Source organism: Streptomyces sp. NPDC058620 (assembly GCF_042717135.1).
Taxonomy (GTDB): Bacteria; Actinomycetota; Actinomycetes; order Streptomycetales; family Streptomycetaceae; genus Streptomyces.
On the sequence record NZ_JBHXQO010000009.1, the window covers coordinates 1 to 56,977 of the forward strand.

Sequence of the window (56,977 nt, forward strand, 5' to 3'; positions counted from 1 at the left end):
CCCCGGCCGCCCCCCCCCACACCCTCACCGCCACCCCACCCCCCCGGCCGCCCCGGCCGCCCCACCCGCGGCCCCCTCACGGGCCGTCCTGCGTCACACCGTCCTGCGTCACAGCGCGCGTCAGCAGATGCGCGTGCGGCTCTCCATGGCCTGGCGCGCGGCGTGCTCGTCCCCGTACACCTCGCACATGTGACGGCCATCGGGTGTGGCCGTGTGCTCGACCACCCAGAGGCAGGTCTCGCTGCCGTCCAGGAGCAGGAACGCGTGCTCGTAGAGCGTGAAACCGGCGTCCCGCCCGTCGACGCGGCACTGGCGGCCGAAGATCTGGGTGATGTGGTGGGCGAAGGCGGCCCGCAGCAGACGAGCGGTCTCCTCGCCCGGCCGGTCGCTGTTCTCCGCGCGGCGCAGGACCCGGCGCGCGTGGTCCGCGGAGTTGTCCGGGGCGTACATCCGGGGCAGCGGGACCGGGGGAGCGGACATCAGGACCGTGAGGATCTCCAGGTCGCCGTGCGGGCTCTCGTCGCCGAAGGCCGGCGCGTCGGAGAAGCTGCCGGCCAGCCGCACCGCCGCGACGTGCGCGTCGCCCTCGTCGTCGTAGAGCTCGTGGCGGCGGGGGGCCGTGATGTCGCGGCCGCCGCTGTGCACGAGCTCCCAGAGGGTGAGCGCGGAGCCGTCGGGAAGCAGATAGGTGTGCCGGTAGGTCTCGCGGTGCAGGACCGAGCTGTGGTGGGAGGAATGCAGGGAACTGCTGTGCGCGAGCGCGCATCCGAGCCGATCGACCGTGCTGTCGGGCAGGTCGAAAGAGTTGAGGGCCCGTCGCAGGAGTCGCTCGAGGTGCTGCTCGGTTGTCTCGTACGGATCGCTCAAGGTGCTGTCTCCAGGCCGTCGCCGCGTGTGACTTGGTGCGTGCTTAACGTAGTCCCTGGGTCTGACATCGTGACCGGGGATCGGAAAAACGTAGGGCACTCGCGGAAAGTTCCCGGGACTTTTCGGGTACTTCGGGTGAACTTCCTTGCGTCGAGGGCGAGTCGGACCGTCCTGAGTGCCTGCCCGTGGCGCTCGTGAGGGGGTGGACGCCGCCCGGTGCCCGCACGACGCGCTCACTCCATAACCACACAAAACAGGGCCGATCGCCTCCAGCGGTCATACGGTGGCCGGGTGACCGAGCCATCAGAAGCTTCCGCGGAGCCACCCGCCTCCGGTGCCCGTACCGGGTCTCCAGGCGTGGCCGACGCCCCGCTGTCCACCCCCGGCCCGGAACAGCCCGAGGCCACCGGAGGCCCGCGTTCCGTCACCGCGCGGGCGACCGCGGCCGGCGCCGCCGTCTCCGTTCTGCTGATCATCGGGATCGTGCTCGGCAGCCGCTTGCTGCGGAACTTCGACTCGGCCCTCCTCCCGTACGCCGTGGCCACCGTCTTCCTCGCCTTCGGTGTCGCCTACCGCTACACGGTGTGGATCTCCGCGCCCGGCGCCCGGCGCCTCTTCACACAGGGCCGGCGCAGCCTCTTCTCCGTCGACAACTTCCGTAAGGCCCCCACCGCCCTGCCGAAGATGATCGCCACCTATCTGGGCTTCCAGAAGTTCCTCGGCGCCCGGTCGCACGCCCGGTGGGCCGCCCACCAGCTGATCTTCTGGGGCTGCGTCCTGGCCTCCCTGATCACCTTCCCGCTGACCTGGGGCTGGTTCACCTTCACCTCGGGCAACGGCTCGGGCCCCGGCTACGAGATGCGTATCTGGGGCTTCAAGGTCCTCGGCTTCGACGCGCTGAACATCCTGGGCTGGCTGATGTTCCACGGCCTGGACATCGCCGCCGTGCTCGTCATCCCCGGCGCCTCGTACTTCCTCTGGCGCCGGATGAAGGACCGCGGCGCGGGCACCGGTCAGCGCTTCGCCTACGACATGGTGCCGCTGATCGCGCTCATCGCCATCTCCGTCACCGGCCTGCTGCTCACCTTCTCCTCGATCTTCCTGCACGGCGGCGGCTACCAGTTCCTGGCGATCCTCCACATGGTGTCGGTGGTCTTCACCCTCATCTACATCCCGTTCGGGAAGTTCTTCCACATCGTGCAGCGCCCGGCGGCCGTCGGGATGCAGCTGTTCAAGTACACCGGCCGCAAGGACGACAAGGTCTTCGTCTGCCGCCGCTGCGCGGAACCCATCGACACCGCGCCGTACGTCGAGAACCTGCGCGGCACCATGCGCGACCTCCGTCTCGGCTTCGACGAGTGGGCCGAGTACTGCCCGCGCTGCAAGCGGGTGCTGCGCGGCAGCGCCTATCTCTCCCAGGTCAAGAAGGGCTTCAAGTGACCGCGGACACACCCGCTGCCGGCCGTCGTACGGTCGTCCCGCTCGACCCCTCGCTCGCGCCCCCCGGCACCAGGGGCTTCCGCGACGCGGGCGGGATCCCTGCCGACCAGTGGCACGCCGACCAGAACGGCGAGACGCTCGTCCCCACGCACTGCTGCTTCTGCGGGGTCCAGTGCGGGATGTATCTGCGCGTCGACCGGGGCGGAAAGGTCTTCGGCGTCGAGCCCCGCAACCACGACATCAACCGGATGCGCCTGTGTCCGAAGGGCATCAACGCCTACCAGCAGGTCAACCACCCCGACCGGCTCACCGCCCCGCTCATGCGCCGGTCCCGTGACGAAGCCTTCCAGGAGGTCTCCTGGGACGAGGCGCTCGACTTCACGGTCTCCGAGATCAAGCGCATCCAGCTGGCCCACGGCAACGACGCCTTCGGACTCCTCGGCGGCGCCAGCCTCTTCTCCGAGAAGACGTATCTGGTCGGCAAATTCGCCCGGGTCGCGCTCAAGACCCGGCATGTCGACTACAACGGGCGCCTCTGCATGGTGAGTGCCGCGGGCGCCAACAAGCTCGCCTTCGGCATCGACCGGGCCGGCAACCCCTTCTCCGACATCCTCCTCACCGACTGCCTGCTGATCGCGGGCTCCAACATCGGCGAGTGCTTCCCCGTGCTGACCCAGTACGTCTGGGGAGCCCGGGACAGAGGTGCCATCCTGATCGTCATCGACCCGCGCGAGACCGCGATCGCCCGCACCGCGGACATCCACGTCGCGCTCAAGCCCGGAACCGACTCGGCCTTCTTCAACTCCGTGCTCCATGTGGTCGTCGAGGAGGGCCTCACCGACACGGCGTACCTCGCCGCCCACACGACCGGCTGGGACGAGGTCCGCGCGCAGGCCGCCGAGTACCCGCCCGCCCGTGCCGCCGAGATCTGCGGCATCCCCGCCGAACAGATCGTCCAGGTCGCCCGCACCTTCGCGCGCGCCCCCAAGGCCATGGCCTGGCACGCCCGGGGCATCGAGCACCACTCGCAGGGCGTCGAGAACTGCCTCACCGTGATCAACCTCTGCGCGGCCACCGGACACATCGGCAAGCCGGGCGCCGGCTACGGCACCCTCACCGGCCAGGGCAACGGACAGGGCGGCCGGGAGCACGGCCAGAAGTCCGACCTCCTGCCCGGTGGCCGCTCGATCATGAACGAGGAGCACCGCCGGCAGATCTGTGAGATCTGGGGCATCGAGGAGTCCGAACTCCCGCAGGCCGGCACCTCGATGATGGAGATGGTCTGGCAGATGCAGCGCCGCGAGATCCGCGGACTGATCGGCATCTGCAACAACCCCTTCGTCTCCCTCCCCAATTACAAGGTGGTCAAGGAGGGGTACGACGCCACGGAATTCCACGCCCAGTTCGATTTCTTCCTCTCCGAGACCGCTGCCAACGCGCATGTCGTCTTCCCCGTCACCACCTGGGCCGAGGACGAAGGGGTGATGGCCAACGCCGAGGCCCGTGTGGTCAAGCACAACAAGGCCCAGGACCCGCCCCCCGGTGTGCGGACCGACACCTGGGTGATGTGCGAGCTCGCCCGGCGCCTCGGCGCGGGCGACAAGTTCGCGTTCGCCGACTCCCGCGAGCTCTTCGACGAACTGCGGATCGCCTCCGCAGGCACGGTCAACGACTACTACGGCATCACCTACGAACGGCTGGAGGAGACCGGCGGCATCGCCTGGCCCTGCCCCACCACCGATCACCCCGGCACCCCCCGGCTCTTCGAGGACGGGAAGACCTACCACCCCGACGGCAAGATCCATATGCAGGTCGTCGAGTGGCACCCGCCGATGGACCCGTACGACGACGAACACCCCATGTCCCTGACCACCGGCCGCACTGTCGCCCACTTCCTCTCCGGCAACCAGACCCGCCGTCTGGGCGCCCTCGTCGAACAGACCCCGCGCCCCTGGGCGGAGATCCACCCGTCCCACGGCTTCCGCAACGGCGAACCGGTCCGCGTGGTCACCCGGCGCGGCAGCGAGGTCTTCCCCGCCCTGGTCACCGAGGCGATCCGCCCTGACACCGTCTTCATCCCGTACCACTGGCCGGTCCCCACCGCGGCCAACGCCCTCACCATCGACGCGCTGGACCCCCGCTCCAAGATCCCCGAGTACAAGGTGTGCGCCTGCCGTATCGAGCACGCCGCGCAGATCGACGAAGTCCCCGCGCCGCCCGTCGCCCCCGGGCATGTCGCCTATCCGGAGACGCAGGTCTCCCGTACTGATCCGTTGCCGCCCACGACCCCCCAGGGCCGTGGCACATCGGAGAGGAGCTGAGGCCCGCATGATGGGCAAGACGATCTTCATCGACCCCGGGCGCTGCATCGGCTGCCAGGCATGTGTCTCCGCTTGCCGCGAGTGCGACTCGCACCGCGGCAAGTCGATGATCCACCTCGACTACACCGACGAGGGCCAGTCGGTCGCCTCCCTCCCCACGGTCTGTATGCACTGCGAGGACCCGGTGGCCCCCTGTGCCGAGGTCTGCCCCGCCGACGCGATCCTGATCACCGCGGACGGGGTGGTGCAGCAGGCCGACACCACCCGCTGCATCGGCTGCGCCAACTGCGTCAACGCCTGCCCCTTCGGCGTCCCGAAGATCGACCTCCAGGCGAAGCTCCAGATGAAGTGCAACCTCTGCTACGACCGCACCGCCTACGGGCTCGCCCCCATGTGCGCCACCGTCTGCCCGACGGGCGCGCTCTTCTACGGAACGGTCGACGAGCTCCGGGCCGAGCGCCCCGGTGTGCAGGTCGCCGACACCTTCGTGTTCGGCGAGACCGAGGTCCGGACCGGGGTGGCCATGGTCGTTCCCGCCGAGAAGGTGCAGTGGCCCGTGCCCGGCGGCCTTCCCGTCGTCGAGATCAACGGTAAGGACGTCCGCCGATGAGCGTCACCGACCAGCAGCCCGGCGGCGACCGGCGTACCGGCGACGAGAGGGACGCCCTCCACGACAGGATCGCCGCGGACTCCCTCACCACCCGGCGCGACTATCTCCGGATCGTCACCACAGTCTCAGGCGGCCTCGCGATCGGCGGGCTCGGCGTGGCCGGCGGCATCCTGCACCGCCACGGGGACGAGGCGGACGGCAAGCAGCCGGAGCCCAAGAAGGTCACCCAGGAGCTCCTGCCCGGTGAGTCCATCGCCTTCCGCTACCCGGGGGACGAGGACAGGGCGGTCGCCGTACGGCTCAACGACGGCACCCTCGTCGGCTACTCCGCTATCTGTACCCATCTCGCCTGTGCCGTGCTCTGGCGTAAGGACCGGGGTACGGAGGGTGAGCTGTACTGCCCCTGCCACGAGGGCATCTTCGACGCCAGGACCGGCGAGGTCACCGCAGGTCCACCCCCGCGAGGACTGCCCAAGGTCGTGCTCACCGAGCGGCCCGACGGAAGCGTGTGGGCCATCGCCACGACCCGCTCCGGGGAGAGCATCGAGGACGGTCTGTGCCGGCAGATCGGTAAGGACGACCCCGGCCTCGCCGCCCGGATCGGCTGCCCGGGCACCGGGGGCGGCGCCGAGTCACCACCCCGGGCCGCGTCGTCCCGTACGGGTGCCACCGAAGCCGAGACCTCTGGCAGGCGGACATGACCGAACCTCATCAGCCCCCCGACCCTCAGAGCCCACAGCCAGCACAGAGCCCACAGCCAGCACAGAGCCCGCGACCACCGCAGGGCCTGTGGTATCCGGACTTCCACCCGGGCAGTGCCCGCCCCGAGCTGAACCGGCCCGTCCACGAGCGGTATCCGCAGATCCGCCCCACCAGCGGATACGGCGACTCGCGCGTCCGTCACACCGGCCCGGGACCGGGCGCCGGAACCGACCAGGAACCCGAGCGCTCCGCGAAGCTGACCGCCAGGCTGACGCTCGCGATGAGCGTGGTCATCGGCCAGCTCTGGGGCCTGACGGTCGTCGTCGACGAGTGGATGGAAGGCAACACCGGTACCGCCTGGTGGGGCGCCGGCTTTCTCTGTCTCTCGTTCCTCGCGGTTCTCGGCCTGTGGCTGCTCGATCCGAAGGACCGTTGACCACCGCCGTATCCTGGAAACATGAGCACCGCCCCCGCCCACGGACCGCGAGATTCGAAGCCGCAGCAGCAGCAGGAGCAGCCGCCGCAGGAGCCCGAACCCACGTCGGCTCTCGTCTTCGACGATCCGTTGGACCGGCAGTCCTCGGACGACACGGACCGAGGGTGGGGTGAGCGGACTCCGAGCGGCGGCAGCGCCGCAGATCTGGCGCGCTTCCTCGACGAGAAGCCGCCTCACCACATCTGAGCCCCGCCGCCGCGCCCCTCCCCGCTCCGCTACGGCGGGCCGCGCCGACTGCCGTGCTGATCGTCGGCCCTCGTGCTGCCGGTCGTACCGCTGCCGGCCGCACCGCCGTCGGCCGTACCCCTGCGCTGCACCAGAAGCGCTTCCCGGATCTCCTTCAAGCTGAGCGCCGCGCTGAGCACCGCCCCCCCACAGGATCTCGACGCCCTCCGTCGCGCGGGCCCTCGGATTCGTGGTGCAGGGGTCCTTCAGGCAGGAGGTGTACTCCTCCAGGCCCTGGGTGACGCCGGACATCAATGCGCATGCGCCACCGCCACAGCCAGCTGCCCCGAGGCCCCGGCGCCGGCCAGCGCCGTCGCGATGTCACGCTCCACGGACAGCACGACCAGCGCGCCGCCCCCCTGGCCCGGCAGCCCGTCCGAGGCCGTGTCCCCGGCCGGGCGCGGAACGGAGGCCACCCGTACTCCCTTCGCCACCACGCGCGCATCGGAGTCCGCGTCGTCGGCGGCGATCACATCGACGTGGTCGCCGGGCCGCAGCAGCCGGACCGTCGCCGCGTCGGCGATCCGGACCGGAGCCGACACCAGGCGCGCTTGCCGCTCCGCCGTTCCCGGCACGCCCGCCGTCGCACCCGCCTCACCACCCGGCCCCGAAGCACTCAACCCCGAAGCGCTCAGCCCCGAAGCGGCCAGCGCGGCAGCGGTCAGCGCGAGCCCCGCAGCCATGGCGCGACGCTGCCTCCGCAACGCTCGCCGCAGCCGGTGTGCGCCACCTCCGCGCACCCGCAGCGGAGGGAACGGAGACACCCCGCAGGGCGCGGGAGCCACCACCGGCAGCCACGGGTGCCGTGCGTGGGACCACGCACGGGTCCGTGCGTCGGCGGAGGAGAGCGGGGGCGTTCGTACGTCGGGCGTGGACGAGGAGGACATGGCTGCACCACCTGCCGTGACGGACATCCCTGGTGGATGTCGGAGGGAAGAACAACGAGGGGAGCCCGGCGGGTTGTCCCGCCGAACTCCCCTCACGATCCACCGTCCGGAAAAATCCCGCTGGGCCCTGTGGACAGCGCACAGCTTGTGGAAATCTCCGGCACCCACACGTGCCACACCGGCCCCACGGCCGGGGCGAGCCACACCGGCCCCACGGCCGAGGGCGAGCCTCACCAGCCCCACGGGCCGGGGCCGAGCGACTACGGCAGTTCGATCCCCGTCTTGATTCCGTCCAGTGCGTGCGCGCAGGCGCAGTCGCGGTCCGCGTCCTTCGGCAGCGCGGCGACCGTGTCGGTCAGCACCGACCGCAGCCGGTCCACATTGGCGGCGAACACCTTCAGCACGTCCCCGTGGGAGACGCCCTCGCCGGCCTCGGCGCCGGCGTCGAGGTCCGTCACCAGCGTCAACGTCGTGTAACAGAGCGCGAGTTCGCGGGCGAGCACGGCCTCCGGGTGTCCGGTCATCCCGACCACCGACCAGCCCATGGCCGCGTGGAAGCGCGACTCCGCCCTGGTCGAGAAGCGCGGTCCCTCGACCACGACCAGCGTTCCGCCGTCCACGGCGTCCCAGTCCCGTCCGCGCGCTGCCGCGAGGGCGGCCTTGCGGCCGTGCGGGCAGTACGGATCAGCGAAGCCGAGGTGGACCACGTTCGGCTCCACGCCGTCGGCGCGGACCTCACCGTCGTAGTACGTCTGCGTACGGGCCTTGGTGCGCTCCACCAGTTGGTCCGGTACGAGCAGCGTCCCCGGCCCGTACTCCGGCCGCAGCCCGCCCACCGCGCACGGCGCGAGCACCTGGCGCACACCGACCGAGCGCAGGGCCCACAGATTGGCCCGGTAGTTGATGCGGTGCGGCGGCAGGTGGTGGCCGCGTCCGTGGCGGGGCATGAACGCGACACGGCGTCCGGCGACCTCGCCCAGGAAGACGGAGTCACTGGGCGGCCCGTACGGGGTGTCCACACGGACCTCGGTGGCGTCCTCCAGGAAGGAGTACAGCCCCGAGCCGCCGATCACACCGATGTCCGCGCCATCCACCCCGGCGTCGGCCGCTTTCCCTGTCCCTGCACCCGTTTCTGCACCAGCTTCTGCGTTAACCATGCAGTCACACTAGGCCCTGCGTGCCCCGCTGGGGCCAACACGAGGACCCCGCCGATCCGATGATCGGCGGGGTCCCGTTGAAGCGTGTCCGTACGAGGGCTCAGGCAGCCGACGTACCACTCGACGAAGCCGGTGCGGACGAAGCCGCGGCGGACGACGAGGAAGAGGACGACGAAGACGCCGTCGACTTCGAGTCCGAACCCGTCGAGGACGAGGACGAAGCGGAATCGGACGCCTTCGAGGGCGACGAAGCCGGCGTGCTGCTCGACGAGGAGCCGCGGCTGTCGTTCCGGTAGAAACCGGAACCCTTGAAGACGATGCCGACCGCCGAGAACACCTTCTTCAGGCGTCCCTCGCAGTTCGGGCACACGGTCAGGGCATCATCGGTGAACTTCTGCACCGCCTCGAGGCCCTCGCCGCATTCGGTGCACTGGTACTGATAGGTCGGCACTTGCTCCTCCTGGCACTCTCACTCAATGAGTGCTAACGACGCTCCATACTGACGTATTCCGCTCGATCAGTCCACCGTGACCGGCTCGCGGTGACCGACACCACGTGCCACCAGCCGTCCGGAGGCACTCGGGGTGAGCCGCGAGCGCAGCGCCAGCAGGGTGGCCAGCGCCAGCACGGTCCCCACCAGCGGGACCACGAATCCGGTGCTCGCGCCATGCCGGTCGGCGAGCTGGCCGGCCACGGTCACCGCTCCCGCCTGGCCGAGCGCGACCGCGCCCGTCAGCCAGGTGAACGCCTCGGTCCGCGCGGACGCCGGAACCAGTGCGTCGACCAGGGTGTAACCGCTGATCAGCGCAGGTGCGATGGACAGCCCGACCAGGAGGCCGAGCCCGGCGAGCAGCGGCACGGAGTGCACCGCCCACAGCCCGGAGGCGGTCAGCGTCAGGGCCACGTATCCGACGATCAGACGACGCCGGGGGCTGCTCTTCCAGGCGATGGCGCCGCACGCGATTCCGGCCAGCATGTTGCCGGCGGCGAAGATCCCGTACAGCAGACCGTTCACACCCGGATGGCCGATCTCCTCGGAGAACGCGGTCAGGGAGACCTGCATTCCGCCGAAGACCGCGCCGATGCCGAGGAACGTGATCGCGAGCACCCGGACGCCCGGGACGGACAGCGCGGACCTGTGCGGGGCCTCGGCGGTGGCGGCGGCTCGCGGGGCGGGCTGGGTGGAGCGCTGGGCCGCGAAGAGCAGACCGCCGACGAGTGTCAGCGCGGCTTCCATGAGCAGGCCGGCCGCCGGGTGCACGCCGGTGCACAGCGCGGTGGCGAGAACCGGTCCCACGACGAACGTGAACTCGTCCGTGACCGATTCGAACGCGGCGGCCGTCGACATCAGCGGGGAGGCGGGACGGCCGGGTGCGGCCCCCAGCACGGCGGCCCAGCGGGCCCGGACCATCGGTCCGACCTGCGGGATGGAGGCCCCGGTGGGCACGGCGGCCAGGAACAGCACCCACAGGGGTGCGCCGGCCAGCGCGAGCGCTGTCAGCGCCCCCACGGACGCGGCGTGCAGCACGACACCGGGCAGCAGGACGGCCCGCTGGCCGAAGCGGTCGGCGAGTTTGCCGCCCTGCGGTGCGAACACCGCCATGGAGACACCGGAGACGGCCGCCACGGCACCGGCGCTGCCGTACGAGCCGGTGGTGTGCTGCACAAGGAGCACGATGCCGATGGTCAGCATCGCGAAGGGCTGCCGTGCGGCGAAGCCCGGAAGGAGGAAGGTCCACGCACCAGGGGTGCGCAGCAGTTGTCCGTAACCGGGGCGGTCGGAGACCGTGGACGCCACGGTCCTTGCCTTTCTGCCGCCTGGTGGCTTCGCTCCTGCGGCACGTCCGCCACGCATGGTGCGCGGCTCGTGCGGGAGCTGCCGAGAGCTGTCCTCTTCGCGCGGAACTGCGGTAGATGCCGGGCGGCTCGCTACAGAGGCGAAGGGACGCCACGACCGCCATACGGTCGCGCCAGCTCTGCGTCAGGCAGAGGTGGTCGATCAGGTTGGGTCGATCAGATTTCCTTCATGCTACAGGCAGCGGCACCTGCGCGCCTGTGATTGCGCGCAGGTGCCCTTGCTGGACCTGTGATCAGTGGTGCGCCTTCGTGGAGTCGGACCGCTTGCCGCCCGATACGGATCCGATGCCCTTGACGAGCTTCTTCGCGAGCTTGGACAGATGCGGCATCTTCGTGCTGCCGCCCTGGGACGACCCACCGGAAGGCCCGGTCCCGCCGGAACGCCCCGAGTTGCCACGCCCGATCTGGCCCGGCCCCCCGCGGGCCTTGGCGCGCGCACCTGCCCGGTGGCCGCCACCCGGCTTCCCGGCCTCACCGCCGGCGCCCAGCCAGCCGGCCAGCTTGCCGCCCTCGCCGACCGCCCGCAGCCGTGCCTCGGCCGCGTCGCGCACCGGATCGGTCGCCACCACCAGGAGTTCGTCTCGGCGGCGCAGCACGGTCGACGGTGCCGGTACGAAGCTCGTGCCGCCCCGGACGACGAGAGTGACCGCCGCCCCGGCGGGCAGCCGCAGTTCGCCGACCTCCACGCCGTGCATCTTCGACTCGGCCGGGATCGCGACGGACAGCAGGTGTCCGCGCAGCCGTTCCAGGGGCGCCGACTCGATGCCCAGGTCCGCCGCTTCCGACGGATCGTCGGAGATCTTCAGTGCCCTCGCGAGCCAGGGCAGGGTCGGTCCCTGGATCAGTGTGTAGACCACGACGAGGACGAAGACGATGTTGAAGACCCGGGTGCTGCCGGTGATCCCCGAGACCATCGGAATGGTCGCGAGCACGATGGGTACCGCGCCGCGCAGTCCGGCCCAGGACATCAGCGCCTTCTCGCGTTTCGGCAGTCTGAACGGCGCCAGGCTGACGAAGACCGAGAGCGGTCGTGCCACGACCGTCAGGACCAGGCCCACCACCATCGCGGGCCAGAAGTCGGTGACCAGGTCGTGCGGCGTGACCAGCAGGCCGAGCAGCACGAACATGCCGATCTGGGCCAGCCAGCCGAGCCCGTCCGCGAAACCGCGGGTGGCCGGCCAGTGCGGCAGCTTGGAGTTGCCGAGGACCATCGCGGCCAGATAGACGGCGAGGAATCCACTGCCGTGGGCCAGTGCGCCCGCCGCGTAAGCCGATACCGCGATGGCCATCACGGCGATCGGGTACAGACCGGAAGCGGGCAGCGCCACATGACGCAGTCCGAAGGAGCCGAGCCAGCCGACCGCGAGACCGACGGCCGCGCCGATCGTCAGCTCCAGAGCTATTTCCCCGACGAGTACGTACCAGTGCTCCACGGGACCGACGGCGGAGAACGCCACCACGAGGATCACCACAGGGGCGTCGTTGAAGCCGGACTCGGCCTCCAGGACACCCGTGATCCGGGACGGCAGCGGCACCTTGCGCAGTACGGAGAAGACGGCTGCGGCGTCGGTGGACGAGACGACCGCGCCGATGATCAGCGCCTGCCGCCACTCCAGGCCGACGAGATAGTGCGCCCCGGCGGCGGTGACGCCCACGCTGATGCCCACGCCGACGGTCGACAGCACCGCGGCGGCCGGCAGGGCGGGACGGACTTCCTTCCACTTGGTGCCCAGACCGCCCTCGGCGAGGATGACGACAAGTGCGGCGTAGCCGATCACCTGCGTCAGTTCGGCGTTGTTGAACTGGACGTCGAAGATGCCGTCCTGCCCTATGGCGACACCGATGCCGAGGTACAGGAGCAGGCTGGGGAGCCCGCTGCGTGACGAGATGCGCACCGCGACGACGGCGACGAGCAGCACGAGTGAACAGACGAGCAGGAGTTCGTTGAGCGTGTGGACTGTCAGTGTCCGTCCCTTCCCTGCGTGCGCCTGCCGGTCCGTGTGCCGGCGGTCGGTACTTCGTTACCTTACCTAATCTTTAACGCTTCCTTGATGCGGTCGAGTGTTCGTGCGAGCGGTGCGCATATGGATGCATCTCCATACCGCGTCCGAGTGGCTTCCACGCTGCGCCTATGGTTGCTCCTGCACTCCCAGGACCACCCTGCCCCTCGAAGGACAGCGATGCCCGCCAACACAACCGCCTCTTCCGGTTCTTCCGATGCGAAGAAGCCCGGCAGGAAGAAGGGGCGACGCGCCCGCCTGTTCGTGATCGTCCTGGTGCTGGCGCTTGTCGCGGGTGTCGGCTACGGCGCGTTCTGGTCCGTTTCGACGGTGCGGGCCTCGTACCCGCAGACCACCGGCTCCCTCGAACTCGACGGTCTCGACGCCGACGTCGACGTCAGACGCGACAGTTACGGAATCCCGCAGATCTACGCGGACTCCGACGCCGACCTCTTCCGCGCCCAGGGATTCGTCCAGGCCCAGGACCGCTTCTGGGAGATGGACGTCCGCCGTCACATGACGTCCGGACGGCTCTCCGAGATGTTCGGCTCCGGCCAGGTGGAGACCGACGCCTTCCTGCGCACCCTCGGCTGGCGCCAGGTCGCGCAGGAGGAGTACGACACCGTCCTCGACGAGTCCACCAAGAAGAACCTCCGGTCCTACGCGGAGGGTGTGAACGCGTACCTGAAGGGCAAGGAAGGCAAGGACCTCTCCGTCGAGTACGCGGCGCTGGGGCTGACCAACGACTACAAGCCCACCGAGTGGACCCCGGTCGACTCGGTCGCCTGGCTGAAGGCGATGGCCTGGGACCTGCGCGGCAACATGCAGGACGAGATCGACCGCTCCCTGATGACCAGCAGGCTGAGCGCGAAGCAGATCGAGGACCTGTACCCGGACTACCCGTACAAGAAGCACCAGCCGATCGTCGGGCAGGGCGCGATCTCCCCGGTCACCGGAGAGTTCGACCCGGCCGCCGAGCCCTCGGACGACATCGGCACCGGTGCCGGCACCGCGGCGGGAGCCACGCAGGGCCTCAGCACCCAGCTCTCCTCGCTCGCCGACACCCTCGACGAGATCCCCGCGCTGCTCGGCCCGAACGGCAGCGGCATCGGCTCGAACTCCTGGGTCGTCCGCGGGCAGCACACGACCACGGGCAAGCCGCTGCTCGCCAACGACCCGCACCTGGCGCCGATGCTGCCCTCGCTCTGGTACCAGATGGGTCTGCACTGCCGGACCGTCTCGGAGTCCTGCCAGTACGACACCGCCGGCTACACCTTCTCCGGGATGCCCGGCGTCATCATCGGCCACAACCAGGACATCGCCTGGGGGTTCACCAACCTCGGCGCCGACGTCACCGATCTCTTCCTGGAGAAGGTCTCCGGCGACGGCTACCAGTACGACGGCAAGGTGAAGCCCTTCACCATCCGCGAGGAGACCATCAAGGTCGCGGGCGGCAAGGACCGTCACATCACCGTCCGGGAGACCAACAACGGCCCGGTGGTCTCCGACCGCAGCAACGAGCTGGAGAAGGTCGGCCAGAAGGCCCCCGTGACCAACTCGGCCCCCGACCGCGCCGAGGGGTACGCGGTCGCCCTGAAGTGGACCGCGCTGGAACCCGGCAGGTCCATGGACGCCGTCTTCGAGCTCAACCGCGCCAAGGACTTCAAGACCTTCCGGGCGGCGGCCGAGCACTTCGAGGTTCCCTCGCAGAACCTCATCTACGCCGACACCAAGGGCAACATCGGCTACCAGGCACCCGGGAAGATCCCGGTGCGCACCGAGGGTGACGGCACGCTGCCCAGCCCCGGCTGGACCTCGGAGTACGGCTGGGAGAAGGAGCCGATTCCCTTCGACGAGCTGCCCTACGAGTACAACCCGGAGCGCGGCTACATCGTCACCGCCAACCAGGCCGTGATCGACGAGAAGTACCCCCACATGCTCACCAAGGACTGGGGATACGGCGCCCGCAGCCAGCGCATCAACGACCTGATCGCGAAGAAGATCGACGGCGGCGAGAAGATCTCGACCGACGACATGCAGAAGATGCAGATGGACAACAGCAGTGCGATCGCCGCCCTGCTGGTGCCCAGGCTGATGAAGATCGGTGTCTCCGACAAGCACGTCCGCGAGGCGCAGAAGCTGCTGGAGGGCTGGGACTACACCCAGGAGTCCGACTCGGCCGCCGCCGCGTACTTCAACGCCGTGTGGCGCAACATCCTCAAGCTGGCCTTCGGCAACAAGCTGCCCAAGGAACTGCGCGTCGAGGGCGACTGCCTGAACGTGCCGCCGGCCAAGAGCACGGGCCCGGTGGACGAGCAGAGGAAGCTCGTACGCGAGTGCGGCAAGCGTGACGCGGACTCGGCGCAGCCGGACGGCGGAGACCGCTGGTTCCAGGTCGTCCAGAACATCGTGGAGGACTCGGACAACGAGTGGTGGAAGGTGCCCGCCAAGGGCCGTGAAGAGGCGCTGGAAAGCCGCGACGACCTCTTCGGGCGTGCCATGGAGGACGCCCGCTGGGAGCTGACCGCCAAGCTCGGCAAGGACATGTCCACCTGGAGCTGGGGCCGGCTGCACCAGCTGACGCTGAAGAACCAGACCCTCGGTACCGAAGGCCCCGCTCTTCTCCAGCGGGCCCTCAACCGGGGCCCGTGGAACCTCAGCGGCGGCGAGGCCGCGGTCAACGCCACCGGCTGGAACGCTGCGGGCGGCTACGAGGTCGTCTGGGTGCCCTCGATGCGGATGATCGTGAACGTGGGGGACTGGGACAAGTCCCGCTGGATCAACCTCACCGGGGCTTCCGGGCACGCCTTCAGCTCGCACTACACCGATCAGACCGACAAGTGGGCCGACGGGGAACTGCTCGACTGGTCCTTCGGTGCCAATGCGGTGGAGCAGTCCACGGTCGACCGTCTGACGCTCAGGAAGCCTTAGCGTCTTCCGGTGAAGCGCCGCGCTCCGGCCGGCGTCACCACGGCGTCCACGGGGTGGTCGTGCGGTTCCTCCGGGACCCGCGCGACCACCTCGTTCGCGTACAGCAGGACGACCAGCGCCGGATGCGCGCCCGCCGCCGACAGCCGGGCGAGCACCCGGTCGTAACTGCCGCCCCCGCGCCCCAGTCGCATCCCGCGTCCGTCCACGGCGAGACCGGGCAGCAGGACGGCGTCCGCGTCGAGCACGGCGGCGGGTCCGAGGCGTAGGCCGTCCGGCTCCCTCAGTCCGCGACGCGCGGGGACGAGATGCTCCGGTCCTTCGTACGCCGCCCAGTCCAGGTCGTTGTCGGGGAGGAGCACCGGCAGCAGGACCCGTACGCCCCGCGCGCGCAGGGTGTCGAGCAGTGCCGGGGTCCCCGGCTCACGCCCGACGGACACGTACGCGGCAACCGTTTGCGCTCCGGCGAGTTCAGGGAGCTCCAGCGCCGAGGACGCGAGAGCCGCCGCGGCGTCCGCGATGTGTCGCGAGGTCAGGAGGGCCCGGGCGGCGAGCAGTTCGCGTCGCAGGGACGCCTTTCCTGAAGTTTCATCATTCAACGGACACTCACGCTATTCTCGTATGGGTATAAATGAGTACAAAGTTAACCGGACGCTCATCTTCCGCCCATGTGCACCCGTTAAGGTTCAGCGCATGACTCAGTCGCTCCCCAGGATCAGCAAGGCCGTCATCCCGGCCGCAGGTCTCGGCACACGTTTCCTGCCGGCCACCAAGGCCACTCCCAAGGAGATGCTGCCGGTCGTCGACAAGCCCGCGATCCAGTATGTCGTCGAAGAGGCAGTCGCAGCCGGTCTCTCCGACGTGCTGATGATCACCGGTCGCAACAAGCGTCCTCTTGAGGACCACTTCGACCGGAATTACGAACTGGAGAACGCGCTCACCCGCAAGGGTGACGGCGAACGGCTCTCCAGGGTCCAGGAGTCCAGCGACCTGGCCACCATGCACTACGTCCGCCAGGGCGACCCGCGCGGCCTCGGCCACGCCGTGCTCTGTGCCGCACCGCACGTCGGTGACCAGCCGTTCGCCGTGCTCCTCGGGGACGACCTGATCGACCCGCGCGACCCGCTGCTCGCCCGCATGATCGAGGTCCAGGAGCGTGAGGGCGGGAGCGTCATCGCGCTCATGGAGGTCGATCCCGCGCAGATCCACATGTACGGCTGCGCGGCCGTGGAGCCCACCGCCGACGGGGACGTCGTACGCATCAGCGGCCTCGTGGAGAAGCCCGACCCGGCCGACGCGCCCAGCAACCTGGCCATCATCGGCCGGTACGTCCTGGACCCGGGCGTCTTCGCCATACTGCGTCACACCGAGCCGGGCCGCGGCGGCGAGATCCAGCTCACCGACGCCCTGCAGCTCCTGGCGGAGGACGAGAAGGCCGGCGGCCCGGTGCACGGGGTCGTCTTCAAGGGCCGCCGCTATGACACAGGCGACCGGGGCGACTACCTGCGTGCCATTGTCAGACTCGCGTGCGAACGTGAAGACCTGGGGCCGGACTTCCGGACCTGGCTGCGCAGATACGTCACCGAGGAGATGTAACCCCGTGAGCAGCACGATCTGGTCGGTGGACGAACACCTGGACGACATCCTGAGCTCGGTGAAGCCGCTCGAACCCATCGAGTTGCAACTGCCGGACGCCCAGGGCTGCGTCCTCGTCGAGGACGTCATGGTGGAGGTCGCCCTGCCGCCCTTCGACAACAGCTCGATGGACGGCTACGCGGTCCGGACCGCCGATGTCGAGGGCGCGAGCGAGGAGTTCCCCGCCGTCCTCACCGTCATCGGTGATGTCGCCGCGGGCAGCGAGGGACTGACCGGCGATCAGGTCGTGGGCCCCGGAGAGGCCGCCCGCATCATGACCGGCGCCCCGCTGCCCGCGGGCGCCGAAGCGGTGGTCCCGGTCGAGTGGACGGACGGCGGCATGGGCGAGGGCCCGGCCGCCGGCATGCGCGCCCACAGCGACGCGCCCGAGGGCGCGAGCGGCGAGGTCCGGGTCCACCGTCCCGTCGAGGCCCGTGCCCATGTCCGGGCCAGGGGCAGTGACGTGCAGCCCGGCGACCTGGCCCTGCGCGCGGGCTCGGTCGTGGGACCGCCCCAGATCGGACTGCTCGCCGCGATCGGCCGCGCGACGGTGAAGGTGCGCCCGCGCCCCCGCGTCGTCGTGCTGTCCACCGGCAGCGAACTGGTCCAGCCCGGCGAGGAGCTGACCGGCGGCCGGATCTACGACTCGAACAGCTTCGCGCTGACGGCGGCCGCCCGGGACGCGGGCGCCATCGCGTACCGGGTGGGCGCCGTCGCCGACGACGCCGAGACGCTGCGGGCCACGATCGAGGACCAGCTGATCCGCGCCGACATCGTCGTCACCACCGGCGGCGTCAGCGTCGGCGCCTACGACGTGGTCAAGGAGGCCCTGTCCTCGGTGGGCGACGAGGACGAGCCGGGCAGCGGTGTCGACTTCCGCAAGCTGGCCATGCAGCCCGGCAAGCCCCAGGGCTTCGGCTCGATCGGCCCCGACCACACGCCTCTGCTCGCGCTTCCGGGCAACCCCGTCTCCAGTTACGTCTCGTTCGAACTGTTCGTCCGGCCCGCGATCCGCACGCTGATGGGCCTGGACGAGGTCCACCGGCCGACGGTGACCGCGACGCTCGCCGCCGACAAGGCGCTCTCCTCGCCGGCCGGCAAGCGCCAGTTCCTGCGTGGGACGTACGACGCGGACGCGGGCACCGTCACCCCTGTCGGTGGTTCCGGATCGCATCTGATCGCGGCGCTCGCCCAGGCGGACGCGCTGATCGTGCTGCCCGAGGACGTCACCTCCGCCGAGCCCGGCACGACGACCCAGGTCATCCTGCTCCGCTGACGTCCGCCCGGTGGCGGTACGGTGTCTGCCGCTGTGCCTTCCCGGGGGACACCCCCCGGACCCCCGGCCCGCACCGCGGTGCGGGCCGAGCGGGCAACCGGCGCCCTACCGCGAGGCGGAGTTCAGTGAGTACGCAGAACAGGCTGACGCACATCGACGAGGCGGGCGCGGCCCGGATGGTCGATGTGTCGGACAAGGACGTCACCACGCGCGTCGCCCGCGCCAGCGGCCGGGTCCTCGTCTCACCGCGCGTCATCGAGCTGCTCAGGGGCGAGGGCGTTCCCAAGGGCGACGCGCTCGCCACGGCCCGGATCGCCGGAATCATGGGAGCCAAGCGCACCCCGGACCTGATCCCGCTCTGCCACCCGCTCGCGGTCTCGGGTGTCAACGTCGATCTGAGCGTCGCCGACGACGCGGTGGAGATCACCGCGACGGTGAAGACCACCGACCGCACCGGCGTCGAGATGGAGGCCCTGACCGCCGTCTCGGTCGCCGCGCTCACCGTCATCGACATGGTCAAGGCGGTCGACAAGGCCGCGGTGATCACCGATGTCAGGGTCGAGGCGAAGTCCGGCGGCAAGTCCGGCGACTACCGGCGCCCGTCGCCGGAAGGAGCGGAGGCGTGAGCGGCTCCGGCACCGGTCGGGGAGCCGCCCCGTACCGCGCGCTCGTGGTCACCGCCTCGAACCGGGCCTCCGCCGGTGTCTACGCCGACAAGGGCGGCCCGCTCATCGCCGAGGCCCTCACGGGGCTCGGGTTCACCGTCGACGGACCGCAGGTCGTCCCGGACGGCGACCCGGTGGAGGCCGCACTCCGCGCCGGAGCGGCAGCCGGATACGACGTGATCGTCACCACCGGCGGTACGGGCATCTCGCCCACCGACCGCACCCCTGAGGCGACCCGCCGCGTCCTCGATCACGAGATCCCCGGCATCCCCGAGGCGATCCGGGCCGAGGGCCGCGACAAGGTCCCCACCGCGGCCCTCTCCCGCGGTCTCGCCGGCGTGGCGGACCGCACCCTCGTCGTGAACCTGCCGGGCTCCACCGGCGGCGTACGCGACGGACTCGCGGTCCTGAGCCGTCTGCTGGTGCACGCCGTCGACCAGCTCCGCGGCGGCGACCACCCCCGACCGGGGAGCCCGAGCTGAACGTCCCGACCTGGCCGGTGACGCTCCGCGACGGCGAGATCGTCCTGCGCCCCATAAAAATGCGCGACCAGCGCGTATGGCGTGAGGTCAACCGGCGCAACCGCGAATGGCTGCGCCCCTGGGAGGCGACCGTGCCGCCGCCCGCACCGGGCGGGCCGATGGCGCAGCGTCCCACGTACCGTCAGATGATCCGCCACCTGCGTGCGGAGGCGAACGCGGGCCGGATGCTGCCCTTCGCGATCGAGTACGAGGGCCACCTCGTCGGGCAGTTGACGGTCGCCGGGATCACCTGGGGCTCGATGTGCTCGGGCCATGTCGGTTACTGGGTGGACCAGGGGGTCGCCGGCCGGGGCGTCATGCCGACCGCGGTCGCCCTTGCCGTCGATCACTGCTTCCGCACGGTCGGACTGCACCGCATCGAGGTGTGCATTCGCCCGGAGAACGCGCCCAGCCGCAGAGTCGTGGAGAAACTCGGATTCCGCGAGGAAGGGCTGCGTCCCCGCTATCTCCACATCGACGGCGCGTGGCGGGACCACCTGATCTACGCGCTCACCGCGGACGAGGTCCCCGAGGGGCTGCTGCGGCGCTGGCACCAGTCGGGGCCGCGTACCCCGCGCACTCCCCGCAAAATGAAATAAGTGTTCGAAACTGATCGTGGTCTGACCGCTAAGGGACGCGCAAACGTCGCCTGTTGATCTGAACAATCACAAAAAAAGTCCGTGATATCAGCTAGATCGTGCGACACACCGGGCCAATTGGCGGATGCCTCCGCGCAAACCCCTCTACGGTGTGAGCGTGAGCAGCAGCGGCCTCATCTACGCAGTCATCGTCGGGGCCTGGGCCGCCTACTTGGTGCCGATGTGGCTTCGCCGGCAGGACGAGCTCAACGAAGCGCGTCCGACGGAACGCTTCAGCACCGCCATCCGGCTGCTGTCCGGACGGGCGGCCATGGAGCGCCGATACGCCAAGGAGCTGGAGGAGCGCACCGCCGAGGAGGCAGCGCCCGACGTCGACCCGGACGCGGTCACGGACCGAATGGATTCCGTGGACGTCCGGGCCTTTGCCGCGCCTCCGGCCCATACGGAAGCCCGGTTGCACGACCCGGCGCACGCTTCGGAGCGTGCGTCAGGCCGTCCGGCTCCGGAGCGCCAGGCGCCCGACTCCACGCCCAGGGAGCGCCGGGAGGCGCAGGGGCGCGCGGCCCAGGAGCGGTCCGCTCCCGCAAGGCGCCCGCGCACGTCCAGTGCGGATGCCGAGCGCGCGCGGCGAGCCCAGCGCTCGCAGCTCCTTGCCCGCCGTCGCCGTACGACCGTCCTCCTCTTCCTGGCCTTCACGCTCGGCGCGATCGTCGCGGCGGTCGGCGGGCTCGGCTTCCTGTGGGCCCCCGCCGTGCCGGCAGTGCTGCTGAGCACGTACATCGTGCATCTGCGCGCCAAGGAGCGGCACCGGTTCGCGTTCACGATGGACCGGCGCCGGGCCGAGATGGCGGCGCAGCGGCTGCGCGAGAACCGCCCCCGCAGGCACCAGCCCGCGACGACGGCTCCCGCCGAGCCAGACGAGGAGCCCGAAGCGCGCCACCCCCAGCCCGAACCCGCCCCCACCGTCTCCCCGCAGGAGGCCGGCCGCCGCGCCCTCGTCGAGCAGACGGACCACGCGGAATGGGTCGACCAGCAGCGGGAGCGCGGCCGGGTCCAGGGCGACAGCTGGGAGCCGGTCCCGGTGCCGCTCCCCACGTACGTCACCGCCCCGGTCGCCCCGCGGGCCACGGGCGGCGTCGAGGTCAACGACCCGGAGACGTGGAGCGCGGCGCGCTCCAGCACGGCGGAACCCACCCAGACGGGCACCTCGCACCCCGTCGCACCCCCGGCGGACCCGGCGCCGCGCCAGCGCGGCAACCAGTCCCGCCGCAGCCGCGACCGCGGCCGGACCCCGCTCTTCGACCAGTACGACGAGGACGACCGCCCCCGCGCGGCCAACGAGTGAGCCCTTCGCGAAGCCGACTCCGCTGACCAGCGGGGAACGGATTTCCAAGCACCCCTCTGGGGGTGCTAAAGTTTCACTCGTTGCAAGGGCCTGTGGCGCAGTCTGGTAGCGCACCTCGTTCGCATCGAGGGGGTCTGGGGTTCAAATCCCCACAGGTCCACCGCAAGGCCGTTCACGGGTTCACCCCGGAACGGTTCACGAGATCCCGGTCAGACGGTCACCGTCTGACCGGGATCTCGTCGTTTGAGCTCCTGCTTGTGTGAAAAGTCAGCCTGCCGGGCCGCCGGGAAGCGCGGCAGCCCGCGTCGGAACGGACCGGGGGTCGGGATGCGGACATGCCGCGGGGACCGCAGGCGTGGAGGCAGGCTCTTGAGGTCTCGCGACGTGTCGATCTTCGCGCTGACCTTCCGCTTCCGGGGATGCGCCGTCGACGTTCGGACCTGACGTTCGTGAGGTGGCGCACTGTGGTGTTCGTGCAGGGGTGCTTCTGGCATGCCTGTCCGCAGCACATGCACGCGCCGGTGCACAATGCGGAGTAGGGGACGGTCGGCTGAGGTTCAGAAGAACCTTCGAGTCGCTGGTATGCGCTGTTGACCGCCCTGCCCTCAGACCAGGCCGACACGGGACTGTGCCGCACCATGCCCCGGATGAGGTGGGGGGAGTGGCCGGCCCCGGTCTGGATTGGCATGAGCAGTGTGCAGCCCCCGCGAGCGGGCCGGTGACCGCCCCGCCGGCCCCCAGGAGGGTGAAGTCTTCGACGGCCGGGCCGACGGGGTCGTTCAGTGCCGCGGTGCCGAGTTCAGGACATCACGCTTGGCCAGCGTCTCCGCTCCGGCTCCCGTGAGCGTGACCTTGCCGGAGTGAACGGTGTCCAGTTGCTCGACCTGCTTGCCGTACCACTCAATGGCGGTCAGCAAGAACCCTGGCGTGGCCGTGCCCGGGCCGACTGCGGAACCCGGGTGCTGGAACACCATGCCCAGCCGTGCCGTCCCCTCAACGCAGCGGACCACGCACACGGCCACGTCGTCCGCCGCGTCGGTAACGCCCGGCGTCACGGACTCGATGGATTCGATGCTCAGGGCTGCCTTTTCCGGCACGTTATCCAGCACGTCGGTGTGCCTCCTCGACGAAGTGTGCGATCTACTCGGGGGTGAGCTTGGGAACATCGTATTCAAGGAGCGGATCGATGTCCCCGCTGCCGATCTTGCGTGGCACGTGGATGCCCATCTCGGAGAGGATCTCCCGGGCTACCGCCGATGGCACCTGCGCGGATGCGCGGGACGACAGTTCCGCCGGACTCAGCTCGACCGGCCATTCGGCCTCCCGCGCGATGTACCCCTGGTGGACCGGGACCCCGTCCAGCGCGCCGCGCGGATAGATCTCGACGATGGCGTCGCCGAACCGCTCGGCCTGCGTCGCGAACACGCTGGCGACGCCGGGGTCGGACGAGGTTGGTGTGATGCCGTGCCGCTGCACGCCGGGGCTGCCCTCGAAACCTGTGGTGGTTCCGCGGAACAGATGCGGAGGGCACGGTGACAGGCCGAGCGGGTCGGTACAGGTGTGCGGATTCAGGACATACGTCGACGGGTTCGGCGCCGGGACGAGGCCGAGCGGGTCCGGGGTGAGGTATCGGGCCGTCTCCGGATCGTAATGCCGGAAGTAGTTGTAGTGCAGCCCTCTCTCAGGGTCGTAGTACTGGCCGGGAAAGCGCAGTGGCGTGTACGCGGTGCTGTCGGATGCCCATGTGGTGGTGCCCCACAGGGTCCGGCGGCTGCGCCAGGCGATACCGCCTTGCTCGTCGACGAGTTCGCAGGGCGCGCCGACGAGGTCGGTGACAATGGCGAAGAAGCGGGAGTCGATCTCGTGCTGGGCTGTGTGCACCCCGTTCGGCACACCGACTGCTGCAGCCGCTTCAACCGTACCGGCCGCTTGCACCATGGTGTGCAGGCCCCTCAAGGGGCCCGCCTGAGCGCCATGCTGACCATCCCCCGCCTCCTGCGCCACCACCGCCATGATGCGTTCCGCCTGGGCCACCGGCCGCAGGCCGTCGTGGTCCCAAGTGAGGGTGACCGAATGAGGCGACTCGTCCGAGACCGTGGTCTGCTCGCACAGTGTCGGCCCGTCCCAGGTGAAGTCGCTGCGCTCGATGACCGTCGTACCGTCCGCTGACAGCCGCAGTTTGGCTATACGTCGGCCTGACGCGTCGTACTCGTACCGCCATTGCGTTCCGTCCGGCGTCGTCACTGCGGTGAGCCGGTCCTCGGCGTCCCACGTGTAGTGCCACACCTCCGCCTTGCCCGGTAGGTGGGTCTTGCGGCGCTGGACGATCCGGCCGGCCGCATCATGGGAGTAGCGGAGGGAACCGGCCCGGGTGAGGCGGGTGCCCTTGTACTCACGCGGGCCTGTGGCTTCCTGCCCAGGGTGGCCTAGCGGCCAGGTGGCGTGGGTCTGGTTGCCAGCTGCGTCGTAGGCGTAGCGCTCTGTCCAGCCTGCGGCGTGGACGGCGGTGACGCGTCCGGCGGGGTCGAGGTCGAAGGTGCGGGTACCGCTGAGCTGGTCGGTGAGGCCGGTCAGGTTGCCGTCGGCGCTGTAGGTGTAGTCGCGGCGCTGGATGCTGCTGCCCGTGGCGCCGGTGATCTGCTGGCTGGTGAGGCGGCCAAGCGGGTCGTACTGGTTGGTGAAGGAGACGGTGTCGCCGATGTGGCGGGCGGTTTCCTGGCCGACGGCGTCATGTTCGAAGGCGATGGTGCGGCCGGAGGTGGTGAGGGAGGTGCGGCGGCCGGCGGCGTCGTCGGTCCAGGTGCTGACCGCGCCGGTGGGGGTGGTGCGGCCGATACGGCGGCCGAGGGCGTCGTAGGTGTACGACATGGTGCGGCCGTTGACCGTCTCGGAGACAAGGCGGCCGTACCCTCTCGCGGGCGTGCAGGGCGGAGTCGACGGACTTCAGCCGCCCGCTGCCACTGACCGAGCGGTGCCGGACCTTCCACGCCGTGATCACTGGCACGGTCAACGACCACTGCTCGTCCGATAGGTCACTCGGGTATGGCCTGCGTTCACTCACCCAGCCACCCCAACAGACCGCCGGTCCGCGCGAGCGAGTGGAGCTCAAGGGATAGTTCTGAAGGAGCTGAAGTCGGGGACGTGAGGGAGGGCGGGCTGACAGGGGCCTTGGCAGCCACTGTTTTTAGCCACCCCGGGCAGGCAGTCGGCGCGCGTGAGGCGCTCGACGGTGCAGCGGGCTACTGGAGTTCCCCCGCAACCCATAGACCCACCCCTCAACATCGATAGCTTCTTGACCGGGTGTGATGCCGACCAGAACGCCTTGTATCGAATCATTCTTCCAGTCGTGTTGCTCGAGCTCTCAGCTCTTCTGCGACTTCGTCCCAGTCGGGACCGAAGGAGAACAGGTCGGCTGCCGCTTCGCGTAGCAGTTCGGCATCGTCTGGGCGCTGCAAGCAGACAAGCCGGTAAGCGAGATTGCGGGCCCAAACCGGCATCGCCATCCAATCCTCGGCCAGTACGTCATGCACAGCGGCGAGGATATCCTCGGGTGTGGCGAATGTGATTTTTTCGATGAAATCTCGCACTGGATCAGGGATCTTCGAGGTATTTTCCTCCTGTGTCGATCCGATCAATTCACGAGTCAGTCGAGTCAGGTCAGACATAAGCCTATTTCTTTAAGGATTGAGCCAGTACGTAGCCACACGGTACACGTTATCGGGCGTCTGGGAAACGCGGAACCCAATGCTGTGTCCGTCTATCTTCATCTCCCCGTCCAGCGGCCCGGTGAACCCAGGGCCTACCCGGGGTATGGTTCCCCCATTTTCTATGTGGCCGTACACGGAGTCAACGATTCCCTGCTCGATCTGGTCAGGCGTAAGGCCGGTGGTCCGCAGGTCGTTCGGAACCCCATTAGCGCCTGCGTGGGCGCGATCAAATCCATGGCCGGTATTGAACTGCCATTCATCGTTGCCGACTGTGGCCGAACGCTTGAGGTCCTGACCTTCGCCCTTCGTTTTTCCATAAGCGACTTTCTTGCACTCTGAGGGCATCAGGCCCAGTGGATCGCACATGGTGTGAGGGTTGATGGCGTATGACGAAGAATTTGGGGCGGGGGCCAGCCCAAGAGGGTCTGGTGAGGTGTACCTTCCTGTACCTGGTTCGTAATGTCGGTGAAAATTGTAATGAAGTCCGGTTTCAGGGTCGTGATATTGGCCAGGGAAGCGGAGCGGTGTGTAAGCGCTACTGTCTTTCGTCCACGTAGTGGAGCCCCAGAGTGTGGCGCGGCTGTGCCACACGAGAATTCCCTCCTCGTTGGCGAGTTGGGTGGGGGTGCCGATCAGGTCCGTGATGATTCCGAAAAAGCGCGAGTCAATCTCATGTTGCTCCGCTTCGAAAGTGGTTATTCGTTCGGTTTGGGTGAGGGGGTTGAGCCCCTGGTGGTTCCAGGTGAGAGTTACGGGATTGGCTATGCCTTCGCCGCGTGTGGTTTGTTCGCAGAGGGTGGTGCCGTCCCAGGTGAAATCGACTTGTTCGACGACGGTCTCTCCGTCGGCAGCCATGCGCTGCTTGTCGATTCGGCGGGCCAGTGGATCGTAGTGGTAGCGCCAGCGGGTGCCGTCCGGGGTGATGACCGAGGTGAGGCGATCTTCGGCGTCCCAGGTGTAGCGCCAGGTGTCCGGCTTGCGGGACAGACGGCTCTTCTGGCGCAGGGTGATGCGTCCGGAGGCGTCATGTTCGTAGCGGATGACACCGGCGCGGGTGATGCGGGTGCCCTCGTACGTGCGCAATCCCCGTGCTTCGGCTCCCGGGTGAGCGTCGGGCCAGTCGGCATCGGTCTGGTTGCCGGCGGAGTCGTAGGCGTAGGACTCCGACCAGGTTGCGGCACGGACCGAGGTGACACGGCCGGTAGGGCCGAGGCCGTAGTGGCGGGTGCCGCCGAGGTAGTCGTCGATGCGCGTGACGTAGCCGTCGGGGCGGTAGGTGTACGCGCGATGTTGGATCACACGGTCGGCGGGACCGTTGACGGTCTGGACAGTGAGGCGGCCGACGGTGTCGTAGGCGTTGGTGAAGGTCATTTCACCCAGGCGGCGAGAGGCTTCGCGGCCGGCCGCGTCGTAGGTGAAGGTGAGGGTGTGGCCGTGGGTGGTGAGGGTCGTCGGGTTGCCCAATACGTCGTATGCCCAGGTGCTTTCCGTGCCGGTGGGTGTCGTTCGGCTCGTGCGGCGCCCCAGCTCGTCGTAGCTGTGTTTGAGGGTGCGGCCGTTAACGGTTTCCGAGATGAGTCGGCCCTGCCGGTCGCGCAGCAGCATCAAGGTCGCGTCGTCGTTGGTGGCCTGGGCCAACTGGTCGGTGAAGTCGTACTCGTACGTCGTTGCCTTGCCGTCGGCGTTCTTGCGCAGGACCTGGCCGAGTTCGTTGCGCTCAAAGGTGATCGTCTGGCCGTGGGAGTTGGTGCGGGAGGCCAGGCGGCCGGCGGCGTCGTGGGTGTAGAGCTGGACGCGGTCGTCGAAGTCGGTCTCGCGGATCAGGCGGCCTGCGGCGTTGTATTCATACGTCCAGGTCAAGTCCTGGGGGTTGGTCACGTGGGTGAGGCGAAGGGTGGCGTCATGCTCGAACTCGTAGCGGACGCCGTCAGGGCCGGTGCGGGCGGTCAGCAGGTCGAAGTGGGTGTAGTCGAAGCGGGTCACGCCGCCGATCTGGTCGGTGTGGGTGGTGCAGTTGCCTTCGCCGTCGTAGGTCCACGACTCTGTACTGCCGTCAGCACTGATCCGGTGAGCGAGCCTCCCCTCCGTGGTCCAGGTGAACTGGGTGACAGCCCTCAGTGCGTCGGTTATTGTCGCCGGCCGGCCGAAGGAGTCGCGCTCGTAGCGTGTAGTTGCGCCCAGTGGGTCGGTGATCTCGGCGGGCAGACCAGCCGCGTCGCACCGCACCACTGTGCGGTGTCCGAGTGCATCGGTCACGGACGTGAGGTGTCCGGCCTCGTCGTACGTGTAGGCCGTTGTCGCGCCCGAGACCTCGGTGACCGACGTACGGTTGCCGTGTTCGTCGTAGGTCTGCCGAGTGATCGTCCCGTTCGCGCCCCTGACCCGTACCGGTAGGCCCAGGGCGTTGTAGTCGGCGGTCATCTCTCGCCCGTCCGGGCGGACCACCGAGGTGAGGCGGCCGTGCTCGTCGTATGTGGAGCGGGTGATGTGTCCGAGCGGGTCCGTGACAGACAGCAGTCGGTGGTAGCGGTCGTGCTCGAAGCGGGTGACCGCTGCCAGGGCGTTGATCTCGGTGACGACCTGGGAGCGGGCGTTGATCACGTATCGCGTGGTGTGGCCCATGCCGTCCGTCATGGACGTCATGCGCAGGCCGGTGTCGGGGTCGGTGTCGTCCCAGGTGAAGTGGGCTTCGAGGTGGCCGTTGGTGCCGGTCTGGTACACGCAGCGGTCGTGTTCGTCGTAGACGTACTCGTACCGGCTGCCGTTGGTGTCCGTCCATGCGGTGATGCGGCCCAGCTCGTCGCAGTCGAAGCGCAGGGGGCGGCCTGAGGAGTTGGTGACTTCGGTGAGGTGGCCGTCGGTGTAGCCGTAGCGGAGGATCTCCTGGTCAGTGCCGTCGGGAGCGGCGCCTGCCAGGTGCAGGGCGGTGACCCTTCCTTCACTCGTGGTGAGCTTCAGGTGGTAGCCGCCGTGGTGCGCGATCGACGTCGGGGCACCGGCCTCGTCGTACTCGAAGGTGATCCATCGGCCGTTGCGGTCGTCGATCTGAGCCAGAAGCGCCAGCTCTCCACTGGGGTGGTCGACGAAGTGCCGGACCTTGCCGGTTTCCGGGTCGGTGACGGTGTAGCCGTCGCTCACCCGGTCCAGGGGCCAGCGCCGGCCGTGCGTGGGCAAGACGGGTGCGCCGGGTGCGGGATGCGGATAGGCGAGCAGACTGCCTTCGTCGCAGCTGAACACCACTCCCTCCGCGTCGATCTCCAACCGTTGGTCGACCGTGCTCGACCAACCGGATCCGAACCAGCGGCCTGCTCGGTAGGAGGAGTCAAAGACGCGCTCGAAGACCAGGGGCAGCGATCCCGGTAGCACGATGTCCGTCTGCGGGAGCAGCATGCGACCGGTCGCGACGTCGACGGGGTCTCCGGCGCACTTGACTTCGCTGCACTTCTTGGCGCTGGAGTCGGGATTCTTCTCGTGGCCGTGCCGGTTCTTGCCCGTCGGACTGTCGGCCAGGTCCTTCATTCCGGCCCGCAGGCCGCCCTTGATCAGACCGCCGCCCTTGGTGCCGACCAGCTCGGGTATGAGTCGGCCGAAGAATTCGGAGGGGTCGCCCTTGGCGGCGTCCCAGGCGTTCTTGAGCGCCCGGTCGGGGTTGGCGGCGGTGGAGACGAGGCCGGCCAGCGTCATGTTGACGCCCTTGTAGTACTCGGCCGGGTGCGTCAGGTTGTACGGATCCTGTGGATTGACCGAGCGGACGAAGTTCACCAAACCCGCGGTGCCCTTGATGACACCACCACCGAAATGGGCCAGCTCGATGCCCTGGCCCACGCCGTAGTCGACAAGCTCCTGTTTCGCCCGGTCCAGGCCGGTGGGCTCCTTCGGAGCATGGGCCATGGCAGCGGTGACGGCACCCTTGGCCGCTTCGGCAGCCTCGTTGCGCGCTCGCCGGGCACCTTCGAGGATCTCCTGTGCGTGCTGCCGTTTGACCGTGCCCGGATCGGAGAACTCCCCCGGATGCGGAAGCGGGTGATCGGTGTTGCGGACCGCGTCGTACGCCGCCGCCTTCTCCCGGAACGCGGCAGCAGCCGTCTCGTAGTCCTGCTTGCCCTCCTTGTAGAGAGCGATCGCCTCACGCGCCTTTGCCTGCGCGCTGCTGACCGTCTGTGCGTACGCCTCCAGCGCCGTGGCCGCGTCCTCGAACGCATCCGCCGCCCGCAGCCAGTCGGTGGGCAGGGTCTGGAATTTTTCCCGGAAGGAGTCGGCGGCCACGCCCTTCCAGTGACCGGAGTCGAGCCGTTTCATCCCGCCGCCGACGAGATCGAACGCCTTCTGGAAGTCCCGGAGGTTCTTCACCGCCGCGGCGATCTTCTCCGGCCTGCCGTGGATCAGCTCGTTCGCTTCCTCGCTCTGCCCGAGCTGCTGCTCACCGACCTCCGCACCCAGCGAGGACGCGGTCTCATCGCCCCAGTCCTCGACCGAGTCCGCCAACGAGTCGGCACCGACCTTCTCCAAGCCCGAGCCGAGCACATCAGTGCCCTTGTCGATCCCCTCGCCGACGAGCTCCTTGCCCTTGTCGACGAGATTGCCGGCCCCGTCGTAGAGGTCTCCACCGAGCTTTCCCCAGTCCACCATCAGCGACTCTCCCCCCACCGCGGCTGCTCGGCCTGATCGATCGTCTCCTGCGACGGATCAAGCTGCTCCTTGAGCCGTTCATCCGCCGCCGCCCGCACCCCCGGGTCGATCAGTCCGCTGCGCTCCATCGAGTCGAGTGCGGAGTCCTCCACGTCGTAGACGGTGTTCTGCCAGTTCTGCTGGACCTCGCCGTGGGCCTCGATCATCGACTCCGCGCTGTAGTCCGGGTTGTCGTACGCGGACTGACTGCTGATCGTGTCCCAGCTCATCGCCTTGACCTCGTCCTCGGACAGGTGAGGATTCCCGTTCAGGGAATTCACACCGACCTTGAACGAGTCCTTGATGTACTGCTCCTGCTCCGCGAAAGAACCAGCCGACAACCCGACCCCGAGCGCGAAGCCGTTCCCCTTCTGCGTCAGAGCCCGCACACCCCACTCCCAGCGGTCACAGAACGTCTGGAACTCCGACGCCAGCCCGCCGTGCCCCAACTCCAGCCCCGACAACGCAAGATCCGAAAACCCCCGCCCCGTCGACGCCTGGCCGATGAACCCGAGCTCCTTCAACTCCGCGTGCGCCAGGTCGATCCCCTTCGCGATCGCGGCCAACGCCTCCGGCGGCACATCAAGATCAGGACTCTCCCCGCTCACTGCATCCCCCCGAGATCCACCGCAACCGCGTCCGGCACGATGCCCGCCACCGGCGGAAACAACATGCCGTCCTCACTGCCCGCATCCAGCGCCACCCCCGCAGGCCGCGGCAGCATCGGCACCATCACATCCAACAACCGCGCACCCAACACCGCCCGGTACTCCCACTCCCGCTCGGCGTCCCCACGAGCCCGCGCGAACCGGGCCAAAGCCTCTTCGTCCGAGAACGCACAGATCCAGCACACACCGTTCTGCTCCGCCGACCACGGATCACCGGCCTCATCCAGCGGTACTAGCACCGCCGTTCGCCGGAACTCACCCAGCAACACTGCAAACTCGTGTCGAGCAGCCGATGTCGGGTCGCCCTGCGGCGTCTTGACAGCGGCCGATCTCGGCGCCTCACGCAGCGACGGCGGCACGTCGGGCGCAGGCCAGTCGGCCAAGTCAGAGATCTTTGAACGCCGGGCGGGCGGCCCGGCCATGTCATCGGCGTCGTCCCCGTAGTCGAACACTCGTCGAATATTGTCACGGTGCGTTTCCCGGGAGCAACGAACTGAAATGGTCAGCCGGCCACTGTCCGGACCTGCGTCCGCTCCAGGCGTACGGGGCTCAGCTGGGCGTTGCAACTTCCCCTTATCCGCCGCATGTTCACGGTGGGGCCGCGTACCTATTATTCGATCAAGCAGGTGGATGCTTCGGGCAGGGCGAGCAGGGGGATCGGTATGGAATTCACCACGCGGCACGGCTTCGTCACCGCCTACGACGACCTGGGACCGTCCAGCGGTCCGCCTGTCGTCCTCGTGCACGGGCATCCGTTCGACCGGACCATGTGGCGGCCGCAGGTGGAGGTGCTCGTGCGGGCCGGATTCCGGGTGATCGCGCCCGATCTGCGCGGCTACGGAGCCAGCGGCGTGGTGCCGGGGCGCACCCTGCTGTCGGACTTCGCCGATGACATCGCCGCGCTCCTCGACCACCTGGGTGTCCGGCGGGCGGTGGTCTGCGGGCTGTCCATGGGCGGGCAGATCGCCATGGAGTTCCATCGCGGGTACGGGGCACGCGTGGCCGGGCTGGTCCTCGCCGACACCTCACCGGTCGCCGAGACCGAGGAGGGCAGGGTCGTCCGCAACGGCATGGCCGACCGGCTGCTCGCCGAGGGGATGGGCGGGTACGCGGACGAGGTGATCGACAGGATGCTGGCCCCGTACAACGTGACGGAGCTGCCCGACGTCGCCGCCCATGTCCTGGGCATGATGCGTGGCACCGCGCCCGAGGGGGCCGCCGCCGCCCTGCGCGGGCGTGCTGAGCGCCCCGACTACCGGGAGTCGCTCGCCGGGGCCCGGGTGCCGGTCCTCGTCGTGGTCGGCGCGGACGACAGCTATACGCCCGTCGAGGACGCCCGGGTGACGCACGCGCTGATCCCGGGCTCCGGACTCGCCGTCGTCGACCGGGCCGGGCACCTGCCCAACCTGGAGCAGCCGGAACGGTTCAACGCCGCGCTGCTCGGGTTCCTCGCCTGCTTGTGAGGCCGCTCAGGGCTGCGGCTGCTGGAGCGGCTTTGCCATGCAGATGCTGCTCGTGTACTCCCGGTAGTGGCCGAACTTGGGGCAGGGCGCGTAGCCGCTGGAGGTGTACAGGGCGATCGCCTCGGGCTGCTGGTCGCCGGTCTCCAGGACCATGCGCGTACGGCCCGCGGCGCGCGCGTCGGCCTCCAGGGCGGCGAGGATGCGCCGGGCCAGGCCGTGTCCGCGGCCTTCGGGCACCACGAACATCCGCTTGATCTCGGCGTCGCCGTCGGAGTAGCCCTGCTCGTTCCTGTCCTGGGAGCGCCAGCCGCCGGTGGCGACCGGGCGCTCCGCCTCGTCGTAGGCGAGCAGATACAGCCCGTGCGGCGGATCGAACATGGTCGGGTCGAGGGGTGTGATGTCCCCCTCGTCCCCGTAGCGCTCGGCGTATTCGAGCTGGACCTGGTCGTTGAGTTTGACGGCATCGGGGTGGTCGAAAGGCCGCGGCTGGATATTCATACGGTCGATGGTACATGTATGCGATCCGGGCTCTCGGTACTGTGCTCCGATGCTCACTGTCACCTCCGCAAATGTAAACGGCCTCCGTGCCGCCGCGAAAAAGGGCTTCGTCGAGTGGCTGGCCGGGACCGACGCCGACGTGATCTGTCTCCAGGAGGTCCGGGCCGAGCCGCAGCAGCTCCCCGCCGAGGTGCGGGAGCCCGAGGGCTGGCACGCCGTCCACGCGCCCGCCGCCGCCAAGGGCCGGGCCGGCGTCTCCCTCTACACGCGGCACGCGCCCGAGCGGGTGCAGATCGGTTTCGGCGGCTTCGGCGGGGCCGAGGGTGCGGAGTTCGACGCGAGCGGCCGGTACGTCGAGGTGGACCTGCCCGGAGTCACGGTCGCGAGCCTCTACCTGCCCTCCGGTGAGGTCGGTACGGAGCGGCAGGAGGAGAAGGAGCGGTTCATGGCCGCGTTCCTGCCGTATCTGAAGGGGCTCAGGGAACGGTCGGCGGCCGAGGGCCGCGAGGTCCTGGTCTGCGGCGACTGGAACATCGCGCACCAGGAGGCCGACCTGAAGAACTGGAAGGCCAACAGGAAGAGCTCCGGATTCCTCCCGGAGGAGCGCGCCTGGCTGACCCGGGTCTTCGACGAGGCCGAGTACGTCGACGTGATGCGGGCGCTGCATCCGGACACCGAGGGGCCGTACTCCTGGTGGTCCTACCGCGGGCGGGCCTTCGACAACGACTCGGGGTGGCGCATCGACTACCAGGTGGCGACCCCGGGGCTGGCCGCACGCGCGGTCAAGGCGTGGGTCGAGCGCGCCGCCACGCACGGCGAGCGGTGGAGCGACCACGCGCCGGTGACGGTCACGTACGAGAGGTGAGGCGGGGGCCGGACGGTGACCGTGCCCGTCCGGCCTCTGCGTCGGGGGGCCGGCGCGCCTTCCGGGCCTCAGGTGTCCGTTGGGGCCGGCGCGCCTTCCGGACCGGTCAGGTGTCCGTCGGGGCCGGCGCGCCTTCCGGGTCGGTCAGGTGCCTGTCCGGGTGTCGTCCGGGTGCGGGGCGGTGTCGTCGCGGCGCAGTCTCCGGTCCAGGGCCATGGAGAGCTCGGCATCCACCACGGCCCGGGCCAGCGGGCGGAGTTGGGCCGGTCCCTGTTCGGCGGTGTGGGCGCGCAGGACCTCGACGAAGAGCTCGGCGAGGGCGTCGGCGTGCTCGCGGACGCGGCGGCCCGTGTCGAGCACGGTGGCGAGCGGCACCCCTTCCCGTACGAGCTCCGCCGACACGTCCAGGAGCCGGCGGCTGATGTGCACGATCTCGTCGCCGTCGGTGCCGAGGTAGCCCAGGTCGAGGGCGGCGGCGAGGTTCTCCGGGGTGGCCTCGCCCTCGAAGTAGTCGGCGAGCTGCTCGGGGCTGAGCCGGACCGGGACCTCCTCGGTCGGTTCGCCCAGGCCGAGCACCTCGGCGACGTCGCGGCCGCTGTCGAAGGTGGCGGCGAGGTCGGCGATGCCGTTGAGGGTGTGTCCGCGTTCCAGCAGGCCCGTCACCGTGCGCAGCCGGGCCAGGTGGTGGTCGTCGTACCAGGCGATACGGCCCTCGCGGCGCGGCGGAGGGATGAGTCCGCGCTCCCGGTAGAAGCGCAGGGTCCGTACGGAGATGCCGGCCTCCTTGGCCAGTTCCTCCATGCGGTACTCACGGTGCTCGCGTCCTTCTGCCACAGGGGCACCCTATGTTGTACCGCCGGTAACTTTCCTTCGTCCGACCCCTACCCATCAGTACGGTGCTGCTCTACTCTCCCAACAATGCCAGTGGTTGCTGGCAGAGTCGTGTGACGTACCGCGGGAGGCGGCAGCATGGCCCAGCACGAGCATGTACGAGTGGCGGTGATCGGATCCGGTTTCGGGGGCCTCGGCGCCGCTGTCCGGCTGCGCCGCGAAGGCACCACCGACTTCGTCGTCCTGGAACGGGCCGGTTCGGTCGGCGGCACCTGGCGCGACAACAGCTATCCGGGCTGCGCCTGTGACGTACCGTCCCACCTCTACTCGTTCTCCTTCGCCCCCAACCCCGAGTGGCCGCGCACCTTTTCCGGGCAGGAGCACATCCGCGCCTACCTGGAGCACGTCGCCGACACCTTCGGTCTGCGCCCGCACATCAGGCTCGACCACGAAGTGACCGTGATGCACTGGGACAACGACGAGCTGCACTGGCTCATCGAGTGCGCCAACGGCGCCACGCTCACCGCCGATGCCGTCGTCTCCGCGACCGGCCCGCTCTCCGACCCGAAGATGCCCGACATCCCCGGACTCGCCGACTTCCCCGGCAAGGTCTTCCACTCGGCCCGCTGGGACCACGACTACGACCTGACCGGCAAGCGCGTCGCGATGATCGGCACCGGCGCCTCCGCCATCCAGATCGTCCCGGCCATCCAGCCGAAGGCCGCCAGGGTGACGCTCTTCCAGCGCACCCCGCCGTGGGTCATGCCGCGGATGGACCGGGCCATCAGCGCCGCCGAGAAGTGGCTCCACCGCGCTCTGCCCATCACCGGCACCGCGCGTCGTGGACTGCTCTGGGGTATCAGGGAGCTGCAGGTCAGCGCGTTCACCAAGCACCCGAACCAGCTCGGCATGGTGGAGCGGATCGCCAAGGCCAACATCGCCCGGTCGATCAAGGACCCGGCGCTGCGGGCCAAGCTGACGCCCTCGTACCGCATCGGCTGCAAGCGCATCCTGCTGTCCAGCGCCTACTACCCGGCGCTCGCCCAGCCCAACGTGGATGTGGTCGCCTCGGGTCTGACCGAGGTGCGCGGCTCCACGGTCGTCGCATCCGATGGTACGGAGACCGAGGTCGACGCGATCATCTTCGGCACCGGCTTCCACGTGACGGACATGCCGATCGCCGAGCGGGTCGTCGGCGCAGAGGGCATCACGCTCGCCGAGCACTGGAAGGGCGGCATGGAGGCGCTGCGCGGCGCGACCGCGGTCGGCTTCCCCAACTGGATGACGATCATCGGGCCCAACACCGGGCTCGGCAACTCCTCCATGATCCTGATGATCGAGTCCCAGCTGAACTACATGGCCGACTATCTGCGCCGGCTGGACGTCCTGGGCGGACGCGCCGCGCTCGGCGCACGCCAGTCGGCGGTGACGGCGTGGAACCACCGGGTCCAGGAGCGGATGAAGCGCACCGTGTGGAACACCGGCGGCTGCACCAGCTGGTACCTCGACTCCGAGGGGCGCAACACCACGGTCTGGCCGGGGACGACCGCCGAGTTCCGCAGGGCGACGCGGTCGGTCGATCTGGCGGAGTACGAGGTGATCCGGGCACGGAAGCCCGGAGCCGCCGAGGGTGACAGGGCACCGGCCGAGGAGGCTGTCGCATGAGCAGGCTGCTGCGGCGCGAGGACGCGCCGCCCGTACCCGTACGCGAGCTGACCGCGGTCTCGGCCGACGGCTCGCGCATCCACGTCGAACTGCACGGGCCCGAAGGCGCCCCCGCGGTCCTGCTCGCGCACGGCTGGACCTGCAGCACCCATTTCTGGGCCGCCCAGATACGAGACCTCGCCGTCGACCACCGGGTCATCGCGTACGACCAGCGCGGACACGGCAGGTCGCCCGAGGGCGGTGTCGCCGGCTACAGCACGAACGCCCTCGCCGACGACCTCGAAGCCGTACTGGCGGCCACTCTCGCCCCGGGCGAGAAGGCGGTGCTCGCCGGGCACTCCATGGGCGGGATGACGCTGATGGCCGCGTCGCGGCGGGCCGGACTGCGGGAGCACGCGGCGGCGGTCCTGCTGTGCAGCACCGGCAGTTCGCGGCTCCTCGCGGAGTCGCTGGTCCTCCCGCTGAAGGCAGGCGCGGTCCGGACCCGTCTCACCCGTGCCGTCCTCGGCGCGCGGGCGCCGCTCGGGCCGGTCACGCCGCTGTCGAAGAAGATCCTCAAGTACGCGACGATGGGCGCCGGTTCGGCGCCGGAGCGGGTCGATGCCTGCGCCAGGATCGTGCACGCGTGTCCGCGCCGGGCGCGGGTGGCGTGGGGGCACGTGCTCGCCGGCCTCGACGTCGAAGCGGGCGCACGGGAGCTGCGGGTGCCGACCGCGGTGATCGCGGGTGCGGACGACCGGCTGACGCCGCCGGTGCACGCGCGGGCCATAGCCGCGGCTCTCCCGCAGGGCCTGGGACTGACCGAGCTGACGGGCATGGGCCACATGACACCGGTGGAAGCGCCGGAAGTGGTCACGGCGAAGATCCGCGAACTGGTGACCGAGTACGTCGCGGTGGCCGCCACGGGCAAGGAGGAGGTCGCATGAGCGGCAAGCGGAGTCTTGAGGGGCAGGTCGTCGTCGTCACGGGCGCGGCGCGCGGCGTGGGGGAGTTGCTGGCCCGCAAGCTGTCGGCGCGCGGTGCGACGCTCGCGCTGGTCGGTCTGGAGCCGGACGAGCTGAAGCAGGTCTCCGAGCGGCTGCACGGGGAGAGCGACCACTGGCACGCGGACGTCACCGACCATGTGGCGATGGCCCGGGTAGCGCAGGAGGTCAAGCAGCGGTTCGGCAAGGTCGACGTGGTCGTCGCGAACGCGGGCGTCGCCGCGGGCGGGCCGTTCGTCGACTCCGACCCGGGGGCGTGGCGGCGGGTCATCGAGGTCAACCTGATCGGCGGGGCGGTGACCGGGCGGGCGTTCCTGCCGGTGCTCATGGAGAGCCGCGGGTACTTCCTCCAGATCGCGTCGCTGGCCGCGATCACTCCGGCGCCGATGATGACGGCGTACTGCGCGTCGAAGTCGGGCGTCGAGGCGTTCGCGCACAGCCTGCGGGCCGAGGTCGGATACCGGGGTGTGCGCGTCGGGGTCGGCTATCTGTCCTGGACCGACACGGACATGGTGCGGGGCGCCGACGAGGACGACGTGATGCGCGAACTGCGGCAGCGGCTGCCGTGGCCGTCGAACCGCACGTACCCGCTCGGCCCGGCCGTCGACCGGATCGTGGCGGGGATCGAGCGGCGCTCCTCGCACGTGTACGCGCAGTGGTGGCTGCGGGGGATGCAGTCGATACGCGGCTATCTGCCGACGGTCATCGGGATCGTCGGCCAGCGTGAGATGGCGCGGTTCGGGGACCGTCTGGGCAACGTCGGCAAGGGGCTGGTGGGGGCCGGGGGCGCGGCTGACCAGGAGGCGCGCACGCAGAGTAAGTGATCGAAATGCGCGGAATGTCCGGACGTGTGAATCTGGTCGAGGCCCCGGCCATCGGGGCCACCCCCACGCACCCCACATAGGAGTGAACAGCATGGGCATCGCCGACCAGTTCAAGGACAAGGCGCAGGAGCTTGCCGACCAGGCCAAGCAGAAGAAGACGGGCGACAAGAAGGGCCAGGCGCGCGAGCGTTCGGCCCACGAGTCGGAACGGGGTTCGGAGCAGTCCGGGCTTCGCGACCGCGCCCAGGACATGACGGACGAGACGCGCGAGCGCTACAACCGTTGACGTCCGCGGCAGCCTGAACCTGCGCGCTTGCGCGTCCGCGCGCCCGCGCCTGCGAAGGGCGCACCCGGCTCACCGGGTGCGCCCTTTCGCGTGCCGCGAGGCATGCCCCCCACCCCTCGGGCTCCACCCCGGACCCCGCGCCTCCATCGCCGGAGGGGCTTGATCTCAGGGCGGCCCCTACCGCGGCGGCAACGGCGGCCGGCGCAGTACCGGCGCCGTCGCATACGTCGGCGGCTTGGACGCCGGATGCTTCGACAGCAGGCTCAACGCCACCCGCACCGCGTCGTCCAGCACCGCGTGCCGCCCCTCCGCCCAGTCCAGCGGGGTGCGCAGCGCCTCCAGGTCCGGTTCCACGCCGTGGTTCTCCACCGACCAGCCGTACGTGTCGAACCACGCCGCGTTCATCGGTACCGTGATCACCGTGCCGTCACCCAGGCGGTGGCGACCCGTCATCCCGACCACCCCGCCCCAGGTGCGCTGCCCCACGACGGGCCCCAGTTTCAGCAGCCGGAACGCCGCGGTGATCATGTCGCCGTCGGAGGACGTCGCCTCGTCGGCCAGAGCCACCACCGGCCCCCTCGGCGCACTGGACGCGTACGAGACCGCCTGCGCGTTGCGCGTGAGGTCCCAGCCCAGAATCCTGCGGGTGAGCTTCTCGACGACCAGCTCGCTGATGTGGCCGCCCGCGTTGCCCCGTACGTCCACGATCAGCGCGGGACGCGAGACCTCCAGCCGCAGATCACGGTTGAACTGGGCCCATCCGGAGCCGCCCATGTCGGGGATGTGCAGATAGCCGCACTTGCCGCCGCTCAACTCCCGTACCACGTCACGGCGTTTGGCCACCCAGTCCTGGTAGCGCAGCGGCCGCTCGTCGATCAGCGGGAGGATCGCGACGCGGCGCTGCTTTCCGCCGCGCGCCGGACTGAACGTCAGCTCCACCGTCGTGCCGCCCGCCGCCGTGAGCAGCGGGTACGGTCCGGCTACCGGATCGACGGGCCGCCCGTCGACATGGGTGAGGACCGCGCCCTCCCTGATCCCCGTACCTGCGAGCGGCGAACGCGCCTTGGAGTCCGAGGAGTCGCCCGGCAGGATGCGCTGGATCAGCCATTCCCCGTCCCGGCACACCAGATTGGCGCCGAGCAGCCCGATCGCCCGCTGGTAGTGCGGCGGCCCCTCGTTGCGGCGGGCCGGGGAGACGTACGCGTGCGAGGTGCCCAGTTCGCCCAGGACCTCGCGCAGGAGGTCGGCGAACTCGTCCGGGGAGGCCACCCGTTCGACCAGGGGCCGGTACTGGTCGAGGACCGCCGGCCAGTCGATGCCGCACATGTCCGGCTCCCAGAAGTAGGAACGGATGATCCGCCCCGCCTCCCCGTACGCCTGGCGCCACTCCGCCGGCGGGTCGACCTCGTGCAGGATGCGGCGCAGATCCAGATAGACCGTCGAGTCGTTGTCACCGGCCTCGGTCGCCGGTACGGCACGCAGTTCGCCCTCGTCCATGACGACCAGCCGGCTCGCGTCCCCGCTGACCGCGAACCAGTCGAGGTGGTCGACGAGTTCGGTCTTCCTGGCCTTGGCGATGTTGAAGTGTTCCAGGGTGGGCCGCCCCGACATGTCGGCCGGGTTGGCGAACGTCTCGCCCAGCGCGCCGGAGATCGGCCAGCGCAGCCAGACGAGCCCGCCGCCGCTGACCGGGCGCAGCGCCGAGTACTTCGACGCCGAGACCGGGAACGGCGTCACCCGGTTCTCCAGCCCCTCGAACTCGACGGTGACCGTCGCCCCCTCGCCCGTACCGCCGTCGGGAATGTCCACCGGGTCGAGTCCGCCCGCCGCCGGCCGTCCGTCCGGCAGGAGTGCGAACGGCGACGGGGTGGCGGAGGACAGCGGGACCAGATAGGGGCGACAGCCCAGCGGGAAGGAGAGGTCGCCGGTGTGGACGTCGTAGACCGGGTCGAAGCCGCGCCAGGAGAGGAAGGCGAGGTAGCGGCCGTCGCCCGTGAAGACGGGGTTCTCGTCCTCGAAGCGGCCGTTGGTGACGTCGACGATGACGGGGGAGCCGGGCCCCGTGATCCGCGCCAGTTTGATCTGGCGCAGGGAGCGGCCGACACCCGGGTGCGACCAGGTCAGCCAGTGCCCGTCGGGGGAGAACGCCAGATCGCGGACCGGGCCGTTCGTGGAGCGGATCAGCTCGGTGACCTCGCCGGCGGCGGCCGCCGCGCCCTCCTCCACTGCCCGGACCAGGTCGGCCCGGGTGGAGCCGGTGCCGGCCTCCTCGGCGGACTCCGCGGCCGCTGCCTCGGCGGCCACCGCCTCCGCCGTCTCCAGGAGGAGCAGCCGCCCGTCGTTCGAAGCGATCGCGAGCCGCTCGCCCTCCGGGTCGGAGGTCATCTCCTCCACCCGGCCCAGCATCCCGGAGGCCGGGCGCCGGGGTTCGCGGTCGCCGCTGGCCCGTGGCAGGTAGGCGATCTCGATCGCGTCGTCGCCGTCCGCGTCCGTCACGTACGCGACCTGGCCGCCGCTGCCGAGCATCTCCGGGAGCCGCACCCGGACCCCCGGGGTGTCGGTGATCGTGCGGGCCGGGCCGTCGCGGTGCGTGAGCCAGTACAGGCTGCCGCGTACGGCGACGGCGCTCGCCCGGCCCGTCTCGTCGACCGACAGCGAGTCCACGTTGCTCGCGGCCGGCACCTGGTACGAGCGCCGCCCGGTCCGCGGCCCGCCGAGCCGTACCTCCAGCTTCCGCGGCACTGCGTCCGGTGCTTCGAGGTCGTCGACCAGCCAGATCTCGCCGGCGCACTGGTAGACGACCCGGTATCCGTCGCTGGAGGCGTTGCGGGCGTAGAACGCGTCGTGGTCCGTGTGGCGGCGCAGATCGCTGCCGTCCAGCGCGCACGAGTAGAGGTTCCCGACGCCCTGGTGGTCGGAGAGGAACGCGATGCGGCGCCCGACGATCATCGGCGAGTCCAGGTGGCCCCCGATGTCCGGCAGCAGCCGTTCGCCGTGCAGCCACAGCCGCCCCATCGCCCCGCCGCGGTACCGCTTCCACGCCGCCGGTTCGTGCGGCGGCGTGCCGGTGAGCAGCAGGGTGCGCCGCTCCCCGTCGATGTCGGCGACCGCGATGTCGGAGACCGGGCCCCAGGGCAGTTTGCCGCCGGGGCTGCCGTCGGTGGGGACGCTGTAGGCCCAGGAGAAGTAGGAGAACGGCTGGTTGTGCGAGGAGACGGCGAGGATCTGGGAGGAGTCGCCCGGGTCGGGACTCCAGCCGCAGACCCGGGCGTCGGTCGAGCCCCAGTAGGTGAGCCTGCGGGCGGCCCCGCCGTCGACGGGGGCCAGATGGATCTCGGGGTCGAGCGTGCGCCAGGTCGTATAGGCGATGTGGCCGCCGTCGGGTGAGAAGCGTGGATGACTGATCCTCGTTCGGTCGACCGTCACCCGCCAGGCGCGGCCGGGCCGATGCCCCGCGGCGGCGAGAGGGGCGACCCATAGGTCGTCCTCGGCCGCGAAGCAGAGCAAGTCCTTGTGGAGGTGCGGGAACCGGAGATACGCGACGTCGTCACTCACCCTCCCAATGCTTTCGGTGCGCAGGGCCCGCGGCAACTTGTGGTGCAGCCCACAAGCGAAACGATTTCGTTTCGCTCCGGGGCGGGAGTACGGTTCAGGTGTACGAAACGGTTTCGTTCGATGGACTGGTGATCCACTGATGGTCACCGGCCGGTCGACGGACGTACGGACGGGAGGTCGGCACATGGCGCGCACCAGGCTCACGCCCGAGCGTGAGAGCGAGCTCTACGCCGCCGTCCTCGACCTGCTCCGCGAAGTCGGCTACGACGCCCTGACCATGGACGCCGTCGCCCAGCGCACCCATTCCAGCAAGGCCACCCTCTACCGCCAGTGGGGGAGCAAGCCCAAGCTGATCGTCACCGCTCTGCGGCACAACAAGCCGGTGAGTCTCGCCGGGATCGACACCGGTTCGCTGCGCGGGGACTTCCACGCCGCACTCAGTCGCAGCGACGACTGCCAGATGGAGAAGGACTCCGCGCTGATGCGGGCTCTGGGCCATGCCATCCATGACAATCCCGATCTGCACCAGGCGCTGCGCGAACTGCTGATCGAGCCGGAGATGACCGGTCTCGAAACGCTGCTCAGGCGGGCCGTGGACCGGGGCGAACTGCGCGCGGACAATCCGGCGCTGAAATATGTACCGCACATGCTGATCGGCGCTTTCGCCGCCCGGCAGCTGGTCGACGACCGCACGGTCGACCAGGCGTATATCCGTGACTACTTCGATGCCGTGGTCCTCCCCGCCCTCGGCGTCTGACGTCCCCGTTCGTTTCGTACGGCCCTCTCCCCACAGCCCCACCTGACACGCCGCTCTCGTCGTCGGGCTGGTTCCTCACGCCCATTTCCACTCAACGACCTGACCGGGAGTACGCCCTCGTGGCCACTTTCCTTTACAAGCTCGGACGGCTTGCCTTCCGGCGCCGCCGCTATGTCGCCCTCGTCTGGGTGGCACTGCTGGCGCTCGCCGGATTCGGCGCGGCCTCCGCCTCGCCCGCCACCTCGAGTTCCTTCTCGATTCCGGGTACGGAGGCCCAGAAGGCCTTCGACCTGCTGGAACAGCGCTTCCCCGGAGGCAGCGCCGACGGCGCCACCGCCCGGGTCGTCTTCAAGGCCCCCGTGGGCGAGAAGGTGACCGACGCGTCGAACAAGGCCGAGGTCAAGGACATCGTCGGCGAGCTGAAGTCCGGCTCGGACCAGATCGCCTCGGTCGCCGATCCGTACGCGGCGAACGCCGTCAGCAAGGACGGCTCCACGGCCTACATCTCCGTCTCGTACGAGGTCAACTCCATGGAGCTGACCGATGGGACGCGGGAGGCGCTGGAAGAGGCCGGTACCTCCGCCGAGAAGAGCGGCATGACCGTGGAGATCGGCGGTGACGCGCTCCAGGTGATGCCGCACACCGGAGCCGGTGAGATCGTCGGTGTCGCCATCGCCGCGGTGGTGCTGGTCATCACCTTCGGTTCGCTGATCGCCGCCGGGCTGCCCCTGATCACCGCGCTCATCGGCGTCGGTGTGGGCATCTCGCTGATCACGGCCCTGGCGAACGTGCTGGACCTCGGCTCGACCACCTCCACCCTGGCGATGATGATCGGCCTCGCGGTCGGTATCGACTACGCGCTCTTCATCGTCTCCCGCTACCGCGCCGAACTGTCCGAGGGCAGGGAACGCGAGGAAGCCGCGGGACGCGCGGTCGGCACGGCGGGTTCCGCGGTCGTCTTCGCGGGCCTCACCGTCGTCATCGCGCTCGCCGGACTGGCCGTCGTCAACATCCCGATGCTGTCGAAGATGGGCTTCGCCGCCGCCGGTACGGTCGCGATCGCCGTCCTCATCGCGCTCACCCTGGTCCCGGCGCTGCTGGGCTTCGCGGGCAAGCGGGTCGTGGGACGCAAGGCGCGCAAGGCCGCCGACGCCCTGGCCAGGTCCGAGGACAAGGCCGAACCGAAGCCCAACATGGGCACCCGCTGGGCGCGGTTCGTGCTGCGCAAGCCGGTGTGGGTGCTGCTGGTCGGTGTGCTCGGCCTCGGCGTCATCGCCGTACCGGCCGCCTCGCTGGAGATGGGCCTGCCCGACGAGGGCTCGCAGCCCAAGAGCACCACGCAGCGTCAGGCGTACGACCTGCTCTCGGACGGTTTCGGTCCCGGCTTCAACGGACCGCTGCTCGTCGTCGTCGACACCGAGGGCAGCTCGGACGGCAAGACCGCCGTCAACCGGGTCTCGGAGGAGATCGAGGCCATCCCGCACGTCGTGGCCGTCACCCCGGCCGCCTTCAACAAGGCCGGCGACACCGCGACGATCACGGTCATCCCGCAGGACCGGCCCAGCTCCGCGCAGACCGAGGAGCTCGTCCACTCCATCCGCGACGCGGGCGGTGACATCAAGCGGGACACCGGAGCCGAGGTACTGGTCACCGGCGCCACCGCGATGAACATCGACTTCTCGCAGAAGATGAACGACGCGCTGCTGCCCTACCTGGCACTCGTCGTCGGCCTGGCCTTCCTGCTCCTGATGCTCGTCTTCCGCTCGATCCTGGTGCCCCTGAAGGCGGCCCTCGGCTTCCTGCTCTCGGTCGTCGCGGCCCTGGGCGCGGTCGTCGCGGTCTTCCAGTGGGGCTGGCTCGGCTCGCTCTTCGGTGTCGAACAGACCGGCCCGATCATGAGCATGATGCCGATCTTCATGGTCGGCGTGGTCTTCGGTCTCGCCATGGACTACGAGGTCTTCCTCGTCACGCGGATGCGTGAGGCGTACGTCCACGGGGAGTCGCCCGGCCAGGCGATCGTCACCGGCTTCAAGCACGGTGCCCGCGTGGTCACGGCAGCGGCCGTGATCATGATGGCGGTCTTCTCCGGCTTCATCAGCTCCAGCGAGTCGATGATCAAGATGATCGGCTTCTCGCTCGCCATCGCCGTCTTCTTCGACGCGTTCGTGGTGCGGATGGCGATCGTGCCCGCCGTACTCGCCCTGCTCGGCAAGCGCGCCTGGTGGCTGCCGGGCTGGCTGGACCGCGCCCTGCCCAACGTGGACGTCGAGGGCGAGGGGCTCCGCAAGGGGCTCACCGACGCTCCCGGTGCACCCGGCGGGGAAGCGGACGGCGAGCGTGAGCTGACCCGGGTCTGACCCGGCCGGACGGAACTCCGGGGACCGCGTGTGAGCGGAGCGCGGCCCCCGGCAGCACCGGTTACCTGTGGGGACGGGGGACCGGGGCGACAGGAAGCCCCCGTGCGAGCGGCACGGGGGCTTCCTGTCATGCGTGGGCGCTTGTATGCAGGGCCTGTCCGCCCGCGTCTCACGGCGTGCCCGAGGCCGCGGCCGGGGCCGCCGTCGCCTCGTACGTCCGGTGCAGGAAGCGGATCAGGGGCGCGTTGTCGATCTGGAACACCTCGACGCCGTCGGCCGAGTGCAGTTCCACGATGAGCTGGGCGCGCCCGCAGGGCCAGACCCGCACGTTGCCGCGTTCGGTGGGGAAGCGGAGTCCGCTCTCCAGGAGGTCGCGGCCGACGGCCCAGTCCGTTCCGCTGGCGAAGGACACATGGACGGTGGACGACTCGTCGGCGGGGTCGTACCGCAGGTCGACTGGGACGGGGCGGGTGAGGGGGCCGTCGGTGATGAGCCGGGCTCTTGCGTGTTCTTCGATCACGGGGGACATGGGCCGGCTCCTCCTGTTTGTAGCACTTTGCACTCCAATGTCCCATATTTTGGGCCAAGGGCACCTTGACAAGGTCTGCGCAGATGTAACAGACCCGCTCTTGCAAATGATGCGCAACAAGGCTCTATCATTGGTGGGTTCTGACCCCGCCCCCGGGAACGCAGGAAAGCGGAGCCTCCCATGCATGTACCCGACGGATTCATCAATGCACCCGTCTCGGCCGTTGCGGGAGTCGTCGCCGCGGGCGCGGTCGCCGTCAGCCTCCGTGGCGCCCGGAAGGAACTGGGGGGCGCCTCACGCTCAGCCGCGAGTGGGGGAGAGAGGACCGCCCCGCTGGCCGGTCTCGTCGCGGCCTTCATCTTCGCCGTGCAGATGCTCAACTTCCCGGTCGGCGCCGGCACCAGCGGCCATCTCCTGGGCGGGGCACTGGCCGCGATCCTGGTCGGCCCGTACACCGGAGTGCTCTGCATCTCCGTCGTCCTGCTGATGCAGGGCATCCTCTTCGCCGACGGCGGCCTCACCGCGCTCGGCGTGAACATCACCGTCATGGGCGTGGTCACGACCGTCGTCGCGTACGTCCTCTTCCGCGGCCTGACCGGGATACTCCCGCGCACCCGCCGTTCCGCGACCGTCTCGGCGTTCATCGCGGCGCTGGTCTCCGTCCCGGCCGCGGCCTGCGCCTTCACCCTGATCTACGCGGTCGGCGGTACCACCGACATCCCCATCGGCAAGGTCCTCACCGCGATGGTCGGCGTGCACGTGCTGATCGGCATCGGCGAGGCCGTGATCACCGCGCTCACCGTCGGCGCCGTGATCGCCGTCCGCCCCGACCTGGTCCACGGCGCCCGGAGCCTCGCCGCCCCGCTCAAGCTCCGTATCGACGGCGAACTGGTCGACGCCCCGGTCACCGCCCCCGCCCCCGCCCCGGTCGCGGCCCGCTCCACCCGCACGGTGTGGTCCGTCGGCCTCGTCACCGCGTTCGTCCTCGCCGGCTTCGTCTCCTTCTACGCCTCCGCCAGCCCCGACGGCCTGGAGAAGGTCGCCGCCGACAAGGGCATCGACGCCAAGGCCGAGGAGCACGCCGCCGCGGACTCCCCGCTCGCCGACTACGGCGTCAGGGACGTCACCGACACCCGCCTCTCGGGCGGCCTCGCGGGAGTGATCGGCGTCGGCGCCACGGTGGCCGTCGGCAGCGGTGTCTTCTGGGTGGTACGCCGCCGCCGTCAGGACGAGCCGGCCGACGCCCGGGCCACGGAGACCGTCTGACATGGGCGCGGGTCACGCTCACAAGCTCTACCGGCACGCCCACTCCCCGGTCCACGACCTGCCGCCGCACTGCAAGCTCGCCGCCGTCCTCGGCTTCGTGCTCGTCGTCGTCTCCACACCGCGCGAGGCGGTCTGGGCGTTCGCCCTGTACGCGGTGCTGCTCGCCGCCGTCGCCGCGGCGGCCCGTATCCCGGCCGGATTCCTGCTGAAGCGGCTGGTCATCGAGGTGCCGTTCGTGGCCTTCGCACTGCTCATGCCGTTCGTGGTCCCGGGAGAACAGGCCGAGATCCTCGGCGTCTCCGTCAGCGTCCCCGGCCTCTGGGGCGCCTGGAACGTCCTGGCCAAGGGCACCCTCGGCGTCGCCGCCTCCGTGATCCTCGCCTCCACCACCGAGCTGCGCTCGCTGCTGCTCGGCCTCCAGCGGCTCAAGCTGCCGCCGCTGCTCGTCCAGATCGCCTCGTTCATGATCCGGTACGGGGATGTGATCACCGGCGAGATGCGCCGGATGTCGATCGCCCGCCGCTCCCGCGGATTCGAGGCCCGGGGCGTACGCCAATGGGGTGTCCTCGCGAAATCCGCCGGCGCCCTCTTCATCAGGTCCTACGAACGCGGCGAACGCGTCCACCTGGCGATGGTCAGCCGTGGCTACACGGGCACCATGCCGGTCATCGACGAGGTGACGGCCTCCCGCACCCAGTGGGCGTACGCCGGCTCACTCCCCCTGCTCGCCCTCGCTATCTGTCTGCTGGGATGGACCCTATGAGCAGCCCGACCCCCTCTTTCGTGCCCTCCCTGGAGGTCAGCGGCCTCGCGTACGCCTACCCCGACGACCACCAGGCGCTCTTCGGCGTCGACCTGACCGTGGAACGCGGCGAACGCGTGGCGCTCCTCGGCCCCAACGGCGCGGGCAAGACCACGCTCGTCCTCCACCTCAACGGCATCCTCGACGCGGGCGCCGGAACCGTCCGTGTCGCCGGGCTCCCCGTCGAGAAGGGCAACCTCGCCGAGATCCGCCGCCGCGTCGGCATCGTCTTCCAGGACCCCGACGACCAGCTCTTCATGCCGACCGTCCGCGAGGACGTCGCCTTCGGACCCGCCGCCTCCGGGCTGCGCGGCCCCGAACTGGAGAAGCGCGTCCGCACGGCCCTCGAACAGGTGGGCATGGAGGAGTACGCGAACCGCCCCCCGCACCATCTCTCCTTCGGACAGCGCCGCCGCGTGGCCGTGGCCACCGTCCTCGCCATGGAGCCGGAGATCCTCGTCCTGGACGAGCCCTCCTCCAACCTGGACCCCGCCTCGCGCCGCGAACTCGCGGACATCCTGCGCTCCTTGGACGTCACGGTGCTGATGGTCACCCACGACCTCCCGTACGCCCTGGAGCTCTGCCCGCGCGCCGTCATCCTCAGCGACGGTGTCATCGCCGCCGACGACCGCACCCAGGATCTGCTCGGCGACGAGGACCTGATGCGCGCCCACAGGCTGGAGTTGCCGTTCGGCTTCGACCCGCGCTCCGTGACAATGGGCGCGTGACCCAGGACGCACCCGACAGCGCCGCGCGCGGCTCCCACCCGCCGGCGCCCTCGCTCCTCCTCGACGACCAGCTGTGCTTCGCGCTGTACGCGGCCCAGCGGGCCGTCACCGCCGCCTACCGGCCGCTCCTCGACGAGCTCGGCCTCACCTACCCGCAGTACCTCGTGATGCTGGTCCTGTGGGAGCGCGGTGAACTCCCAGTCAAGGAGTTGGCCCGCTCCCTCCACCTCGACTACGGGACCCTGTCGCCCCTCCTGAAGCGGCTCGAAGGCGCCGGTCTCGTACGCCGGGTGCGCTCACCCGCCGACGAACGCTCCGTACTCGTCGAACCGACCGCGGACGGCGCGGAACTGCGCGAGCGCGCGGCCTGCGTCCCCGGGGAACTGTTCCACGCCGCCGGACTGGCATCCGCCGAAGTCGCCCGGCTGCGTACCGAACTGCACCGGCTGACGGCCCGCCTGGAGCACCCGGGGGAGGGCTGAAGGACCGGCTTGTTCACGGCCCCGGCACACCGTTCACCTGCGGAGCGATGCACCATGGGGGGATGAGCGGGAGTGCGGGAGCAGGCGTGGATGTACGGGGCACGGTGTCGCCCGGGTTCGAACCGGTAAGGGACGCTTTCGTCCGCAACTTCGAGCAGCGGGGCGAGCGCGGAGCAGCGGTCGCCGTCTACCGGCACGGCCGCAAGGTCGTCGATCTGTGGGCCGGTACGAGAGATGTCGACGGGGTCGAACCGTGGGCCGTCGACACCGTGCAGGTCGTCCGCTCGGCGGGCAAGGGCATCGCCACCGCCGTACCGCTGCTCCTGCACCAGCGCGGCCAGCTCGACCTGGACGCCCCGGTCGGCACGTACTGGCCGGAGTTCAAGGCCAACGGCAAGGAACGCGTCCTCGTACGCCACCTCCTCGCCCACCGGGCCGGGATCCCCGCCCTCGACCGTCCCCTGACCCCGGCCGAGGCGGCCGACGGCACCTCGGGGCCGCAGGCGGTCGCCGCCCAGCGCCCCGAGTGGGAGCCGGGCACCGACCACGGCTACCACGCACAGACGTACAGCTGGCTCCTGGGCGAACTGGTGCGCCGGGTCACCGGGCGCACCGTCGGGCGCTGGATCGCCGAGGAGATCGCCCGCCCCCTCGGCCTGGACTTCTGGTTCGGCCTCCCGGCAGACGAGGCCCACCGGATCGGGCGGATCGGCCCCGTCGAACCCCCGGCAGTCGAGGGGAACGGCGGCGCGCTGCGCCTGCGCCCCAAGCGGTCCGTCGTCGAGGCGTACCGCGACCCGGACTCCCTCACCCGCCGCGCCTTCGGCGCGATCGACCCGCTGCCGGACGAGAACGACGCCGCCTACCGAGCGGCCGAACTCCCGGCGTCCAACGGCATCGCCACCGCCCGCGGACTGGCCCGCTGCTACGCCGCGATGATCGGAGAGGTCGACGGGCACCGCCTGTTCGCCCCGGCCACGCTCACCCTGGCCCGCACGGAGGAGTCCGTGGGCCCGGACCGGGTCCTGGTCGTCAGCACCCGCTTCGGCCTCGGCTTCATGCTGCACGGCCCGGCCGCCCCGCTCCTGGCTCCCGGCTCGTTCGGCCACCCGGGACGCGGCGGCTCGCTCGGCTTCGCGGACCCCGAATCGGGCGTTGCCCTCGGCTATGTGACGAACGGTCTGCAGAAGGGAGTTACCGCCGACCCCCGTGCCCAGGCACTGGTCAGAGCAGTACGGTCGGCGCTATGACTCCTCCTGCCCCGGCAACCGCACGCTTCGACGGATACTCCGCACTCATCACGGGAGCCGGCCAGGGCATCGGCGCGGCGACGGCCCGCCGTCTCGCGGCGGAGGGAGCCGCCGTCCTGGTCACCGATCTGGACGGCGCCCGCGCCGAACACGCGGCGGCGGAGATACGTAGTTCGGGCGGCCGGGCCCACTCCCTCCCCTGCGACGTGGGCGACCGCTCGGCCGTCGAAGCGGCCGTGGCTCACGCGGTCGCCACCTTCGGCCGCCTGGACGTGCTGGTCAACAACGCCTACTCGGCCGGTACGGACGCCCCGCTCTTCGAGGACGAGACGGACGAGGTCTGGCAACGCGACCTGGACATCAGCCTGTCGGGCCCCTTCCGCTGCTCCCGCGCCGCACTGCCCCACCTGGTGGCCTCCGGCCGGGGCGCGATCGTCAGCATCGGCTCCGTCAACGGCGAACAGGACTTCGGCGGCCACGCCTACAGCGCCGCGAAAGCGGGCCTGGCCGGCCTGACCCGCACCCTGGCGGGCCACGCGGCCCCGCGCGGCGTCCGTGTCAACCTGGTCGCCCCCGGCACGGTCCGCACGGACGCCTGGGCGGGCCGGGAAGCCCAACTGGACACGCTGAGCGCGCTCTACCCCCTGGGCCGCGTCGGCGAACCGGACGACATCGCGGCAGCGGTCGCCTTCCTCGCCTCCCGCGACGCGTCCTGGATCACCGGGACGACCCTGCGCGTGGACGGCGGCCTGCTGGCCGTGAACACGGGCTTCCGCCGGGCGACGTCGGAGTACCAGGAGGAGTAGGGCGGGCGGAGGCATGATCCGGACACCCGATTGCGGAGCTTGATCGGTCCTGACGTAAACGAGTCGTTCCCCTCCACAGCGGGATGCTCTGTTTCCGGTGACCTCTCAACTCGTGTGCAGCATCAGGCCGATGCCGACCACCATCAGGCCCGCCGCCGCGATCCGCGGGGCACCGAAGCGCTCCTTGAAGAACAGGGTTCCTATCGCCGCGCCCACGATGATCGACGACTCGCGCAGGGCCGCGATCGGGGCAAGGGGTGCCTTCGTCTGTGCCCAGAGGACCAGGCTGTACGCAGTCACCGACATGGCCGCGCCGACCAGGCCGCGGATCGCGAACGGTCGTAGCTGCGCTGCCAGTTGGCCTCGGCGCCGGTAAAGGGCGTATGCGGGGATGGTGAGGCCCTCCAGGATCATCAGCCAGGCGATGTAGCCGAGCGGCGTGCCGGAGGCGCGTACTCCCACGCCGTCGACGACCGTGTAGCCGGCGATCGCCAGGCCCGTGGCGACGGCGGCTGCCAGGGCCGCCCAGTGCGGGCGTCTGCCCGAACCCCGGATGCCCCACAGGGCGAGCCCGACCAGTCCCGCCGATGCGACCACGACGCCCGCGGTCGCCCAGCCGTCCGGGACCTCTCCCACGAAGACGGCCGCGAGGACCGTCACCACCAGCGGGGCCGTGCCGCGTGCGATCGGGTACATCTGGCCGAAGTCGCCCAGCGTGAACGAGCGCATGAGCAGCAGCATGTACGCGACGTGGAGGACGGCGGAGACGATCAGGCAGGGCCAGGCGGCTGCTGCCGGGAGCGGGACGAAGCACGCCGCTATCGCGCCGAGCAGTGCCCCGCCGCCCGAGATCAGGGTGAAGGAGAGCAGCTGGTCCTTGATGGCGTGGGCGATCGCGTTCCAGCTGGCATGCGTGATCGCGGCTGTCAGGACCGCGACGGCGACCAGCGGCGTCACTCGGTCTGCTCGCGCACATCCACGAGGGTGCCGCCCGCATGCCCGATCAGGGTCTTCGGGTCGAGGGGGAAGACGGTGTACGGGGTGCCCGCCGCCGCCCACACCACGGCGTGGTCGAGCAGCCCGCGGTCGGCCAGGACCCGGGTCCTCGTGCGGTGGCCGAAGGGCGGGACGCCCCCGATCGCGTACCCGGTCGTCTCCCTGACCAGGGCCGCCCGGGGGCGGGTGACCTTCGCGGCGCACAGTTCGCGGCGCACCAGCTCCACGTCCACCCGCGAGGAACCGTCCATCAGGACGAGGACCGGTACCCCGTCGGCCTCGAAGATCAGCGACTTCACGATCGCGCTGAGCTCGCAGCCGATCGCGGCGGCGGCCTCCGCGGCGGTGCGGGTGGCCTCCGGGAAGCGGCGGACCTCGACCTCCAGGCCCAGTTCGCGGAGGGCTTCGGCGAAGCGCGGGTGGGCCTCGGTAGGAGTGGCGGTGGCGGGAGTGGCCTCGGGTGTGCTCATCCCCGCACGCTAGCGGTCGGTGTACGGGGCAGGCGACACGGTTTCGGACTGTGGGCCGGCCGTAATCCCGGTGGCCGGGTGGTGAGGTGCTGCCTACCCGCCATGGAAACGGACCACGCACTGCTCAATGTGATCGACGTCGAGTCGACCTGCTGGGAGGGGCGGCCACCGCCCGGACAGGTCAGCGAGATCATCGAGATCGGTCTGACCGTCGTCGATCTGCGGGCGGGGGAGCGGCTGGCCAGGCACCGGCTGCTGGTGCGGCCCGTGCGGTCGGAGGTCAGCGCCTTCTGCACGGAACTGACCGGGCTCACCCGGGCCGACGTGGACGCGGGCACCGGCTTCGCCGAGGCATGCCGGCTGCTGGCGTCCGAGCACCGCAGCGGGGCGCTGCCATGGGCCAGTTGGGGCGACTACGACCGCACGATGTTCACCCGTCAGTGCCGGGCCACCGGGACCGCGTACCCCTTCGGCCGACGGCACACCAATGCCAAGGTCGCCTTCACCGCCGCCTACGGGCTGCCCAGGCGGCCCGGTATGGCGCAGGCGCTGAAGGTCGCAGGGCTGCCACTGGAGGGGCGCCACCACCGGGGCGACGACGACGCGTGGAACATCGCCGCCCTGGTGCTCGACCTGGCGGGAAAGGGCCGCTGGACCGCCTCTTCCTCCTGAGTGGGTCTCTTCTGCGTCAATCGGGACGACCGCGTGACCGGAGTGATCATGTGCCGCCCGCCGGCCCCGGACCGCCCCGGGAAGTGCGTCAGGAACCCGCCCGCAGCACCGCCGCCACCACCGGACCCGCCGCGTCGCCCCCGTGGCCGCCGGACTGGACGACCGCCGCTGCCGCCAGGTCGTTGCTGAAGCCGGTGAACCAGCTGTTGGACACGCCCTGTCCGTCGACCTCCGCCGAGCCCGTCTTGGCGCCCTTGTCGCCGCCGACCGAGGCCATGGCGGCCTTGCCGGAGCCCCAGGTCGCCGTCGCCCGCATCATGGTGTTCAGCTGCTGGGTGACGTGGGGCGGCAGTGAACGGGACGCGACGGCGAGCTGCCGGCCGTCCAGTGACTGAGGCACGATGACCGGCTGGTGGAAGGTGCCGGTGCGGGCGGTGGCGGTGATGGACGCGATGTTGAGGGCGTTCATCTGGACCGTGCCCTGGCCGATGTACTGCGCCGCGGCCTCGCCGCCGACCGCCTCGGGAACGCTGCCGTCGGTCGAGAAGATGCCGGTCTTCCAGTCCAGCCCGATCCCGAAGACCTCCCGCGCCTCCTTGCCGAGCGCCGAGTCGTCGTGCACCTCGTCGATCTTCTTGATGAAGGCCGTGTTGCAGGAGCGGGCGAAGCTCGTCGTGAACGTGTCGGTGTCCGGGAGGGAGAAGTAGTCCAGGTTGTGGAAGGTGTTCCCCTCGTACAGCACCTCCCTGGGGCATTCGACCGGACGGGTCGCAGAGACGAATCCCTTCTCGATCAGCATCGCCGCGGTCACGATCTTCAGCGTGGAACCGGGCGCCTGCTTCCCCTGCATCGCCGCGTTGAAGTCGGTCACCGGGTTGTTGGCGACCGCGCTGATCGCACCCGTCGATGGCTGGACCGCGACCACGGAAGCCTGGCTGTACTGCTTCACCGCCCGCTCGGCCGCCGCCTGGGCACCGGCCTCGATCGTCGTCCGGAGCTTGCCGGGCCTCCCCTTCGCCAGGGTCAGCAGCGTCGTCTTCGGCGCCGACTCGTCGGCGGGCTCGATCCAGGTCTCGACGCCGGCTGTGCCGCCGCTCTTCGCCCCGTACTTCTCCCGCAGCGTGGCCAGCACCGGCGCCAGCGACGGATAGGTCTCCTTGTCCAGGACCTTGTCGTTGCGGTCGACGGCCTCGATCTCCGGCGCCGACGACCGGCCCGTCCGCAGCGTCGCCCCCTCGGTCAGCTGCGGGTGGATCACCGTGGGCTCCCAGTCGACGAGCGCCTTCCCACTGGTCAGACCCCGCACCACGGTGAGCTCGGAGGCGTACGACAGGGTCTTCGTCCTGCCCTCGTACGAGACCGTCGCCTTCACCGTGTACGGCACCTTCGCGCCCACCGCCGGACCCGGAGTGATCACGGCCCGGGTGACATGGGCGTCCTCGGCGTACCCGGTGAGCAGCGGTGCGGCGCCGGCCTCGTTGTTGGTGAGCAGGGACGCGGTCGTCGCGTCACCGGCGGCCCACGCCTTCAGGAACTCCTTCGAGGTCCTGGCTGTCTCCGCGTCGCTGGGCGGCCCGGTCCGTACCTCCGACGAGGTGCCCGTGGCCTCCGGCCCGCCGTCCTCGCCGCCGCCCCCGACAACGTTGTACGCGCCGTAGCCGACGCCGCCGGCCACCAGCATGAACACGCCGCCGATCACGGCGACCTTCGCTCCACTGCGCATGGCGCAATCCCCTCCCCAGGAGCTCCCCTTGAACGTGTTCAAGGGGAATTTCCCGGCACTCTACGGGAGAGCGGAGACGGGAGGGGAGGCTGTTATTGGACCGGGATCAGACCCACGTATCGAGCCACATCCGGTCGCGCCACGAGTTCTCCGGGATGGACGTGCCCGTGTACAGCGGCCAGAAGTAGACGAAGTCTCGTGCAGTCACGGCATCCAGGCCCCGACCAGCATGTTTGTCACCGCTCGGGGCCGTCAGACGCCTACTGGGCCGTCTCTGGGCCGTGATCATGCTCCTGCGAGGCCCCCGTACAGGGCATCCATGGCCTTGCGGGTGCGCCCTTCGCTGCTCGGCATGAGGTGCGTGTAGATCCGCAACGTGAAGCCGGGGTCGCTGTGACCGAGGTAGGAGCTTAGGGCGCGGATGCTTTCGCCGGCGTCCAGCAGTACGGATGCGTAGAAGTGCCGCAGCGCGTGCATTCCGTCCTCCGGTGCTGACGCGTACCGCTCACCGCCCTTGAGCTGCGGGATGATGCCCACGGCCGCGGGTTTCCACATGTGGTCGTTGAAGTGACTGACCCAGGCAAGAGGTGCCAGATGCTGTGGCTGTGGCCTACGAGCGACTGTGTACCGAGGGGTTCACAAGCCGCCTTGTGTCGACGCGTTAAGGCGCCCTGCGCGTTGTGCTGGGCGATGTCGACTGCTCGCCTTAACGGTGGAGGGCGTTTCGCGTGAGCGTTAACTTCTAGCGTCGTCTGATCTTCTATCTTGTAGGTCGATCAGCACATAACTGCGATGCTCGCGTCCGCCAGGGGAGCGTGCGATGAGGACATGCACATCGGCTTCGACTTCCTTCTCCGTATGGGCTGCGAGAATTCCTGTCACATCGTCCTTAGCGGTCCGGACGACAATTAGCTTGTCTTCGATCTCAAGCTCAATAAATCCGCGCAACTTGCTGCCACCAACGAGCAAGCCGATTAGCCGTTCGCTGGCATCCTCGATTTGCGCGTCTTGCAGAGCTTTCCGGCAGCGGGCGGCACTAGCTGAAGTGAAGGTTGAAGTTCTGTGGGTGGTGCTCTTAGATTCCCAGGTCAACGTCACATCGGTGCCTGTTGAAGCAAGGATGTGAGATAGGTCGGATAGCTGCTTAATCGCACGTCGGCCTAGGGGTAGCACGGCCTCTAGGACGGCCTCTTCCGCGTCAGATTCCTTGCTGGCGCGGTCGGTGACGTCGAAAATGCGATTGATAGCCTTGTCTAGTAGTGCTTCTGTTCCGCTTCCGGGTAGTTCGGCCTGGCCTAGGTCTGGAGCGCCTTGCAAAACCATCCCGTAAGACGACGCGAATACTGGGCCGGAGAATAGCCGTGTGGCGCGCTTAATCTCTCCTGGCACAGGTCCGGCTTCTCGCCTTTGGCGTAGATCGTCGAGGGCGTAGGCGACTGATTGAATGGCCGTCTGCAATGTATGAAGCCAGTCGCCTAGCACTGAGGCTTCCGCGTGGTGATTGCGGACTGTTTTCCCATTCAGTGCGAATTTTAGAACGGGCCGATCCCTGTCTTGGGACGCATCAAGGGAATCGGAATCACCTCGTAGTGTGCGCGCAAGTTTTTTTAGCTGGGTCGACCGAAACTCTGCCAGGGTGCGAGGTGGTGGCTTATGGAGTGTTTCGCTGCGACGTGCGGCCATCCATGCACGCAAAGCGGCTTTATCTGCGATGTCAGGGAAATGGTGCTTTGCGGTCATAGTGTCACCTCCACGTACCCTCGTCGCTGCTCGCGAGAGCCGCGACAGCGCTGCCAGATTTCGTCGTACAGCCCGAGTGATTGGAAGACTTCAGCGTCTCCCGGTGCCATCGCGCCCGTAACGCCAAGGTCCTCGAAAGCCACTGTGGCCGGCAGGGGAAGGAGGTAGGCGTCGATCCGCATCTCGTGCTTCACACACCACTCCCGGTCCATGAGGTTGGCAAGGTCGGCGAGGTCACCCGCTTCCGCGACTGCCCCGAAGATATCGGCGTCAACCAGATAAGCAAGGTCTATGTCGCTGGGGTCTAGTTTGCCGCTTACGAAGCTTCCTGCCAGCCAGATACGTCTCACCTCGCCAAACAGGCATTCAACCTGCGCGCGATGAAACTGCAGCTCATCCCACAAGTCGGAGCGGGTGCCAGACTGCAGGAACTCCTGTGCCCGCACCAGGCGGCTCTCGACTTCGTCCCAGGTCATGGGGTAGCGACCAGGCGGCGGGCAGAGGGTGCCCGGATCGAATGGCGGTAGCGGGGGCATGCAGCTCCAGAGGCGTTCGGAGTGACGCCAGCACTCTATGTGACGAACAGGTGTACATAAAGTGTTTCTGTTCAGATGCTTCGTTTGTGCATGGTCAGTCACCTCCTGCCTGACTGTGGCGCCTTGGACGGCACCTACGAGCGCGAGGCTATGCCGCCGCGCTGACACTGAGGGCGGCCGAGCCGCGCCTCTTGTGCTCGCGCTGGCTCTGCGACATGCAGCCGGCGGCCGCTGAAGCAACGCGGTATGCGGCGGCTCGTGGGGCATCTGCGAGGCAGTGTGGCCGCGGCAGAGGTAGGAGGCGGGCCACGGCGTAGTC

50 protein-coding genes, 1 tRNA gene and 2 pseudogenes are annotated in these 56,977 nt (G+C 69.6%); 29 read left to right on the forward strand and 24 right to left on the reverse strand.

From position 1 onward, the window contains the following. Positions 1–120: 120 nt before the first annotated feature. On the reverse strand, positions 121–867 hold the full coding sequence (locus ACFWSK_RS11840) for a DUF6227 family protein (protein WP_383783735.1): 747 nt from the start codon (positions 865–867) through the stop codon (positions 121–123). Between the two features lie 291 nt (positions 868–1,158). Here ACFWSK_RS11840 and ACFWSK_RS11845 point away from each other — a divergent pair, with 291 nt between their 5' ends. The 6 genes from ACFWSK_RS11845 to ACFWSK_RS11870 are packed head-to-tail and all read left to right on the forward strand — an operon-like array spanning position 1,159 to position 6,622. Then, positions 1,159–2,307, forward strand: coding sequence for an MFS transporter (locus ACFWSK_RS11845; protein WP_383783736.1), 1,149 nt, complete (start codon positions 1,159–1,161; stop codon positions 2,305–2,307). After that, on the forward strand, positions 2,304–4,628 hold the full coding sequence (locus ACFWSK_RS11850) for a molybdopterin oxidoreductase family protein (RefSeq protein ID WP_383783737.1): 2,325 nt from the start codon (positions 2,304–2,306) through the stop codon (positions 4,626–4,628). The genes ACFWSK_RS11845 and ACFWSK_RS11850 overlap by 4 nt, the downstream gene beginning before the upstream one ends. Before the next feature lie 7 nt (positions 4,629–4,635). Then, positions 4,636–5,238, forward strand: coding sequence for a 4Fe-4S dicluster domain-containing protein (locus tag ACFWSK_RS11855; protein WP_383783738.1), 603 nt, complete (start codon positions 4,636–4,638; stop codon positions 5,236–5,238). Further along, on the forward strand, positions 5,235–5,939 hold the full coding sequence (locus ACFWSK_RS11860) for a Rieske (2Fe-2S) protein (RefSeq protein WP_383783739.1): 705 nt from the start codon (positions 5,235–5,237) through the stop codon (positions 5,937–5,939). The genes ACFWSK_RS11855 and ACFWSK_RS11860 overlap by 4 nt, the downstream gene beginning before the upstream one ends. Further along, positions 5,936–6,376 (forward strand): hypothetical protein, encoded by a 441-nt coding sequence (locus ACFWSK_RS11865; protein ID WP_383783740.1) that lies wholly within the window; start codon positions 5,936–5,938, stop codon positions 6,374–6,376. The genes ACFWSK_RS11860 and ACFWSK_RS11865 overlap by 4 nt, the downstream gene beginning before the upstream one ends. 21 nt (positions 6,377–6,397) lie before the next feature. Continuing rightward, complete coding sequence (locus ACFWSK_RS11870) at positions 6,398–6,622, forward strand: hypothetical protein (protein WP_383783741.1); 225 nt, start codon at positions 6,398–6,400, stop codon at positions 6,620–6,622. Between the two features lie 290 nt (positions 6,623–6,912). Here the strand turns inward: ACFWSK_RS11870 and ACFWSK_RS11875 are convergent, their stop codons facing one another. The 5 genes from ACFWSK_RS11875 to ACFWSK_RS11895 all read right to left on the reverse strand — a co-directional run bounded on the left by ACFWSK_RS11875 (position 6,913) and on the right by ACFWSK_RS11895 (position 12,481). Next, positions 6,913–7,401 (reverse strand): RcpC/CpaB family pilus assembly protein, encoded by a 489-nt coding sequence (locus ACFWSK_RS11875; RefSeq protein WP_383784025.1) that lies wholly within the window; start codon positions 7,399–7,401, stop codon positions 6,913–6,915. 407 nt (positions 7,402–7,808) lie between these two features. Then, positions 7,809–8,705, reverse strand: a complete 897-nt coding sequence (locus tag ACFWSK_RS11880; protein ID WP_383783742.1) for an S-methyl-5'-thioadenosine phosphorylase — start codon at positions 8,703–8,705, stop codon at positions 7,809–7,811. Between the two features lie 100 nt (positions 8,706–8,805). Continuing rightward, on the reverse strand, positions 8,806–9,156 hold the full coding sequence (locus tag ACFWSK_RS11885; RefSeq protein WP_383783743.1) for an FmdB family zinc ribbon protein: 351 nt from the start codon (positions 9,154–9,156) through the stop codon (positions 8,806–8,808). A 66-nt stretch (positions 9,157–9,222) separates the two neighbouring features. Then, positions 9,223–10,503 carry an MFS transporter gene (locus ACFWSK_RS11890; RefSeq protein ID WP_383783744.1) on the reverse strand — a complete coding sequence of 427 codons (1,281 nt, stop codon included), beginning with the start codon at positions 10,501–10,503 and terminating at the stop codon, positions 9,223–9,225. Positions 10,504–10,795: 292 nt separating this feature from the next. Continuing rightward, positions 10,796–12,481: a potassium/proton antiporter gene (locus tag ACFWSK_RS11895; protein ID WP_383783745.1), complete on the reverse strand. Its 1,686-nt coding sequence runs from the start codon at positions 12,479–12,481 to the stop codon at positions 10,796–10,798. Positions 12,482–12,742: 261 nt separating this feature from the next. Between ACFWSK_RS11895 and ACFWSK_RS11900 the strand changes: the two genes are divergently transcribed. Continuing rightward, positions 12,743–15,493 carry a penicillin acylase family protein gene (locus tag ACFWSK_RS11900; RefSeq protein ID WP_383783746.1) on the forward strand — a complete coding sequence of 917 codons (2,751 nt, stop codon included), beginning with the start codon at positions 12,743–12,745 and terminating at the stop codon, positions 15,491–15,493. Here the strand turns inward: ACFWSK_RS11900 and ACFWSK_RS11905 are convergent. After that, positions 15,490–16,089 carry a 5-formyltetrahydrofolate cyclo-ligase gene (locus tag ACFWSK_RS11905; RefSeq protein WP_383783747.1) on the reverse strand — a complete coding sequence of 200 codons (600 nt, stop codon included), beginning with the start codon at positions 16,087–16,089 and terminating at the stop codon, positions 15,490–15,492. The two genes, ACFWSK_RS11900 and ACFWSK_RS11905, sit on opposite strands and share 4 nt — an antisense overlap. A 94-nt stretch (positions 16,090–16,183) precedes the next feature. Between ACFWSK_RS11905 and galU the strand changes: the two genes are divergently transcribed. From galU to ACFWSK_RS11940, 7 genes are all read left to right on the forward strand, one after another. Beyond that, positions 16,184–17,086, forward strand: coding sequence for a UTP--glucose-1-phosphate uridylyltransferase GalU (galU, locus tag ACFWSK_RS11910; protein WP_383783748.1), 903 nt, complete (start codon positions 16,184–16,186; stop codon positions 17,084–17,086). A 4-nt stretch (positions 17,087–17,090) separates the two neighbouring features. Further along, the gene (glp, locus tag ACFWSK_RS11915; protein WP_383783749.1) at positions 17,091–18,401 is read left to right on the forward strand and encodes a gephyrin-like molybdotransferase Glp; all 1,311 of its coding nucleotides are present in this window, start codon (positions 17,091–17,093) and stop codon (positions 18,399–18,401) included. A 125-nt stretch (positions 18,402–18,526) separates the two neighbouring features. After that, complete coding sequence (gene moaC / locus ACFWSK_RS11920; RefSeq protein WP_383783750.1) at positions 18,527–19,027, forward strand: cyclic pyranopterin monophosphate synthase MoaC; 501 nt, start codon at positions 18,527–18,529, stop codon at positions 19,025–19,027. Next, positions 19,024–19,548, forward strand: a complete 525-nt coding sequence (locus ACFWSK_RS11925) for a molybdenum cofactor biosynthesis protein B (protein ID WP_383783751.1) — start codon at positions 19,024–19,026, stop codon at positions 19,546–19,548. The genes moaC and ACFWSK_RS11925 overlap by 4 nt, the downstream gene beginning before the upstream one ends. Positions 19,549–19,565: 17 nt before the next feature. After that, positions 19,566–20,186 (forward strand): GNAT family N-acetyltransferase, encoded by a 621-nt coding sequence (locus ACFWSK_RS11930; RefSeq protein WP_383783752.1) that lies wholly within the window; start codon positions 19,566–19,568, stop codon positions 20,184–20,186. A 124-nt stretch (positions 20,187–20,310) separates the two neighbouring features. After that, entirely contained in the window at positions 20,311–21,531 is a 1,221-nt protein-coding gene (glpR, locus tag ACFWSK_RS11935; protein WP_383783753.1) for a gephyrin-like molybdotransferase receptor GlpR, read from the forward strand. Positions 21,532–21,617: 86 nt separating this feature from the next. After that, positions 21,618–21,691 (forward strand) — tRNA-Ala (locus ACFWSK_RS11940). 619 nt (positions 21,692–22,310) lie between these two features. Here ACFWSK_RS11940 and ACFWSK_RS11945 read toward each other — a convergent pair. The 7 genes and pseudogenes from ACFWSK_RS11945 to ACFWSK_RS11975 form a co-directional block, all read right to left on the reverse strand. Then, a complete protein-coding gene (locus ACFWSK_RS11945; RefSeq protein ID WP_383783754.1) occupies positions 22,311–22,640 on the reverse strand; it encodes a hypothetical protein in 330 nt (109 codons plus the stop codon). 31 nt (positions 22,641–22,671) lie between these two features. Further along, positions 22,672–24,435, reverse strand: a pseudogene (locus tag ACFWSK_RS11950) (RHS repeat-associated core domain-containing protein); the annotation flags it as partial. Between the two features lie 52 nt (positions 24,436–24,487). Then, positions 24,488–24,592: pseudogene (locus ACFWSK_RS11955) on the reverse strand (IS5/IS1182 family transposase); the annotation flags it as partial. A gap of 271 nt (positions 24,593–24,863) precedes the next feature. Continuing rightward, on the reverse strand, positions 24,864–25,196 hold the full coding sequence (locus ACFWSK_RS11960) for a hypothetical protein (protein WP_383783755.1): 333 nt from the start codon (positions 25,194–25,196) through the stop codon (positions 24,864–24,866). Between the two features lie 12 nt (positions 25,197–25,208). After that, a complete protein-coding gene (locus tag ACFWSK_RS11965; RefSeq protein WP_383783756.1) occupies positions 25,209–29,867 on the reverse strand; it encodes a putative T7SS-secreted protein in 4,659 nt (1,552 codons plus the stop codon). Continuing rightward, positions 29,867–30,514, reverse strand: coding sequence for a hypothetical protein (locus ACFWSK_RS11970; protein ID WP_383783757.1), 648 nt, complete (start codon positions 30,512–30,514; stop codon positions 29,867–29,869). Before ACFWSK_RS11970 ends, ACFWSK_RS11965 begins: the two co-directional genes overlap by 1 nt. Next, positions 30,511–31,026: an SseB family protein gene (locus ACFWSK_RS11975; protein WP_383783758.1), complete on the reverse strand. Its 516-nt coding sequence runs from the start codon at positions 31,024–31,026 to the stop codon at positions 30,511–30,513. The genes ACFWSK_RS11970 and ACFWSK_RS11975 overlap by 4 nt, the downstream gene beginning before the upstream one ends. Positions 31,027–31,236: 210 nt before the next feature. Between ACFWSK_RS11975 and ACFWSK_RS11980 the strand changes: the two genes are divergently transcribed. Next, positions 31,237–32,037, forward strand: coding sequence for an alpha/beta fold hydrolase (locus tag ACFWSK_RS11980; protein ID WP_383783759.1), 801 nt, complete (start codon positions 31,237–31,239; stop codon positions 32,035–32,037). Between the two features lie 6 nt (positions 32,038–32,043). Here ACFWSK_RS11980 and ACFWSK_RS11985 read toward each other — a convergent pair whose 3' ends face one another. Beyond that, positions 32,044–32,535 (reverse strand): GNAT family N-acetyltransferase, encoded by a 492-nt coding sequence (locus ACFWSK_RS11985; RefSeq protein WP_383783760.1) that lies wholly within the window; start codon positions 32,533–32,535, stop codon positions 32,044–32,046. A gap of 49 nt (positions 32,536–32,584) precedes the next feature. Here ACFWSK_RS11985 and ACFWSK_RS11990 point away from each other — a divergent pair, with 49 nt between their 5' ends. After that, positions 32,585–33,400: an exodeoxyribonuclease III gene (locus ACFWSK_RS11990; protein WP_383783761.1), complete on the forward strand. Its 816-nt coding sequence runs from the start codon at positions 32,585–32,587 to the stop codon at positions 33,398–33,400. 144 nt (positions 33,401–33,544) lie between these two features. Here the strand turns inward: ACFWSK_RS11990 and ACFWSK_RS11995 are convergent, their stop codons facing one another. Further along, complete coding sequence (locus ACFWSK_RS11995) at positions 33,545–34,201, reverse strand: MerR family transcriptional regulator (protein WP_383784028.1); 657 nt, start codon at positions 34,199–34,201, stop codon at positions 33,545–33,547. 168 nt (positions 34,202–34,369) lie between these two features. On the opposite strand from ACFWSK_RS11995, the gene ACFWSK_RS12000 reads away from it, so the two are divergent. The 4 genes from ACFWSK_RS12000 (at position 34,370) to ACFWSK_RS12015 (ending at position 37,989) form a co-directional block, all read left to right on the forward strand. Beyond that, on the forward strand, positions 34,370–35,896 hold the full coding sequence (locus ACFWSK_RS12000) for a flavin-containing monooxygenase (protein WP_383783762.1): 1,527 nt from the start codon (positions 34,370–34,372) through the stop codon (positions 35,894–35,896). After that, positions 35,893–36,822 (forward strand): alpha/beta fold hydrolase, encoded by a 930-nt coding sequence (locus tag ACFWSK_RS12005; RefSeq protein WP_383783763.1) that lies wholly within the window; start codon positions 35,893–35,895, stop codon positions 36,820–36,822. Before ACFWSK_RS12000 ends, ACFWSK_RS12005 begins: the two co-directional genes overlap by 4 nt. After that, entirely contained in the window at positions 36,819–37,703 is an 885-nt protein-coding gene (locus ACFWSK_RS12010) for an SDR family oxidoreductase (RefSeq protein WP_383783764.1), read from the forward strand. The genes ACFWSK_RS12005 and ACFWSK_RS12010 overlap by 4 nt, the downstream gene beginning before the upstream one ends. A 91-nt stretch (positions 37,704–37,794) precedes the next feature. Next, positions 37,795–37,989, forward strand: coding sequence for a hypothetical protein (locus ACFWSK_RS12015; protein WP_383783765.1), 195 nt, complete (start codon positions 37,795–37,797; stop codon positions 37,987–37,989). A 177-nt stretch (positions 37,990–38,166) separates the two neighbouring features. Here ACFWSK_RS12015 and ACFWSK_RS12020 read toward each other — a convergent pair whose 3' ends face one another. Further along, positions 38,167–41,544 carry a S41 family peptidase gene (locus tag ACFWSK_RS12020; protein ID WP_383783766.1) on the reverse strand — a complete coding sequence of 1,126 codons (3,378 nt, stop codon included), beginning with the start codon at positions 41,542–41,544 and terminating at the stop codon, positions 38,167–38,169. A 184-nt stretch (positions 41,545–41,728) separates the two neighbouring features. Here ACFWSK_RS12020 and ACFWSK_RS12025 point away from each other — a divergent pair, with 184 nt between their 5' ends. Continuing rightward, on the forward strand, positions 41,729–42,301 hold the full coding sequence (locus ACFWSK_RS12025) for a TetR/AcrR family transcriptional regulator (RefSeq protein ID WP_383783767.1): 573 nt from the start codon (positions 41,729–41,731) through the stop codon (positions 42,299–42,301). Positions 42,302–42,420: 119 nt separating this feature from the next. Beyond that, the gene (locus tag ACFWSK_RS12030; protein ID WP_383783768.1) at positions 42,421–44,658 is read left to right on the forward strand and encodes an MMPL family transporter; all 2,238 of its coding nucleotides are present in this window, start codon (positions 42,421–42,423) and stop codon (positions 44,656–44,658) included. A 169-nt stretch (positions 44,659–44,827) separates the two neighbouring features. Here the strand turns inward: ACFWSK_RS12030 and ACFWSK_RS12035 are convergent, their stop codons facing one another. Beyond that, positions 44,828–45,187 (reverse strand): SsgA family sporulation/cell division regulator, encoded by a 360-nt coding sequence (locus tag ACFWSK_RS12035; protein WP_383783769.1) that lies wholly within the window; start codon positions 45,185–45,187, stop codon positions 44,828–44,830. A 180-nt stretch (positions 45,188–45,367) separates the two neighbouring features. On the opposite strand from ACFWSK_RS12035, the gene ACFWSK_RS12040 reads away from it, so the two are divergent. The 6 genes from ACFWSK_RS12040 to ACFWSK_RS12065 all read left to right on the forward strand — a co-directional run bounded on the left by ACFWSK_RS12040 (position 45,368) and on the right by ACFWSK_RS12065 (position 50,521). Continuing rightward, positions 45,368–46,453 (forward strand): energy-coupling factor ABC transporter permease, encoded by a 1,086-nt coding sequence (locus tag ACFWSK_RS12040; protein WP_383783770.1) that lies wholly within the window; start codon positions 45,368–45,370, stop codon positions 46,451–46,453. A gap of 1 nt (position 46,454) precedes the next feature. Further along, positions 46,455–47,216 carry a cobalt ECF transporter T component CbiQ gene (gene cbiQ, locus ACFWSK_RS12045; protein WP_383783771.1) on the forward strand — a complete coding sequence of 254 codons (762 nt, stop codon included), beginning with the start codon at positions 46,455–46,457 and terminating at the stop codon, positions 47,214–47,216. Beyond that, entirely contained in the window at positions 47,213–47,983 is a 771-nt protein-coding gene (locus ACFWSK_RS12050) for an energy-coupling factor ABC transporter ATP-binding protein (protein ID WP_383783772.1), read from the forward strand. Before cbiQ ends, ACFWSK_RS12050 begins: the two co-directional genes overlap by 4 nt. Next, complete coding sequence (locus tag ACFWSK_RS12055) at positions 47,980–48,465, forward strand: MarR family winged helix-turn-helix transcriptional regulator (protein ID WP_383783773.1); 486 nt, start codon at positions 47,980–47,982, stop codon at positions 48,463–48,465. Before ACFWSK_RS12050 ends, ACFWSK_RS12055 begins: the two co-directional genes overlap by 4 nt. An 86-nt stretch (positions 48,466–48,551) precedes the next feature. Continuing rightward, a complete protein-coding gene (locus ACFWSK_RS12060; protein WP_383784030.1) occupies positions 48,552–49,715 on the forward strand; it encodes a serine hydrolase domain-containing protein in 1,164 nt (387 codons plus the stop codon). Then, positions 49,712–50,521: an SDR family NAD(P)-dependent oxidoreductase gene (locus ACFWSK_RS12065; protein ID WP_383783774.1), complete on the forward strand. Its 810-nt coding sequence runs from the start codon at positions 49,712–49,714 to the stop codon at positions 50,519–50,521. The genes ACFWSK_RS12060 and ACFWSK_RS12065 overlap by 4 nt, the downstream gene beginning before the upstream one ends. A gap of 105 nt (positions 50,522–50,626) precedes the next feature. On the opposite strand, the gene ACFWSK_RS12070 is transcribed toward ACFWSK_RS12065, so the two are convergent. Both ACFWSK_RS12070 and ACFWSK_RS12075 read right to left on the reverse strand, forming a co-directional pair. Further along, entirely contained in the window at positions 50,627–51,478 is an 852-nt protein-coding gene (locus ACFWSK_RS12070; RefSeq protein ID WP_383783775.1) for an EamA family transporter, read from the reverse strand. Further along, positions 51,475–51,987, reverse strand: coding sequence for a YbaK/EbsC family protein (locus ACFWSK_RS12075; RefSeq protein ID WP_383783776.1), 513 nt, complete (start codon positions 51,985–51,987; stop codon positions 51,475–51,477). The genes ACFWSK_RS12070 and ACFWSK_RS12075 overlap by 4 nt, the downstream gene beginning before the upstream one ends. Positions 51,988–52,089: 102 nt before the next feature. Here ACFWSK_RS12075 and ACFWSK_RS12080 point away from each other — a divergent pair, with 102 nt between their 5' ends. Continuing rightward, entirely contained in the window at positions 52,090–52,659 is a 570-nt protein-coding gene (locus tag ACFWSK_RS12080) for an exonuclease domain-containing protein (RefSeq protein WP_383783777.1), read from the forward strand. An 88-nt stretch (positions 52,660–52,747) separates the two neighbouring features. Here the strand turns inward: ACFWSK_RS12080 and ACFWSK_RS12085 are convergent, their stop codons facing one another. The 4 genes from ACFWSK_RS12085 to ACFWSK_RS12100 all read right to left on the reverse strand — a co-directional run bounded on the left by ACFWSK_RS12085 (position 52,748) and on the right by ACFWSK_RS12100 (position 56,925). Next, positions 52,748–54,382, reverse strand: coding sequence for a penicillin-binding transpeptidase domain-containing protein (locus tag ACFWSK_RS12085; protein ID WP_383783778.1), 1,635 nt, complete (start codon positions 54,380–54,382; stop codon positions 52,748–52,750). Positions 54,383–54,667: 285 nt separating this feature from the next. Continuing rightward, on the reverse strand, positions 54,668–54,919 hold the full coding sequence (locus tag ACFWSK_RS12090; RefSeq protein ID WP_383783779.1) for a tyrosine-type recombinase/integrase: 252 nt from the start codon (positions 54,917–54,919) through the stop codon (positions 54,668–54,670). Between the two features lie 198 nt (positions 54,920–55,117). Beyond that, complete coding sequence (locus ACFWSK_RS12095) at positions 55,118–56,122, reverse strand: hypothetical protein (protein ID WP_383783780.1); 1,005 nt, start codon at positions 56,120–56,122, stop codon at positions 55,118–55,120. Beyond that, positions 56,119–56,925 (reverse strand): DUF6932 family protein, encoded by an 807-nt coding sequence (locus ACFWSK_RS12100; protein ID WP_383783782.1) that lies wholly within the window; start codon positions 56,923–56,925, stop codon positions 56,119–56,121. Before ACFWSK_RS12100 ends, ACFWSK_RS12095 begins: the two co-directional genes overlap by 4 nt. Positions 56,926–56,977: the final 52 nt, after the last annotated feature.

Coding starts and splice junctions, on each gene's coding strand:
- ACFWSK_RS11855 (WP_383783738.1), top strand. CDS start 4,636: ATGATGGGCAAGACGATCTTCATCGACCCCGGGCGCTGCATCGGCTGC.
- ACFWSK_RS11860 (WP_383783739.1), top strand. CDS start 5,235: ATGAGCGTCACCGACCAGCAGCCCGGCGGCGACCGGCGTACCGGCGAC.
- ACFWSK_RS11865 (WP_383783740.1), top strand. CDS start 5,936: ATGACCGAACCTCATCAGCCCCCCGACCCTCAGAGCCCACAGCCAGCA.
- ACFWSK_RS11870 (WP_383783741.1), top strand. CDS start 6,398: ATGAGCACCGCCCCCGCCCACGGACCGCGAGATTCGAAGCCGCAGCAG.
- ACFWSK_RS11880 (WP_383783742.1), bottom strand. CDS start 8,705: ATGGTTAACGCAGAAGCTGGTGCAGAAACGGGTGCAGGGACAGGGAAA.
- ACFWSK_RS11900 (WP_383783746.1), top strand. CDS start 12,743: ATGCCCGCCAACACAACCGCCTCTTCCGGTTCTTCCGATGCGAAGAAG.
- galU (WP_383783748.1), top strand. CDS start 16,184: ATGACTCAGTCGCTCCCCAGGATCAGCAAGGCCGTCATCCCGGCCGCA.
- glpR (WP_383783753.1), top strand. CDS start 20,311: ATGCCTCCGCGCAAACCCCTCTACGGTGTGAGCGTGAGCAGCAGCGGC.
- ACFWSK_RS11960 (WP_383783755.1), bottom strand. CDS start 25,196: ATGTCTGACCTGACTCGACTGACTCGTGAATTGATCGGATCGACACAG.
- ACFWSK_RS11965 (WP_383783756.1), bottom strand. CDS start 29,867: ATGGTGGACTGGGGAAAGCTCGGTGGAGACCTCTACGACGGGGCCGGC.
- ACFWSK_RS11980 (WP_383783759.1), top strand. CDS start 31,237: ATGGAATTCACCACGCGGCACGGCTTCGTCACCGCCTACGACGACCTG.
- ACFWSK_RS11985 (WP_383783760.1), bottom strand. CDS start 32,535: ATGAATATCCAGCCGCGGCCTTTCGACCACCCCGATGCCGTCAAACTC.
- ACFWSK_RS11990 (WP_383783761.1), top strand. CDS start 32,585: ATGCTCACTGTCACCTCCGCAAATGTAAACGGCCTCCGTGCCGCCGCG.
- ACFWSK_RS11995 (WP_383784028.1), bottom strand. CDS start 34,201: ATGGAGGAACTGGCCAAGGAGGCCGGCATCTCCGTACGGACCCTGCGC.
- ACFWSK_RS12000 (WP_383783762.1), top strand. CDS start 34,370: ATGGCCCAGCACGAGCATGTACGAGTGGCGGTGATCGGATCCGGTTTC.
- ACFWSK_RS12005 (WP_383783763.1), top strand. CDS start 35,893: ATGAGCAGGCTGCTGCGGCGCGAGGACGCGCCGCCCGTACCCGTACGC.
- ACFWSK_RS12010 (WP_383783764.1), top strand. CDS start 36,819: ATGAGCGGCAAGCGGAGTCTTGAGGGGCAGGTCGTCGTCGTCACGGGC.
- ACFWSK_RS12015 (WP_383783765.1), top strand. CDS start 37,795: ATGGGCATCGCCGACCAGTTCAAGGACAAGGCGCAGGAGCTTGCCGAC.
- ACFWSK_RS12025 (WP_383783767.1), top strand. CDS start 41,729: ATGGCGCGCACCAGGCTCACGCCCGAGCGTGAGAGCGAGCTCTACGCC.
- ACFWSK_RS12035 (WP_383783769.1), bottom strand. CDS start 45,187: ATGTCCCCCGTGATCGAAGAACACGCAAGAGCCCGGCTCATCACCGAC.
- ACFWSK_RS12040 (WP_383783770.1), top strand. CDS start 45,368: ATGCATGTACCCGACGGATTCATCAATGCACCCGTCTCGGCCGTTGCG.
- cbiQ (WP_383783771.1), top strand. CDS start 46,455: ATGGGCGCGGGTCACGCTCACAAGCTCTACCGGCACGCCCACTCCCCG.
- ACFWSK_RS12050 (WP_383783772.1), top strand. CDS start 47,213: ATGAGCAGCCCGACCCCCTCTTTCGTGCCCTCCCTGGAGGTCAGCGGC.
- ACFWSK_RS12065 (WP_383783774.1), top strand. CDS start 49,712: ATGACTCCTCCTGCCCCGGCAACCGCACGCTTCGACGGATACTCCGCA.
- ACFWSK_RS12075 (WP_383783776.1), bottom strand. CDS start 51,987: ATGAGCACACCCGAGGCCACTCCCGCCACCGCCACTCCTACCGAGGCC.
- ACFWSK_RS12080 (WP_383783777.1), top strand. CDS start 52,090: ATGGAAACGGACCACGCACTGCTCAATGTGATCGACGTCGAGTCGACC.
- ACFWSK_RS12085 (WP_383783778.1), bottom strand. CDS start 54,382: ATGCGCAGTGGAGCGAAGGTCGCCGTGATCGGCGGCGTGTTCATGCTG.
- ACFWSK_RS12095 (WP_383783780.1), bottom strand. CDS start 56,122: ATGACCGCAAAGCACCATTTCCCTGACATCGCAGATAAAGCCGCTTTG.
- ACFWSK_RS12100 (WP_383783782.1), bottom strand. CDS start 56,925: ATGCCCCACGAGCCGCCGCATACCGCGTTGCTTCAGCGGCCGCCGGCT.